Origin of the sequence: Pseudomonas cichorii (genome assembly GCF_018343775.1) — a bacterium.
Taxonomy (GTDB): Bacteria; Pseudomonadota; Gammaproteobacteria; order Pseudomonadales; family Pseudomonadaceae; genus Aquipseudomonas; species Aquipseudomonas cichorii.
Map to the genome: position 1 here is coordinate 172,408 of NZ_CP074349.1, position 54,977 is coordinate 227,384.

Sequence of the window (54,977 nt, forward strand, 5' to 3'; positions counted from 1 at the left end):
AGTGACACGCGCCACCGAACAGCAGGCGCCGGTCGGCTGAAAGCCGGTAGTAATCCACAGTCACTCGCTGGTCACAGATCGCCATGTCCCGTGGGATCAGCTCGGCTGCCTGTACCGCGCTCAAGGGCTCGGTCGCAATGATGTAGCTGCCCGCGGGCAGGATCTTGCCGTCCAGTTCCGGGTTCAGGTCATTCATGTAGGCGTTGCAGCACAGCACCAGAGTCTTGGCCTGTACCGAGCCCGAAGCTGTATGGACCTTGACCTGCGAGCCGTAGTCGATGCGGGTCACGCCCGAATGCTCGAACAGCCTAACCCCCAGCGCCTGAGCAGCGGCGGCTTCGCCCAGCGCCAGATTCAAGGGATGCAGATGCCCGGAACCCATGTCGATCATGCCGCCGACATAGCGATCCGAGCCCACTACGCTGTGCATCTGTTCCGGTTGGATCAGTTGCAGGCTGTGGCGATAACCCAGGCTGCGCAATGCTTCGAGTTCTTCAGCGAAGCCAGCAAAGTCTCGGGGCTTGTTGGCTACATCGCAGTAACCCCATTTCAGGTCGCAGTCGATGCCATGGCGTTCGACCCGCTGGCGGACGATCTCCACGGCCTCGATCCCCATCAGCTTGAGCTGGCGCACGCCGTCATGGCCGATGACCGAGGTGAACTGCTCAAGGTCATGGCCGACGCCACGGATCAATTGCCCGCCATTGCGACCGCTGGCGCCCCAGCCGATTTTGCGGGCTTCCAGCAAGGCCACGCTCACACCACGCTCGGCCAGTTCAATGGCCGTGTTCAGCCCCGAAAACCCGCCGCCGACCACGCACACATCCGCCGTCAGTGCACCTTGCAGCGCAGGGTAATCCGCTTGCGGATGGCTGCTGGCGGCATAGTAAGAGGCGGCGTGCGGGTTGTTTTGAACGCGGGCGTTCATGGAATGATCCTGTTGGCGGCGTTGAATATCAGCAGGGAGGATAAGCCGCTGTCATGCACCTGCCAACTGAGGCAAAATTCCATCACTGTGTTCGGGTGGTCGATTCAATGAGCTGCAACCGTGAAAAAATCCGCGATCTGCGGCGCCAGATTCCTTCTTTCGAGTGCGTGCCTGGCTGCCACGATTGCTGTGGTCCGGTGACCACTTCACCCGAAGAAATGTCGCGCCTTCCCCGCAAGACTGCCGCCGAGCAGGAGGCTGCGCTGAACGAGCTGAACTGTGTCCACCTGGGCCCCAATGGCTGCACGGTGTATGACGAGCGCCCGCTGATCTGCCGCCTGTTCGGCACCACCCCGACCCTGCCATGCCCGAACGGGCGGCGGCCTGCCGAGCTGATTCATCCTCGGATCGAGAAACAGATCCATGAGTACATGGCTTCGACAAGGCAGGTGCTGGTTTGAGCGCGGAGCGAATTCACTCCCGCTGGGCTTAATCCGCAATCGGCAGGTTCAGGCTCTCTTTCACTTCTTCCATCACGATATAGCTTTTGGACTCCCGCACATGAGGCAGTTTGAGCAGGATGTCGCCCAGCAGCTTGCGGTATGAGGCCATTTCCGAGATGCGGGCCTTGACCAGGTAATCGAAGTCGCCTGATACCAGATGGCATTCCAGCACATGGGGCAGCTTCAGAATGGCCCGGCGAAATTCATCGAAGGTATCCCCCGATTTGTAGTCCAGGCTGATTTCCACGAATACCAGCAGGCTGGCCTTGAGGTATTGCGGGTTGAGACGGGCGTTGTAGCCCATGATGATGCCTTCGCGCTCCAGCCTGCGAACCCGTTCGGTGCAGGGTGTGGTCGACAGCCCGACCCGCTCGCCAAGCTCCGTGAACGAGATTCTTCCGTCTGCCTGAAGGATGCGCAGGATATTGCGGTCGATCTTGTCCAGCTCGCGTTTTGACTGGTGTTGAGTGCGCACAGGCAGTTTCCCCTCTACGAAAGCGTTCTTTGCCGAGAATTAGCGCTGAATATACGCATATATACAGTGAGATACACTGCTCGATGCTCAATATACTGCACACAATCCTGCTTTAAACTTCAAATGTCAGCGGATATCCGCGATGAGGCTGTCGACATGCGTGTTCTGGTACTTGGTGGTGGCGTAATTGGTACAACCAGTGCCTATTATCTGGCTCGGGCAGGTTTCCAGGTCACAGTGGTCGATCGTCAGCCGGCCGTTGCCATGGAAACCAGTTTTGCCAACGCCGGCCAGGTATCGCCAGGCTACGCATCGCCATGGGCTGCACCCGGTGTGCCGCTCAAGGCGATCAAGTGGCTGCTGCAACGTCATGCGCCGCTGGCCATCAAGGTCACAGCGGATATCGATCAATACCTGTGGATGGCGCAGATGCTGCGCAACTGCACGGCCAGCCGTTATGCGGTGAACAAGGAACGCATGGTGCGGTTGTCCGAATACAGCCGCGACTGCCTTGACGAACTGCGCCTTGAAACCGGTATCGCCTACGAAGGCCGCAGCCTGGGCACTACCCAGTTGTTCCGCACCCAGGAGCAACTGGACAACGCCGCCAAGGACATCGCCGTGCTCGAACAGTCCGGCGTGCCTTACGAACTGCTGGACCGCGAAGGCATTGCCCGGGTCGAACCGGCACTGGCTGGTGTCACCAACATTCTGAGCGGTGCGCTACGCTTGCCTAACGACCAGACCGGCGACTGCCAACTGTTCACTACCCGTCTGGCGGAAATGGCCGTCAAACTGGGCGTCGAATTCCGTTACGGCCAGTCCATCGAGCGCCTCGACCATACAGGCGACCGCATCAATGGCGTCTGGATCGATGGCAAGCTCGAAACCGCAGACCGCTATGTGCTGGCGCTGGGCAGCTACTCGCCGCAATTGCTCAAGCCGCTGGGCATCCGGGCGCCGGTCTACCCGCTCAAGGGCTATTCCTTGACCGTGCCGATTACCAACCCGGACATGGCTCCGACCTCGACCATCCTCGATGAAACCTACAAGGTCGCCATCACTCGTTTCGACAACCGCATCCGTGTCGGTGGCATGGCTGAAATTGCAGGTTTCGATCTCTCGCTCAATCCTCGGCGTCGCGAAACGCTGGAGATGATCGTCAACGACCTCTATCCTCAGGGCGGCGATCTGACCCAGGCCGGTTTCTGGACCGGTCTGCGTCCGACCACGCCCGATGGCACACCTATCGTGGGTGCAACGCCATTGCGCAATCTGTTCCTCAATACCGGCCACGGAACACTGGGCTGGACCATGGCTTGCGGCTCCGGGCGTTTGCTGGCCGACCTCATGGCGAGTGAAAAACCCCAGATCAGCGCTGCAGGTCTCGATATTTCTCGCTATGGCAGTACCAAGGAGAGTGCAAAACATGTCCATTCAGCGCCAGCTCACCAATGAGCGCATGAGTCAGATCGTCGTCCACAATGGCACCGTTTATCTGGCGGGGCAGGTGGGTGACGACATGGCGGGCGGTATCGAAAAGCAGACCCGTGAGACGCTCGACAATATCGAGCGCCTGCTGGATCTGGCGGGCACCACCAAGAGTCGCATCCTGTCCGTAACGATTTACCTGAAGGACATCGATGCCCACTTTGCCGGCATGAACAGTGTCTGGGACAAATGGCTCCCCAAAGGTGTCGCGCCGGCGCGGGCGACAGTCGAAGCCAAACTGTGCGAGCCGCAAATCCTGGTCGAGCTTTCCGTGGTTGCTGCGTTGCCATAATCGCAGGAAACTCATTCGCGAAGTTCGACCACATACTGCAGGGATGTGTTGGGTTTGGCTTTCGCGAATGAATTCGCTCCTACATGAATTTTAAATTTTCCAATATCAGAACTCTCTTCCCATGCGTCCAGCTCGCGCCCTGATTGATCTTCAAGCCCTGCGTCACAACTACCGACTGGCCCGCGAAGCGACCGGCGCCAAAGCCCTCGCCGTCATCAAGGCCGATGCCTATGGCCATGGCGCGGTGCGTGTCGCCCAGGCACTGGAGGCCGAAGCCAACGGTTTTGCCGTGGCCTGCATCGAAGAGGCACTGGAACTGCGCGAAGCGGGCATTCGTGGGCCGATCCTGTTGCTGGAAGGCTTTTTCGAGGCCGACGAACTGGCGCTGATCGTCCAGCATGACCTGTGGTTCGTCGTGCATTCCCAGTGGCAGCTGGAAGCCATCGAAAAGGCCAGTATCGGCAAGCCGCTGACGGTGTGGCTCAAGCTCGACACCGGCATGCATCGGGTCGGTCTGCATCCGTCCGAATTTCAGGCGGGCTATCAACGCCTGCTGGCGACGGGCAAAGTGGCGAAGATCGTTCTGATGAGCCACTTCGCCCGTGCCGACGAACTGGGGTGTTCCCGTAGCGACGAGCAGATGGCCGTGTTTGAAGCCGCACGTCAGGGACTGGTCGCGGAAGTCAGCCTGCGCAACTCGCCAGCCGTTCTGGGCTGGCCGCACATCCCCAGCGACTGGGTGCGCCCCGGCATCATGCTGTACGGCGCTACGCCCTTCGATCAGTCCCAGGCGCTGGCCGATAGGCTGCAGCCGGTCATGACTCTGGAGTCGAAGATCATCGGTGTACGCGAACTGCCCGCTGGCGAGCCTGTGGGTTATGGCGCCATCTTCGTTACCGAGCGCCCGACCCGGGTCGGTGTGGTCGCCATGGGGTATGCCGATGGTTATCCGCGCCATGCGACTACTGGCACGCCAGTCTGGATCGATGGCAAGCCGAGCCGTTTGCTGGGGCGTGTTTCCATGGACATGCTTTGCGTTGACCTGACCGATCTGCCTCAGGCGGGGCTCGGGAGTCATGTCGAGCTGTGGGGCAAGAACGTGTTGGCCAGTGATGTGGCGGCGCATGCTGGCACCATTCCTTACCAGATCTTCTGCAATCTGCGGCGCGTCCCGAGGGTCTACTCACCAGAGTGAGCCCGCTGGCCGGGTTAAAAGTCTGAGGTGTTGTAAATACTGAACGCTGTTGCCATCATGGCGTTCATCTCGACTTTAACCTTACCGAACCAGGGGGAATGCCGCATTGGACGTCGGTGAACGACTGCAATCCATTCGCAAGCTCAAGGGCCTGTCCCAGCGTGAACTCGCCAAGCGGGCAGGTGTGACCAACAGCACCATTTCCATGATCGAGAAAAACAGCGTCAGCCCCTCGATCAGTTCCCTGCGCAAGGTGCTCGGCGGGATTCCCATGTCCATGGTCGAGTTCTTTTCCGAAGAGCTTGAACCGGAAAATCCGACTCAGGTGGTCTACAAGGCCAGCGAGTTGATCGATATCTCGGACGGTGCCGTTACCATGAAGCTGGTGGGCAAGTCGCATCCTGGCCGGGCCATCGCCTTTCTCAACGAAATCTATCCACCAGGCGCCGATACCGGTGAAGAGATGCTGGTGCATGAAGGCGAGGAAACCGGAATTCTGGTCGAAGGACGACTGGAGCTGGTCGTCGGTCTGGACACCTACATCCTCGAAGCGGGCGACAGCTACTATTTCGAGAGCACCAAACCGCATCGATTCCGTAATCCGTTCGATGTGCCGGCGCGACTAATCAGCGCAGCCACCCCGGCCAATTTTTGACCAGAAGTAGCGCAATCGCCTCATGTACAAGGGCTGGCTGGCCAGACACGCCATAAACGGGCTTCAAGGCTAATAACCTTTCTGTCTGTAGGGGTGTTTCGGCTCCAAAGGCTAGTCGCTATAATTCGCCCGCCTGCCAGACCGTGGTCGCGGGCGTGATTAGTCACCATGAGGGTGTAAGCGTGAACCTGATAAACAAGAGACTGGCAGTGGCTGCCATGTTGGCTTTTTGGGCATTCAACGCTCAGGCAGCGACGAATGATGAAATCGCCAAACGACTTGAGCCGGTCGGGCAGGTCTGTGTTCAAGGCAAGGAATGCGCAGGTATTGCAGTCACCGCTTCAGCCGGTGGTGGCAGCGCAAAATCCCCCGACGATGTCATCGCCAAGCACTGCACCGCCTGCCACAGCGTCGGGCTGCTGAATGCACCCAAGATCGGCGATACCCCCGCCTGGGAAGAGCGAGCCAAGAAAGAAGGCGGCCTTGATGGCCTGTTGGCCAAAGCCATCACCGGCCTCAACGCCATGCCACCCAAAGGCACCTGTGGCGACTGCACCGATGAAGACCTTAAAGGTGCGATTCAGAAGATGTCTGGGCTTAAGTAAGTCCTGAACGACTGGACCTGTAAGCGAATTCATTCGCGAAGATGGCTGCACATTATCTGTCGAATGTACCGGCCTCTCACGAATGAATTCGCTCCAGATCCAATGCTCAGCATATTTGCAGCACTTTCACGAGAACATCGGTCCAACCTCCATCCAGCCACAACCCCGGAGAGTTCGGATGCCCAAGTCCTGTTCCATTGAGCAAGCCGTCGATCATGTCCTCGCGCAGTTGCCCGAGCATATTCACATGGGCATGCCTCTGGGGTTGGGCAAGCCCAATCGGTTCGTCAATGCGTTGTACGAGCGCGTCAGTCAGCTTCCCGAGCGGCAACTGACGATTTATACCGCGTTGAGCCTGGGGCGGCCGCCGGCGGGTGAGGGGTTGCAGGGGCGTTTTCTGGAGCCGTTTCTGGAGCGGGTTTTCGGGGATTATCCTGAGCTGGAGTTCCTGTCGGCACTGCGCCGTGACGATCTGCCGCCGAACATTCACATCCAGCAATTCTTCATGCAGCCGGGCAGCCTGCTCAACAGCGAAGCGGCCCAGCAGAGCTACGTCAGCAGCAATTACAGCCATGCGGCCCGGGACATCAATGCCAGTGGCCTGAACCTGATTGCTCAACTGGTCGCTCACGATGAGCAACGGCCCGGCAAGTTGAGCCTGAGCTGTAATCCCGACGTAACCCTCGACCTGCTGCCGATGGTCGCCAAGCGACGGGCCGCAGGCGAGACGATTCTGATGCTGGGACAGATCCATGCCGATCTGCCCTATATGCCCGGCGATTCCGAGCTGGATGCCGATGCCTTCGATCTGCTGCTGGATGAGCGGGAGCGCAACGTCCTGTTCTCGACGCCCAATATGCCGGTGGGCTTTCAGGATCATTTCATCGGTCTGCATGCCAGCACCCTGGTTCGCGATGGCGGTACTTTGCAGATCGGCATCGGTTCCATGGGCGACGCGCTGACCGCGGCGCTGCTGGCCCGACAAGCCAATAACGAAACCTACAGCGGGTTGCTCGCGGAGCTGAACATGAGCAACTGGCAGACCCTGATTGATCGCGAAGGCGGCGTCCAGTCTTTTGCCAGCGGGCTTTACGGATGCAGCGAAATGTTCGTCAACGGCCTGCTGGTGCTGGCCGACGCGGGGATTGTGCGGCGCAAGGTGTATGCCGATGCCGAGTTGCAGCGTCTGGCCAATCTGGGAACCCTTGATGAAAGTGCTCACCCGGATGGCGTTGTGCTGCATGGCGGGTTCTTCCTTGGCCCGCTGAGTTTTTATGAGCGCCTGCGTGAGTTGCCAGCCGAGCGACTGGCGCAGTTCAACATGACCGCCATCAGTTACATCAACGAACTGTACGGCGACGAAGAGCTCAAGCGCCTGCAACGTCGGGATGCGCGTTTCATCAACAGCGCTTTCACCATGACCCTGATGGGTGCGGCGGTGTCCGATCAACTGGAAGACGGGCGTGTGCTCAGTGGCGTCGGCGGCCAGTACAACTTCGTTTCCCAGGCTCATGCGCTGGAAGATGCACGTTCGATTCTGATCCTGCGCAGCTGGCGGGAGTCGGGCGGCGAGATTACTTCCAATATCGTCTGGGAATACGGCCACGCGACCATTCCCCGTCACCTGCGCGATATCGTCGTGACCGAGTACGGGATTGCCGACCTGCGTGGCCAGACCGACGCCACGGTGATCGAGCGACTGCTGAATATCAGTGACTCGCGCTTTCAGAACGGCCTGATCGAGCAGGCGCAAAAGGCTGGCAAGCTGCCGAAAGGTTTTCATCTCGACCCGCGCTTTACCCAGAACACGCCCGAGCGCCTGAAGGACATTGCGTCCCGCTATCCGGCGCTGTTCACCGAATATCCGCTGGGCTGCGATTTCACTGCACGAGAGCGTGATCTGCTGCGGGCCTTGAACTGGCTCAAAAGCAAATTCAAGCTCACCGAGATTCTGGAGCTGGGCAAGGCCACGCTGGATGCGCCTGAGCCTTCGGCTTATATCGAGCACTTGCAGCGCATGCAACTCGACGAGCCTCAAGGTCTGAAGGAAGAGTTGTACCAGCGCCTGCTGCTGGCCGGGTTGCACAACTCTGCCGGATCAACGTTCTGAATGTTGCTCAGAGGACTGCCTTGAGTGCGCTGAACACCAGCATGGCTGCGGCAATCCAGCCTGCAATGGCGAACAGTTGCTGCAAGCGTGGGCCGGCGAGATAGCCGCTGACCTGTCTGCCGCCTATCAGGCCGATGATCGCTCCGGCCGCGAAGGGCGCGCCGACGCTCCAGTGCATCACGCCCGCCACGGAGGCGCTGATGACGCTGCCGGTGGAGACCAGCGCAATGACTGCCAGCGACGTGGCGACAACGCTTTTCATGTTCAGGTCGCTGTAGCGGGTCAGCGCCGGGATGATGACAAATCCACCACCGACTCCGATCAGTCCCGACAGCAGTCCTGCCGTCATGCCGGTGAGTGTCAGCGCCCGAATGCAGGGCATCGTCCAGCGCAATCTGCCTTGCAGCGGGTTGAGCACGCAGGGCAGAACTTCCTTGCGGCAGGCCGGTGGTCCGTATTTCAACTCGCGGGTGGCCTTGAGAAATATCCGCCCGCAGGCGTACACCATCACGACGGCGAAGATCAGCGCCAGCGGCGTATTGGGCAAGCGATGTGCGAGCCACAGGCCCAGTGGCGACATGAGCACACCGATCCCGGCGATATAGAGCGCGGCGCGGTAGCGGACAATGCCTTGCCTCAAGCCCAGAAACGCTCCGAGTGCTGCCGCCAGACCCACGGCCAGCAAACCGATGGGCGCGGCCTCGACCATGGACAGCCCGAGCCCGAAGACCAACAACGGCACGGCCAGAATGCCACCGCCTGCACCGGTCAGTGCCAGTATGGCTCCTACGATTGCCCCCAGGCCTGCGCCCAGCAGTTGATGCTCATCCATGCCGACTGACGACACGTTCAGGATGAGTGAGGAATATCGGGTTCATTTCAGGCTTTCCGGACGCACACAGCGATTCAAAGAACGTTAAGCGGGATTTTCAGGTAGCTGACGCCGTTGTCTTCCGGCGCGGGGAAGTGGCCGCAGCGCATGTTGATCTGCACCGACGGCAGCATCAGGACCGGCATTTCCAGGGTCGCATCCCGTGCCTCGCGCATGGTGACGAAAGCGTCTTCGTCGATGCCTTCATGCACATGGATATTATTGGCGCGTTGTTCGGCAACGGTGGTCATGTATTGCAGCTCGCGGCCATTGGGCAGGTAGTCATGACACATGAACAGCCGGGTCTGCGGCGGCAGGCTGAGGATCCTCTGAATGGAGCGATACAACGTGCGCGCATCGGCGCCGGGGAAGTCGCAACGGGCGGTGCCATAGTCAGGCATGAACAGCGTATCGCCAACGAATGCGACTGTTTCGTCGCCGATTTGTACCAGATAGGTCATGCAAGCGGGCGTATGACCGGGTGTATGCAGTGCCCGGGCCTGAAGCGAACCGATGGTAAATACGCTGTTGTCATCCAGCAGTACATCGAACTGGGCTCCGTCCCGTGCGAAGTCCTCAGGGGCATTGAACAGCTTGCCGAAGACCTGCTGCACGGACGTGATGTGGCTGCCGATGGCGATCTGTCCGCCCAACTGCTGTTTCAGATAGGGCGCTGCCGACACATGGTCCGCATGGACATGGGTTTCCAGTATCCACTGCACCGAAGCGTCCAGGGTCCTGACCCGCTCGATCAGACGGTCTGCCGATTCGGTGCGGGTACGCCCGGATTTCGGATCGTAGTCCAGCACACTGTCGATCAGCGCGCATTGCTTGCTGGCCAGGTCCATCACCAGATAACTGATGGTCCATGTGTGGCTGTCGAAGAGTCCTTCGACATACAGCCCTTCCCCAATGATCATTGTGGTGTCTCCATGGCCGTAAATGGCTGTTACCTGTGCAAGCGTAGACAGGCAGCGTGGACGTTCTACTTGAAAGTCACCACGCCGTTCGCCAGCGACTCCACCCGTGCCAGGGATTCAACGCGATAACCCTGTGCATCCAGTTCGGCACGACCGCCCTGAAAGGACTTCTCGATCACGATACCCAGCCCGGCAACCCTGGCGCCTGCCTGCTTGATGATCGAGATCAGGGCCTGGGACGCTTTGCCGTTGGCCAGGAAGTCATCGATGATCAGCACGTTGTCGTTGCTGTTCAGGTGCCGTGGCGAGATGGCGACGGTGCTTTCGACCTTCTTGGTGAAGGAGTAGACCGTAGCCGACAGCAGGTTTTCAGTCAGGGTCAGCGACTGATGCTTGCGGGCAAAGATCACCGGCACGCCGAGGTTCAGGCCGGCCATCACTGCCGGAGCGATGCCCGAGGCTTCGATGGTGACGATCTTGGTGATGCCTGCATCCGCGAACAGCCTGGCGAACTCGTCACCGATGGCTTTCATCAGTGCCGGGTCGATCTGATGGTTGAGAAACGCATCGACCTTCAAGACCTGATCGGAAAGTACGATGCCTTCTTCGCGAATTTTCTTGTGCAGTGCTTCCACTTCGGTTCCTTGGGTGCGCCAGTGCGCATTGGTTGATCGTTTTCTGTTCAGGTGTCAGCGCTTGAGCATGGCGCGGATGTCCGCCAGTGCCGTATTGCCGCGCACGGCCTTTACTTCGGTTGGCGTATCGTCGTTGCCTTCCCAGGCCAGGTCGTCCGGTGGCAGCTCATCGAGAAAGCGGCTTGGCGCGCAGTCGATGATCTCGCCGTATTGCTTGCGCTTGGCGGCAAAGGTGAACGCCAGCGTCTGTCGTGCGCGGGTGATGCCCACGTAGGCCAGACGGCGCTCTTCCTCAATGGTGTCGGCTTCGATGCTGGAGCGGTGTGGCAGGATTTCTTCTTCCATGCCCATGATGAACACGTAAGGAAATTCCAGCCCTTTGGAAGCATGCAGGGTCATCATCTGCACGCCTTCGGCACCGTCTTCCTCTTCCTGCTGGCGTTCGAGCATGTCGCGCAGGACCAGCTTGCCGATGGCCTCTTCGATGGTCATGCCGCCATCTTCGTCTTTTTCCAGGGTGTTCTTCAGTGCCTCGATGAGGAACCAGACGTTGCCCATGCGGTAATCGGCGGCCTTGTCGCTGGAGCTGTTCTGGCGAATCCAGTTCTCGTAATCGATATCCATGACCATGCTGCGCAGTGCCGCGATAGGGTCGTTTTGCGCGCATTGCTGGCGTACGCCGTCCATCCAGCGTTTGAAGCGTTGCAGGCGATCGGTGTAACGGCTGTCCAGATGTTCGCCCAGACCGATTTCCTCGGTGGCGGCGTACATCGAAACCTTGCGCTCGGTGGCGTAGTTGCCGAGTTTTTCCAGGGTCGTGGAACCGATTTCCCGGCGCGGGACGTTGATGACGCGCAGGAAGGCGTTGTCGTCGTCCGGGTTCACCAACAGGCGGAAATAGGCCATCAGGTCCTTCACTTCCTGGCGGCCGAAGAAGCTGTTGCCACCTGACAGGCGATAGGGAACCTGATGGTGCTGCAATTTCAGCTCGATCAGCTTGGCCTGATAGTTACCGCGATAGAGGATGGCGAAGTCGCTGTAGGGCCGGTCGGTGCGCAAGTGCAGGGTGAGGATTTCCATCGCCACCCGCTCGGCTTCGGCGTCTTCGTTGCGGCAGCGGATCACGCGGATCTCGTCGCCGTGACCCATTTCACTCCAGAGTTGCTTCTCGAAGGCGTGCGGGTTGTTGGAGATCAGCACGTTGGCGCAACGCAGGATGCGGCTGGTGGAGCGGTAATTCTGCTCCAGCATCACGACTTTCAGGGACGGATAGTCATCCTTGAGCAGCATCAGGTTTTCCGGCCGCGCACCGCGCCAGGCATAGATCGACTGGTCATCGTCGCCCACCACCGTGAACTGGTGGCGAGTGCCGATCAGCAGCTTGACCAGCAGATACTGGCTGGCGTTGGTGTCCTGGTATTCGTCCACCAGCAGGTAGCGGACCTTGTTCTGCCACTTTTCCAGAATGTCGGCGTGTTCCTGGAACAGCTTGACCGGCAGCAGGATCAGGTCGTCGAAGTCCACGGCGTTATACGCCTTGAGCGTGCGCTGGTAGTGGGTGTAGACGATGGCGGCGGTCTGTTCCTTGGGGTTGCGGGCATTGGCCAGCGCTTCGGGCGGCAGGATCAGGTCGTTCTTCCAGGCGCCGATCATGTTCTTGATTTCGTCGACGCCGTCGTCGCCCGAATACTCTTTCTGCATGATGTCGGTCATCAGGGCCTTGACGTCGGTCTCATCGAAGATCGAGAAACCGGGCTTGTAGCCCAGCCGCACATGCTCCTTGCGGATGATGTTCAGGCCCAGGTTGTGGAACGTCGACACCGTCAGGCCGCGACCTTCGCCACCGCGCAGCAGCGTGCCGACCCGCTCTTTCATTTCCCGGGCGGCCTTGTTGGTAAAGGTCATGGCAACGATGTATTGCGCACGGATGCCGCAGTTCTGGATCAGGTGGGCGATCTTGCGTGTGATCACGCTGGTCTTGCCGGAGCCTGCACCGGCGAGCACCAAAAGAGGGCCGCCGACATAGTTCACGGCTTCCTGTTGCCGGGGATTGAGTCGGGACATGGCGGTATGGGTAGTCTGTTGCGAAAAAGGTCGGGCATTTTAACAGGCCCGCGCATTTATGCAGCGCTCATCGTTGAACGACAGGGACAGCTATCTAAATTTTTTGTTTTTGTTACATTTGACTCATCGCGAATGTGCGTCTACCAGTCACACCCTTTCGTTTGGGTGTTAATCGGTTTTTCCTTTGCAGTTAAGGAGTTAGCGTGCCTGTGCCTGTCGAGCCCCTGAGATTGCTGCTGTTGGCCCGAGAATCTGCATGGCTGGCGCTCTTGAGCAATTGTCTGGCATCGCTGGGCGATGAGGTCATTTTGTATCAGGCCGCTGACTGGGACGCCTTCCAGAAGCAGCCTGACAGTCCGCGTCCTTCCTTGCTGCTGACCACTCCCGAGCTGCAACCCCCTGCCACAAGTTGCCTGTTGCCGACGGTAATGCTGCTCGAAGAGGAACCGTTCGTCGCGCCGATGGGGGCCAGCGACTGGCTGGTCCGTGAAAGCCTGACGGCCGATACCCTTCGCCGCTGCCTGCGCCATGTTCGTGAGCGCGGAGCGCTGGAAGACACCCTGCAACGCCTGGCCGGCCAGGACCCGCTGACCGGTATCGCCAACCGACAGGGTTTTCAGACGTTACTGACCGCCCGTCTGGCCGACAAAACCGGTTTTGCCCTGGGCCACCTGGACCTCGACAACTTCCGCCGCGCCAACGATGCCCTGGGCCATCAGGCCGGTGACCGGTTGATCCTGCAGGTGGTGGCACGACTCAGGAACCAGCTGGACATCGGGGACCAGATCGCCCGTCTGGGCGGTGACGAGTTTGCTTTGCTGATCGACACCCGCCATACGCCCGAACGTGCGGTACAACTGGCCGGACGCATTACCGATGCGTTGTCCGAACCCTACTGGATCGACGGTGAAAGCCTGCTGCTGGGCTGCAGCCTTGGCATCACTCATTCACAGTCCGAAACCGGCGCCGACGCCTTGATGTGGCACGCCCATATCGCCATGCGTCAGGCCAAGAGCCTTCAGGGCTGCACTTTCCGCCTCTTCGATCACCGCATCAACCGCAACGCTCGCAGTCTTGCGGACCTTGAGGCCGAACTGCGCAAGGCCTTGCGTACTGACGAACTTGAGCTGCATTACCAGCCGCGCCTGTGCCTGGAAAGTGGTGCGGTTGTGGGGCTGGAAGCATTGGTGCGCTGGCGCCACAGCGAGCGCGGGCTGTTACTGCCCAGCGAATTCGTGCCTCTGGCCGAGCAGAGCGGCATGATCGTGCCGTTGGGTTACTGGGTCATCCATCGGGCCTTGCGGGATATGCAGGCTTTGCGCGACCGGGGTTTTGCGCCGCTGCACATGGCGATCAACCTGTCGTTCCGGCAGTTTCAGGACAGCCAGCTTCTGCCGACCCTCAGCCGCCTGATCACCGAGCATAAAATCGATGCGCGCTGGCTGGAATTCGAGCTGACCGAAACGTCGGTCATGCGCAGCAGTGAGCAGGTGCGGCAGATCATGGAAGCGCTGCGCCGATTGGGTGTGCGTTTTTCCCTGGACGACTTCGGCACCGGCTTTTCTTCCTTCATGCACCTTAACAGCCTGCCGATCGAACTGCTCAAGATCGACAAAAGCTTTGTCGGGGAAATGGAGCCGCGTGAGGAAAATCGCAAGCTTGTCCACGCAATGATCAACCTGGCCCATAACCTGAGCCTGGAAGTGGTGGCCGAAGGCGTGGAAACCCCTGAGCAACTGGCGCTGCTGCGCAGCTTTGGTTGCAATCAGGTGCAGGGTTACCTCATCAGCCGACCGTTGCCGATGGCTGAGCTGGTTGACTATCTGGAGCGGCCGACAGGCGCGCACCCCTCTGCGAATAAGGTGTAAAGCCCGCCCTATTCGCTTACATCAGGGATGAATGGCACCCAGATTGTCTTGCGGCTCCTGCCTGGACTTCACTTTTATCAACCGCGCGGTCTTCTTCTCGAAGGCATAGGTCAGCGCCACCGCCGAACATAGCAGGCCCAGCGCCAGTCCCCACCAGACACCCTCTGCGCCCAGATCGGTCGAAAAGGCCAGCAGCCATGCCGCAGGTGCTGCCACCAGCCAGTAGCAGACCAGCCCGATCAGAAAGGTGGTCTTGGCGTCCTTGAGGCCGCGAATGGCACCCATGGCGATGGTCTGCATGCCGTCCAACAGCTCGAACCACGCCGCAATGGCCAGCAGCTTGACCGCCAGGATCACGATCTCGGTGAATGCCGGGTCATCGAGGTCAAGGAACAGGCCGATGACCTGATGAGGCGCGAGCCAGAACAACAGGCCGAACATCAGCATCACGGCCCCGCCAAACGAAATGCCCAGCCGCCCGGCAGTGCGAGCCATCAATACATTACCCGCACCGTAATGCTGACCGATGCGCATGGTGACGGCGTAGGAAATCCCGACCGGAATCATGAACGCCATGGACACGGTCTGTACGGCGATCTGATGCGCAGCCATCTGCGTACTGCCCATGGCTCCCATGCAAAACGCCGCAAAAGTGAACAGGCCAACTTCCACGGCGTAGGTTCCGCCAATTGGCAGGCCAAGGTTCCAGAGTTCCTTAAGGTGGCTGCGGGACAACTGCCACAGTCCTTTGCGAATCGGATAGGCCGCATAAGCAGGATGGCGGCGGATATGCAGGGCCAGCGCCAGTGCCATGCAATTGGTCACTATTGCCGTGATCAGCCCGATGCCCATCAGGCCCAGATTCGGCAGACCGAACCAGCCATGGATCATCATGTAATTGAGCGCGAAGTTGGCCCCGGCTCCGGCCAGGCTGATGGTCATTACCGGGCCAGCACGTCCAAGGGCACTGGTGAAGCCGCGCAAGGCCATGAAAGTGAGCAGGCCGGGAAGCGCCAGCGGCAGGGTGGTCAGGAACTGAGTGGCCATATGGACGTTGACTTCGGTCTGGCCAAACCTGAGCAAAACCGGCTCAAGGTTCCACAACAGCAGCGCAGCCACCAGCGCCATACCCCATGCCAGCCATAGACCGGCCTGGGTCAGCCGGGTCGCACCCTCTGCATCGTTTGCGCCGTGACGAATCGAAACCAGCGTGCCGACTGCCGCCATCACGCCTACGCAGAAAAACGAAACAAAACTGTAGGTAGCAGCGCCCAGACCGCCGCCTGCCAGGGCTTCAGGCCCGATCTTGCCCATCATCACGGTATCGGTGAACACCATCAGCATATGCGCCATCTGCGATGCGATCAAAGGCCCGGCCAGGCGCAGGATGATCCAGAGTTCTTTGAGGGCGGGCTGTTGCATGATGGCGAGGCTCTACTTCAGGTGTACTGATGGGCTGCACATTCTCGGCATTCAAGTGCTCAAGCACAAAGCGATAAATCCGATCATCAGCATGATTAAAACTCATGTCAGTGTATTTGGCGTACAGTGGCGCATTATTGTGTGGATATATTCATATGCCTCGTAGTCTTCCGCCTTTATATGCATTGCGCGCTTTTGAAGCGGCCGCTCGGCATACCTCGTTCACGCGAGCGGGGGAAGAACTGTCGATTACCCAAAGTGCTGTCAGTCGTCATATTCATACGCTCGAAGAGTACTTTTCCTGCCGACTGTTTCAGCGTAATGGCCGCAACTTGCAGCTCACTGAAGCCGCTCGTGCCTTATTGCCCGGAGTCAGAGACGGTTTTCAGGCGCTTGAGCGTGCCTGCAGCACGTTACAGACTGAAGAAGGCATATTGCGCATGAAGGCGCCTTCGACCCTGACCATGCGCTGGCTGCTGGCACGGCTCAGTCGTTTTCGTCATCTCCAGGTAGGCAACGAAGTCCAGTTGACCAGCGCCTGGATGGATATCGACGCCGTGGACTTCTCCCAGGAGCCCTTCGATTGTGCAGTCCTCCTGAGTCGTGGACATTTTCCGCCGGACTGGGAGGCGACCCTGTTGTTTCCGGAGTTTCTGATCCCGGTCGGTGCCCCTGCCTTTCTGCAGGATCCGCCCTGGGATGTCGAACGGCTGGCCAGTATCGAGCTGCTGCACCCGACACCGGATCGGCGTGACTGGCGCACCTGGCTGAACCGCATGGGGCTGGCGGACAAGGTTTCGCTCAAGGGCGGTCAGGTTTTCGACACCCTGGAACTGGGCATGATCGCGGCTGCCCGAGGTTACGGGCTGTCGATGGGCGATTTATTGATGGTTGCTGAAGATGTGGCACAAGGTCGTTTGAGCCTGCCCTGGCGTACGGCAGTATTCAGTGGCGAGAACTATTATCTGGTCTGGCCAAAGACGAGACCCGGTCTAGAGCGGTTACGGCGATTAAGTGACTTTCTGCAGAGCGAGGTTCAGGCGATGGAGTTGCCGAAAGTCGAAATACTTAGATAGTGGGGCGGTTGGGCGATTTGCCATCTGTTTGCTAATATCCGTAAGGCTGACTCAAGTATTTCACTTCTGAGCCGAAGTCATTCATGAAAGGCCGTTTGTCCAAAACGGTTCAATCTCAAATCCTATTAGAATTTTGCTGGATGGTCGGCCAGGGAGTTGGCGAACCCGATAATTCAGCCTGGAGCCTTTATGTCCAAGCCCCGTGCCCGGATTGCTTCGCAACTCGGTATTGCTTTGGCTGTGATCCTTGCGGTGGTGATAAGCGGCAGCACTCTTTTCGCTTTGCGATCTCTGGACGCTGCCAACCTTGTCATCCGTGAAGAACACATGTCCAGTGAGGCTCGCCTGCTCGCTGACCAGCTCAACACTTTTCACAGCACCTTGCGTGACAGCACGCAGCGTCTGAGCGGGCTGTTTGAAAAGCGTTTTTCTGGCGGCCTGAGCCTGCAGACCGACAAGCCAGTTACCGTGGCCGGGACCCAGACTCCGGGTTTGTACCTGGGGGATACGCCCCTGAACAACGACTTTACCGAGGTCGACGAATTTCGTCGTCTGACGGCAGGTGTCGCCACCATTTTCGTGCGCAGCGGCGATGACTTCATCCGTATCAGCACGTCCCTGAGCAAACAGGACGGCACTCGCGCCATCGGCACCGTGCTCGATCGCAAAGGCCCGGCCTATGAGCGCCTGATGGCCGGTCAGGGGTATGTGGGCAAGGCGGTATTGTTCGAACGTTACTACATGACTCAGTACAGCCCGGTTCGTGACAGCAGCGGCAAGATCATTGCTGCCCTGTTCGTCGGTTTCGATTACACCGACGCGCAGAACGCCCAGTTCGAGAACCTCAGAAACTTCCGTATCGGCAAGACCGGTTCGCTGGCATTGCTGGACGAGCAAAGCCGTTGGTTGGTCGCACCAGCCGGTGCCAAATCGCCTGATGACGCAGCCAAGTCTGTAGCTGAAGCGGTCAAGCAGCCTGGCAAAGGTCTGTTCTGGCACGATGGCGTGCAGGACTTTTATAGCGTGGGTCAGCCATTCAGCGGTGGCCCATGGACTGTATTGGCCAGCATGCCGGGTGACGAGATCAGCGAAGTCACCTGGAGCGTAGGCACCAAACTGGCCATTGGCAGCCTGCTGGCGATGTTGATTTCCGTGGGCGGCGCCATCTGGTTGCTGCGCACTAAATTGCGTCCATTGTCCGAGCTGGTGCGTCAGGCCGATGCCTTGGGCTCCGGCGACCTGAGCGTCCGCTTGCAGGTTTCCAGCCACGACGAGATCGGGCAACTGGCAGGCAGCTTCAACAAGATGAGCGAAGCCCTGTCGAACATGGTTTCCCATATCCGTACCGCAGCCCAGGAAGTGAGCACCCGTGCCCACGCATTGTCCGGCCTGTCGGGTGGCGCTTATGAAGGCATGGAGCAGCAGTCCGGCGAAATCACCAGCATGGCGGGCGCGGTCGAAGAGTTCAGCGCGACCTCTCTGAACATCGCTGACAACATGAAGAACACCGAGCGTCTGGCGCAGGAAAACGCGCAGCAGACCCGTATCGGTCGTACCTCCATGGATGAAGCCTCTTCTGCGCTGCAACAGATCGCAACCTCGCTGAACAGCACCGCCACCGTGATCGACACCCTGGGCCAGCGTTCCCAGGAAATCGGCAGCATCGTCGGCGTGATTACCTCGATTGCCGACCAGACCAACCTGCTGGCACTCAACGCAGCCATCGAAGCGGCCCGCGCCGGTGAACAAGGCCGCGGCTTTGCCGTGGTAGCCGATGAGGTTCGCAGCCTGGCTTCGCGTACCCGTCAGGCCACTGACGAAATCTCCGGCATGATCGCCAGCATCCAGCAAGAAACCGGCAATGCCATCAGCACCATGCAGCAGGGCAACGTCCTGATGCAGGACGGCTTGTCGCGTAACGCCAAGGTTGCGGCTGCACTGGCTCAGATCGACGAACAAAGCCGCTCCGCCGGTCACCAGTTCGCCGCGATCACCACGGCCACGCAAGAGCAAAGCAGCACCGCCACCATGCTGAGCAGCAACCTGCAAAGCATCGCCATGGCCAACAGCGAACAACGCGAAGTGGTGTCCAACCTGGCAATCACCGCAGAAGAACTCAACTCCCTGGCGTCTGAATTGCGCCAAGAGGTTGATCGCTTCCGTTGATCTGTTTTTCGCGAATGAATTCGCTCCTACGCGGGGTGGATTCATTCGCGAACGGCTTCACGCCAATAACCGTCTCCACCACGGCATCGTCTTCCCGACACCCTGACGTGACTGCTCCAGCAGAATCTCAGGCATATCCCGCAAGCGTGTCCATGGTTCGCTCTGCCAGTTCAGTAAACTCATCGACACAAGGCATACGCCCCCGACTCGCAGACCATCAACGTTTCCTGCATATCGTCATAGCGTCTAAGCCACAGCGTCTTGCGCTGGTCCGGCGCGAGCTTGCGAGTTCGGCACTCATCCAGAAATATCCCCATCAAATGACCGAGGTCACGGGCGCAGAACCCTGTCTTGTCTTGCAGATGGATGGCGTGCAGATGGGTTTTGTGGCGGATGAAGAGGGTGGGGATGTGGGGTGGATTTATAGACATATTCAAGAGCGCTTCTCCTGATGAGGAGTTGCCGCTTTCGTCGCCAAACGATAAGGGTGGCGTTGGCGAACCGGCAAGGAGCGACCGGCAGACCCGCAGGTCTCCTGCACACAACTGCCATAGAAACCGATCTCAATTACTCGCAGGCCGATACTGCAACGCTTCGGCCAGATGGCGACGATCAATCGCATCCTCCTGCTCCAGATCCGCCAGGGTTCTTGCCACTTTCAGCAACCGGTGCGCGGCCCGCAACGACAGGGCCAATCGCTCGCAGGCCGTTTCCAGCCAGGTTTCATCCGCCGCCGACAACGCACAATGCTCACGCAACCCCGGCAAATCGAGGAAGGCATTGGCGCAGCCTTGGCGTCTTTGCTGGCGATCACGGGCTTTTGCGACCAACGCGGCGGCGCTGGCGGTGTCGTCGCCGGTTTGCGGTGCCGGGTTGAGGGCAGTGGCTTCGCGAGCGACAGTCAGGTGCAGATCGATCCGGTCCAGCAACGGCCCGGACAGCTTGTTGCGATAACGCTGGATCTGCTCGGTCGAACAACGGCACCGCCCGGTGGGCTCACCCATATAACCGCACGGGCAAGGGTTCATGGCTGCGACCAGTTGAAAGCGCGCCGGGAACCGCACCCGATCCCGCGCCCGGGAAATCACGATATGGCCAGACTCCAGCGGCTCGCGCAAAACCTCCAGAACGCGACGATCGAACTCGGGTAATTCATCTAAAAATAAAATGCCGTGATGAGCCAATGTTATCTCGCCAGGTTGAGGGCGACTGCCACCGCCCACCAATGCCGGCCCCGAAGCAGAGTGATGAGGTTGACGGAAAGGTCGTTGCGGCCAACTGCTCAGCGGCACCTGACTGGCCACCGACTGAATCGCCGCCACCTCCAGCGCTTCGTACTCATCCAGCGGCGGCAACAACCCCGGCAAGCGACTGGCCAGCAAGGTTTTGCCCGTGCCCGGCGGGCCGCTGAAAAGCAGGTTATGCGCACCGGCCGCTGCAACCACCAAGGCGCGCTTGGCGGCGGTCTGGCCCTGAACTTCGCTCAAATCCGGGTAAGGCTTGGGCTGATGCAAAAGCCCGCTGCTCTGATAAGGCTGGATAGGCGTGCGCCCATTGAAATGTGCGACCAGCTCCAGCAAATGACTCACCGCAATGACCCGCAACCCCGAAGCCAGGCATGCTTCTTCGGCATTGGCCGCCGGCACGATCAGCGTACGTTCTGCCGCCCGCGCCGCCAGCGCAGCAGGCAACACCCCCTGAACCGGCCGAATCGCCCCCGACAATGCCAGCTCGCCCAGACATTCCACATCCTGTAACGCCAATAACGGCAACTGCCCACTGGCCCCCAGCAAACCCAGCGCAATGGCCAGATCAAAACGGCCACCATCCTTCGGCAAATCCGCCGGAGCCAGATTGAGCGTGATCCGCCGCGCCGGGAAATCCAGCCCCGAATTGAGAATGGCGCTACGCACCCGATCCTTGCTTTCCTTGACCGCACCTTCCGGCAAACCGACCAGCGTCAGGGTCGGCAGGCCGTTGGCCAGATGGGCTTCGACAGTAACGGCAGGTGCTTCCACACCCACCTGGGCGCGGCTGTGGACGATGGCGAGAGACATGATCTTCCTTGATAACGAGAGCCGCTTCCTGCGGTGTTGGGAAGGATAGATGGGGTTTGGGGTGGGGTTGAGGGGGAAGTTGTACTGGTTGTGTCGGGGGCCAGATTGCTGGGCCGTATAAGACAAGATGCTGAGAAACAAGAAAGGCCCTTAGGGCCTTCTTGACTGCGCTGAAGTCATTTGAGCGAGCGAGTGTCTGCATCTTTTGCAGGAGGGGGTTGAGGTGTCAGCAATGGAGCTGTCGATGTTGGTGCTTGGTTCGTAGCAACGATTGGAGGCGATGGCGCCTCGTTTGACTTGTGGTAGCCCATGCCAGCGTATACCGCTGCGATAATGCAGGCGATCAGCGAAAAAATCGTAGCGGCTTGGCCCATAGTGACGCGGTTCATCCGGGTCAGGGCTTTGAGCAGATCATCCCGATTCAGATCAAGCACCTCCTGGGCTGCTCTAAGCTCTTCGAGATACTCGGAGCATTGCTCATAGTAAGCCCCTCGTTCCTCTGGCTCGCGCGGCGTCAGAATAAGCTTCTTGGCTGCAATGACTTTCTTCTGAATCTCCGGATACTCTGGAATGATTTCGCGGATGATCAGTAGGCGAAAATCAATCTGGAACTGAGCAATAATCTCGAGCTGGTGAGTGATTCCAGCTTCGACAGCATCATAGATAGCGCGCTTGCAGTGATTCTCAGCCTTGCTCAGTTGCTCAACTGCGTCGTTGCCATCAGCCAGGAACTGAGCCATATGGAAGCCCGCATAGCGAAGCTCGTTGATGGCAGGAATTGAGAGTTCTTGGTTGAGATTTTCAACCAGCTTGATCTTCTTTTCGGCCAGACGGAACAGGCTCACGAGCTCATTGGCTTGCGTGCGCGGGTCCATCTCCTGCCTGTCAGGGAGAGTCAGAATAGTCACGGGAAAGGTGATCTCAGAACGCGTGTTGAGCGAGCTTCTGCTTGCGTGCTTCAAGCTGTTCCGAGGTCATGTAGCGACCACGTTGCAGATTAACATTGCCACGTGCGTACGAGCGCACCACGTTGCGAGCAACGCTGCTGGCCGCTTCCTTGGAGGAATAAACGGGGATTTTGACCCTGGTGGGGAAGAGTGCTCTGAAGAGCTTTCGGAACCACATTCTATGATCCTTCATTGACGACTCACCTAAGTGCTCCTGCACAGGCCGGAAGAGTCAGTGGTTTAAAAATGGCCTAGAGGGCCTTCGTACGAGATCATTGATCATCGTGCTTCATCAAAAATGATGCGTAAAAAAGCGCCGATATTATAGGGATAGCGCATCTCAATTTCTACCTTTGCGAGAAGTCAAAATGCCATCATCGTGACGCAAAAAGTTCTCTCGCTCTGTGTCTACGTGGTTTGTCTCAAAAGGTCAACCGCGCCAAGCGCAGTGTACGTTCGGTGGTATTCCATTGAGAGAGAGTTTCGATCTCATGGTTTCATCAAAGTCCGCTCTGGCTGAGGCTCACGGGCTCTTACTGTCAGGTATAGGCGACTGGGGGTATGTCCTCGCTGGCTACACATACGCTTCCAGTGACCCGGCAGTGGGTGCTGCGCCGAGCTGCTTTTTAAACCATTCCCGCTTACTACCGTTCGTCGCATTTCTCTCGTGAGGCTCGCTAAATGACGAGCGTGTAGCCAGACCATTGGTAAGTGTCTGCCGAAGTCACCTTGCATGACTCAGGCAGATACCCGCCGATGCGGCAATAGCTGCTTAGGGCACAGCACCGCCTGACCTTGCTTTACCTGGCCTTTCATCTACCGGTTGTAAAGTCCGCTGAACACCCTGCCCCCACACAGGTCACTCTCCATTCAAGGCAACCCGCATGGAGACCACCACTCTTGCCAAGAATTTTGACTTCCCGAACCACAGACACAACCTTCAACGCTACCGAACACGATGCGAAGATGTTCGGCTCCCCAAAGGATCGTCTGGATTTCTACCGAAAGGAGATTCAGTACGAAACCACTATCCTGGCCAACCGAACGGATGCCTATCTGACGGCGCAATCCTTTCTGGTCATTGCTTTCGCTTCCTGCATGGCCAATCTCAATCCGGAGTGGGGCAAGCTGTTCACAATGTTTGTACCGCCGTTTCTGGCGTTGTTGGGGGCGTTGAGTTCGTTGAATGCCTGGCCGGGGATTCGTGCGGCTTACGACATCATCGATCACTGGCATTACAAGCAAAGCGAGTTGCTGCGCAGTGAGCCGATCATGGGAATAGCGTATGACGAGTCGCCGCTGTTCAATGAACATGAATCGACGCACAAGGGGTATCGCAAGGCGTTGCTCTTTTCGATGCGTACGCCCTGGATTTTCGCGGTTTTCTGGATTCTGCTCGGCGGTTGGGCTGTTTTTATTCAGGTGGTGGGTTTTTCCGGATAGCTTTGATCAAACCCTTGCCCTGATTTTCACAACCAATCGGGGAAGTGTTGCTCGTAGTTTCTTTTGCGTGGCAACCGGTCACCCGGTTTCAGTCTGGCGCGCCATTCGCGATAGGCGAGATTCAGGCGTGAACGTCTGAGAAACTCCTCCAGGTCACGCTGGCTCTTCTCTTCTGTCTCCTTGAAAAAAAGGGCTTCCTGGGCATCCTGTTTTTCTTTTTCTCGAAGCCAGTTTCTCTCTACGTGATCAATCCACTCGCTCAGTATGAGGTTGTCGGCTCTTTGCACCACGAAGTGGACCTTGGGCGCGTCGCTGGTCACTTCGCCGCCATCCTGCTCCAGTGCTTCTTTTACAAAGCCGACAAGGCCATAACGCTCGGCGTCCGACCAGAATACCGGCCCTCCGCTCATGCCACTCAGCTTTGTAATGGGAGGCAGTGCCTCTAGATCGCTGTAAAAGGTAACGCTGTGATGCTTGCCATCAGCGCCATTGCCTTCTGCGATGGCTCTCACAAACCTCATGCTCAGATTGGTATTGCCTGACTTGTCTGACACATCCCTTTTTTCGGCAGTCGGGAATCCTGTTGCCATGGCATAAGGCAATGGCCAGACAGGCTCATGTTCCTGGATCACGAATGGCCGTTTGCCGATACTCAGGACATAAGCTTCGTCGATTGGGGTTATAGCGACATCGGGCTGATTGTCTGCGAAGTCCCGTGGGGCCAATACAAATGGGCCTCTGATCGTCAGCCCCTTGTTTACCGGGCAGAAGTAACGAAGGGGTTGATAGCTCTCGGCTGCCTGGCGAGCAAGATAATCCACTACATGCTTGGCAGTGACGGCGTAGCACTTATTGCCATAGCGAATAAATGTGACCGTCCCCGTCAGGTCGTCTGGCTGGGGAAGGAAGCCACGATGCCCGAGTTTCAGCCTATGCAGTGCCAAGGTCGCTGAATGAGCCTTGGCGTCGTCAAGGTCATCGTGAAATTGAAACGTTGCCATGCATTCCTTCTTATCGTTCCAGCCTTTAGTCGTCCCGGCCGCTGGCCCCGATCTTCTCTTCCATCTCCGCCACCTTGGCCTCCAGTGCCTCAAGGCGAGCCCGCGTGCGGGCAAGTACGGCCATCTGGCTGTCGAATTCTTCGCGGCTGACCAGATCCAGTTTGCTGAAGCCGCTTTGCAGCAGGGCCTTGAACTGGGTTTCAAATTCGTTGCGGGGCAGCGGGGTCTCGCCGTTGAACAGGCGGGAGGCGTGGCCACTCAGGGCGTCGAGGAAAGCTTTGGGCGCGAGCATGATGATTTTCCTGTATCAGATGGGCGGCAGTGTAGCACGCAGCATCTATAGTCATTTTCAGGGCACCGGCGATGCACAGTTATTGAGCGTGGGGGCGTGCACGAGTGCACTGTAGTTGTGCGTTGCGTGGTGGCCAAAACGGGCCAGATGGCTGAAAAAGTGCTCAAGGCCCTGTATTTGATGAATATTCACGAGATGGCAAGCTTTCTGCTTAATGGCTTGTGACCCATGCACTGATGCAGTCGCTGTGACGAATGCAGTGCGGCAGGCGGAGCGGGGATGTGTTTCGTCAGAAGCGGTTTTCTGGAGTTGGTCGGGCCTTTAACTGGCCGCCGACGCGTTACAAAGCCAGGCACTGCGCTTAGACTTGAGTCGGGTTTGTTTTCCTGGGGCAAGTCCACCAATTCGGGAGAAAGTTTTCATGAAGCTAGTCACTGCCATCATCAAGCCGTTCAAACTGGACGACGTGCGCGAGTCGCTGTCCGAAATCGGCGTGCAGGGCATCACTGTTACCGAGGTAAAAGGTTTCGGTCGCCAAAAGGGACACACCGAGCTGTATCGCGGTGCTGAATACGTAGTCGACTTCCTTCCAAAAGTGAAGATCGACGTCGCTATCGATGACAAGGATCTGGATCGCGTCATCGAGGCCATCACCAAGGCTGCCAACACCGGCAAGATCGGGGACGGCAAAATTTTTGTTGTGAATCTGGAACAGGCTATACGCATCCGTACCGGCGAAACCGATACCGACGCCATTTAAGCCGCCAAACCCCACGCCCCAGGAGTAAACAATATGACTCTGCGTCAATTCGCAGGGCTAGGAGCCCTGTTGTCCCTCGTAACCCCTGGCCTGGCCATGGCGGCGGACGAAGTGGCAGCCCCTGTTCTCAACTCAGGTGACACCGCCTGGATGCTGACAGCCACCGCGCTGGTGCTGTTCATGACCATCCCCGGTCTTGCCCTGTTCTACGGCGGCATGGTCCGCTCTAAAAACATTCTTTCCGTGATGATGCAGTGCTTCGCCATTACCGGTCTGATCAGCATCCTGTGGGTCGTCTACGGCTACAGCCTTGCTTTCGACACCACGGGCATGGAAGCTGGCGTCGTCAACTTCAACTCCTTCTTCGGCGGTCTGGGCAAGGCGTTTCTGGCGGGTATCACGCCTTCGAGCATCACCGGTTCTGCGGCCTTGTTCCCTGAAGCAGTGTTCGTCACCTTCCAGATGACTTTCGCCATCATCACTCCAGCCCTGATCGTCGGTGCTTTCGCAGAACGCATGAAGTTCTCCGCGATGCTGATCTTCATGGCTATCTGGTTCACTCTGGTCTACGCGCCAATCGCCCACATGGTCTGGGGCGGCGTCGGTGGCCTGATGTGGGACTGGGGCGTTCTGGACTTCGCTGGCGGCACTGTCGTGCACATCAACGCTGGTGTGGCTGGTCTGGTTGCCTGTCTGGTGCTGGGCAAGCGTAAAGGCTTCCCGACCACTCCGATGGCTCCGCACAACCTGGGTTACACCCTGATCGGTGCTGCCATGCTGTGGATCGGCTGGTTCGGTTTCAACGCCGGTTCCGCTGCTGCTGCAAACGGCACTGCCGGTATGGCCATGCTGGTAACCCAGATCGCTACCGCGGCTGCTGCTCTGGGCTGGATGTTCGCCGAGTGGCTGACTCACGGCAAGCCAAGCGCCTTGGGTATCGCTTCGGGTGTGGTTGCCGGTCTGGTTGCCATCACTCCGGCTGCCGGTACAGCAGGCCCGATGGGTGCCCTGATCATCGGTCTGGCGTCTGGCGTGATCTGCTTCTTCTGCGCCACCAGCCTGAAACGCAAACTGGGCTACGATGACTCCCTGGATGCATTCGGTGTTCACGGTGTCGGCGGTATCGTCGGCGCGATCCTGACTGGCGTATTCGCTGCACCTGCACTGGGCGGCTTCGGCACTGTGACCGACATCGGTGCTCAAGTCTGGATTCAGTTCAAGGGCGTAGCCTTCACCGTCATCTACACCGCAATCGTGACCTACATCATCCTCAAGGTGCTGGACGTTGTCATCGGTCTGCGTGTGACCGACGAAGAAGAGTCCGTGGGTCTGGACCTTGCGCAACACAACGAGCGTGGCTACAACTTGTAATCAACCGTAGCTACAGAAAAATGCCCGGTCTTCCCGGGCATTTTTTTTATCCGGACTTTGTGAACCATCTGCGCATTCCAGCTTCAATTGTCTGTGTCGTTACCGATGATTGCGGCTTATCGGTACAGCGGTTGTAATGCTGTCACGGGGATGATCGTTAACTTGTAGACCGGCTTGTTTATTGCGCGCTTTGCTTTTTTCTCAGTCGAGTTAGAATGCGCGCCGAACGTGCGGAGAACGGTATGTGGCATCAATCCAGAATTACCCTCCGGGCAAGGCCTCGCGGGTTTCATCTGGTAACGGACGAGATACTTGCAGGGTTGCCCGAGCTGCGTGGTTGTCGAGTCGGATTGCTGCATTTGTGGCTGCAACATACCTCGGCCTCGTTGACCGTCAACGAGAATGCCGACCCGGCGGTACGTCGTGATTTCGAGCGCTTTTTCAGCCGTCTGGTCCCAGAGGGTACTGACGGATATGAACATAACGACGAAGGTCCTGACGATTTGCCGGCGCATTTCAAGGCCAGTTTGTTAGGCTGCCAGTTGGTTTTACCGGTAACGGCTGGGCGATTGGCGTTGGGCACCTGGCAAGGTGTTTATCTGGGTGAGCATCGAGAGGCTGGCGGTGCTCGCAGTGTCCTTGCAACCCTTCAGGGTGAATGGACATGACCGCTGGTTTCAGCGGTGTTGAATTTTTTCCGACAGCCTTCGATTTTCAGGGCTGTTGGGCTATAACTAATCTGCTTTCGCAAGTCATGAGGTAGAACATGAGCGACGACGACAACGATAACGACGATCTGGTAGACGATCTGGAAGGTGAGGAAGACGGCGAGGAGCTTGCTGCTGCTCCTGAAGACGACGCTGCCGACTCTGATGATGGTGCTGAAGTCTCGGCTACACCTGCCAAGGGCAAGTCCAAGGCTGCAGTTTCGGTCGATGAGCTTCCCAGTGTAGAAGCCAAGAACAAAGAGCGAGATGCTCTGGCCCGTGCGATGGAAGAATTCCTCGCCCGTGGTGGCAAGGTGCAGGAAGTGGAGGCCAATGTGGTCGCCGATCCGCCCAAGAAGCCGGACAACAAATACGGTAGCCGCCCTATCTAAGGGGGCAATGACCGTATGAGAAAAAGCCCGCTGTCGCTGCGGGCTTTTTCTTGGGCGATGCTTTTGTAGGCGCGAATTTCATTCGCGAATGAGCGGAGCGCCGCCCGATTGCTTCTACAGTCGCTTCAGGATCTCGGGCAACTGGTTCAGGTTGTTGATCTCTGCATCGGGCAGCCTGTCGGCTTCCCAGGCCTTGCCTTGCGGGTTGTACCAGATGGCCCGCAGGCCGGCGCGCTGGGCGCCTTCGATGTCGTCGCTGGGGTGATCGCCTATGTGGACGGCGTTGACGGCATCGCTATTGCCACGCTTTAGCGCTTCCAGAAACGGTGCTGGATCGGGCTTGCCGATGCCCAGGTCTTCGGCGCACAGGGCGAAGGCGAAGTAGTCCGCCAGCCCCAGGCGGCGCACATCAGCGTTGCCGTTGGTGATGACGCCCAGGGTGAAGGTCTTGGCGAGGATTTCCAGGGTTGGCTGCACTTGCGGGAATATCTGCACCTGATGCCTGGCATGCAGGAACACTTCAAAACTCTCGTCAGCCAGTTCCTGTGCCTGTGAAGCGTCATAGCCTGCGTCCTGCAAGGCATGAAACAGCACGCGGCGCCTCAGGGCGCTGATGCGGTGCTTGAGGGTCGGTTCGGCTTCGATCAGGCGTGAGCGGATTTCCCACAGGTGTTCGATCGGCAATGGTCCGAGCAGGGGCGCATGCTCGCCTAGCCAGTTGCGCAGTACCGTTTCGGCACTGGCGATGGCCGGGGCCGTGTCCCACAGGGTGTCATCGAGATCGAAGGTAATGAGTTTAATCATCGGCAACTCCTTTGCGCCTGGCGCGGGGGTGGGCGCTGTCGTACACGCTGGCCAGATGCTGGAAGTCCAGGTGGGTATAGATTTGCGTGGTCTTGATGTCGGCGTGACCAAGCAGTTCCTGCACGGCGCGCAGATCCTGGGAGGACTCCAGCAGGTGACTCGCGAATGAGTGGCGCAGCATGTGCGGGTGAAGGTTTTGGCCCAGCTCGCGTTCCCCGGCGGCCTTGAGCCGTTTCTGGATCGCTCTTGGCCCCAGTCGCCGGCCTTGCTGGCTGACGAATACCGCATCGTCCTGCGGATTGGCCAGGGCGCGCAGTGGCAGCCAGGTTTCCAGGGCCTGACGGGCCTTGGTGCCCACCGGAAGCACGCGGGTCTTGCTGCCTTTGCCGAGTACCTGGACCAGCCCGTCGCTCAGGTCCAGTTGATCCAGATTCAGGCTCGTAAGCTCCGACAGGCGCAGCCCTGAGGAATACAGCAGCTCCATGATGGCCTGATCGCGATGGGCCAGGAAGTCGTCCTCGACGGCGCCGTCCAGAAGTTGCGAAGTGCGGTCGGTGTCGAGGGTCTTGGGCAGCCGCCGCTCGCCTTTGGGCGGTGCCAGGCCATTGGCCGGGTCATGCTCGCACAGGCCTTCGCGACACAGGTATTTGTAGAGTCCGCGCACCGCCGACAGCATGCGCGCCAGGCTGCGTGAGGACTGGCCTTGCTGGTGCTGGCGGGCAGTAAAGCTGCGCAGAAGCTGGATATCCAGGTCTGTCCAGTTTGAAACGCCCGCCTTCTTGCTGAATTCGAGCACCTTGTTCAGGTCGCGTCGATAGGCATCCAGCGTATGAGGCGACACCTGACGCTCACTGCGCAGGTGAGTGCAGTAGGCGTCCAGATGCTGTTCCATGTTTAGCGAACCGAGCGTAGCGAATGAGTGAAGCGCGGCAGCAGGCGGCTCAGGACGTCGGCGATATAACTGAGGAACAGGGTGCCGACCGAGCTTTTATAGTGCTGCGGATCGCGGCTGCCGATGGCAAGTACGCCGTGCAGGCCCAGATGGTTCAGGGTCACGATGGCGGTGGAGCCCACTTCCTTGCTTTGTTCGTCGCCGAACAGGAAGGTCAGTTCATGCTCGCGTAAGGCGCCGCACACAGTTTTCTCGCCGATCAGGCCGCCAATGGCTTTCTGTGCGTCGGTACTGCTGACCCAGCGGCCGACGGGCATGGGGTTGTCGCTGAACAGGACCAGGCTGACAAAGGGCACCTTGAATTCCTGGCGCAGGCTGTCTTCCACCGCAATGATCAGTTCATCCAGGCTGGTGGCGTCCATCATGGCGAGGTTGAGGCGTCGGGTTTTCTCGAACAAACGGTCGTTGTCGCGGGCCACATCCATCAACTGCGAGAGTCGATGACGCATTTCGATATTGCGTTCACGCAGCAGCTTGAGCTGACGCTCGACCAGCGAGACGGTATCGCCGCGCTGGTGAGGGATACGCATCGACACCAGTAACTCGTCGTGTTCAGCGAAGAAATCCGGTTGTTTGAGCAGGAAAGCGATAACCGCCTCTGCTTCAAGGTTTGGCACTGCGCTATCGGCAGGCGATTCGCTGGTGTTGTCGGTTGAAGCCGGAGGCTGATCGGTCATCGCATTTGCTCACTCATAGACGAACTTGGCCTTCGTAAACCCGTACTGCCGGGCCTGTCATCATCACAGAATGCCCCGGACCTGCCCACTCGATGGACAGGCGTCCGCCGGGCAGATCGATCAACAGAGGCGAATCCATCCAGCCCTGGCTGATGGCCGCTACGGCTGCAGCACATGCGCCGGTGCCGCAGGCCTGGGTTTCACCTGCGCCGCGCTCCCAGACGCGCAATTGTGCGCGCTGGCGATCGATGACGTGAAGAAAGCCCACATTGACCCGTGCCGGGAAGCGCGGGTGATGCTCGATTTTCGGACCCAGTTCATGCACCGGCGCGCCGTTGATGTCGTCTACCCGCAGGACCGCATGGGGATTGCCCATGGACACCGCAGCCAGCTCGACGTTCTGGCCGTCGACATCGACGTTGTAGCTCAGTGCCTGAGCGGGGGCCGTGAACGGAATATCCTGTGGGGCCAGGCGTGGCGGACCCATGTCGACGCTGATCTGCCCGTCGTTGCGCACATCCAGCTCGATGATGCCGCTCTTGGTTTCGACCCGGATCTGGCGCTTGGCCGTCAGGCGCTTGTCCAGCACGAAGCGGGCGAAGCAGCGGGCACCGTTGCCACACTGCTCCACTTCGGAACCGTCGGAGTTGAAAATCCGGTAACGGAAATCCACGTCCGGATTGCTGGGCGCTTCGACGATCAGCAACTGGTCGAAACCGATGCCGGTATGCCGGTCGCCCCATTGTTTGGCGTGCTTGGGCAAAATATGCGCGTGCTGACTCACTAGGTCCAGGACCATGAAGTCATTACCCAACCCATGCATCTTGGTAAAACGCAGCAGCATGGGTTTACTCCGGCAGCAGGCTTTCGCCAGCGAACAGCTCGGTCACGGTTTCGCGACGACGCACTTCAAAGGCTTGTGAACCATCGACCAACACTTCGGCAGCACGGCCGCGCGTGTTGTAGTTCGAACTCATGACAAAACCATAGGCGCCGGCCGAGTGAACAGCCAGCAAATCGCCTTCAGCCAGAGCCAGTTCGCGGCTCTTGGCCAGAAAATCACCGGTTTCGCAGATCGGGCCGACGATGTCATAAGTGCGTGCTGCGCCATCACGTGGGCGCACGGCTGTGACATCCATCCAGGCCTGATACAGCGCCGGACGGATCAGGTCGTTCATGGCCGCATCGACGATGGCGAAATCCTTGTGCTCGGTGTGCTTGAGGTACTCGACCTGAGTCAGCAGCACGCCGGCATTGGCCACGATGAAGCGGCCCGGCTCGAACATCAGCCCCAGGTCGCGACCGGCAAGGCGCTCGCGCACGGCCTTGATGTAGTTGGCCGCCAATGGTGGCTCTTCGTCGCGATAACGCACGCCCAGGCCGCCACCCAGATCGATATGACGCAAGTGAATGCCGCAATCGCCAAGACGATCCACCAGATCCAGCAGGCGATCCAGTGCATCGATGAAGGGTTCCAGGGTCGTCAGTTGCGAGCCGATATGGCAGTCGACACCCAGGACTTCCAGGTTCGGCAACTGCGAGGCGCGAACGTAGACGTCTTCGGCATCCGCGATGGCGATGCCGAACTTGTTCTCTTTAAGGCCTGTGGAAATGTACGGGTGAGTGCCTGCATCCACGTCCGGGTTGACGCGCAGGGAGATCGGCGCACGGACATTCAGCTCGGCCGCCACGACTTGAAGGCGTTCGAGTTCGTCAGTGGACTCGACGTTGAAGCAATGCACGCCGACTTCAAGGGCGCGGCGCATGTCGTCTCGGGTCTTGCCGACGCCGGAGAATACGATCTTGTCGGCTTTGCCGCCGGCTGCCAGCACACGCTCCAGTTCGCCACGGGACACGATGTCGAAACCGGCGCCCAGACGCGCCAGGACATTGAGTACGCCCAGGTTGGAGTTGGCTTTTACGGCGAAGCACACCAGATGAGGCATGCCGCTCAGGGCGTCGGCGTAGGCACGGTATTGCGCTTCGATATGAGCGCGGGAGTAGACATAGGTCGGCGTGCCGAAACGCTCGGCAATGGCAGACAGGGCTACTCCTTCCGCGAACAGCTCACCGTCGCGGTAGTTGAAGGCGTCCATGTAATTCCCTTAAAGATGCTTGTGCGATTGCGATTTGGCTTGTTCGTCGGATGATTTGGTGTCATCGGGCAGGTAGAGCGGGCCTTTCTGGCCGCACGCAGTGACAAGACAAGCGACCGCGACGAGCGCAGCAAGCGAAGAGATCAGGCGCTTCATGGCGAAATCCTTTGTAAAAGCATTAATTGCGCCCGAGTATACCGGCCACCCGGCGGCTTGCCTATGCAGGTGCCCACCCGTCCGGCGGGCCTTTGACGTTATCGTTGGATATGAACTGTTGCAGGGCGCGTCTGGCGGGTATGTTTTGCATTTGCCTTGCGGCGTCCGTATCTTGCGACCCTGTGCCATAAGCAGAAAATTTTTCGAGGTTCCCGTAATGAGTTTGACCGAAGCCCGTTTTCACGATCTGGTGGATGCTACCCAGCAAGCGCTGGAAGACATTTTCGACGAGAGCGATCTGGATCTGGACCTTGAAAACTCTGCTGGCGTACTGACCGTAAAGTTCGAGAACGGCACCCAGCTCATCTTCAGCCGTCAGGAGCCGCTGCGTCAGCTCTGGCTGGCAGCGCGTTCGGGCGGCTTTCATTTTGACTACGACGAAGAAACCAGCCGCTGGGTATGCGACAGCAGCGACGAGTTGCTGAGCGAGATGCTGGTACGCATCACTCAGGAGCAGGCTGGCGTCGAACTGGATTTCGACGAGATCTGATCGTGACCGATAACACTACGCCCGCACCTGCCCGGCCACCCAAACCGTTGTTCAGCAACGTCAGCCCTGCCGTGCCTTCGCCCTGTGTCAGCCTGTGTCGGCTCGACGAGCAGAAAGTTTGTCTGGGCTGCTTTCGCCATGTGGAAGACATTCGCGAATGGCGCTCGGCTGATGATGATCGACGCCGTCAGATTCGCCGCAACGCCGACCAGCGCCGGGCGCTTGCCCAGGAAAACCGCATCGCGGGCTAACGCCCTGTCGGGTTGTGTATTTATTGGCTGATGTTAATGTCAGAACCTGCTTCTCTAGATAGAGAGGCCTGTCAAAACCCCGCCGGATCGGCGGGGTTTTGCTTTTGTTGCGCAGAAAAAAGGAGACTGCCCGAATCATGAACACCGCACCTTCCATTATCCTCACCCGGCTCGATGTCCAGCGTCTTGAGCGCCTTATCGACAGCCAGACGCAGTCCATCCCCGGCATCGAGGCCTTGCAGGCTGAGCTGGACCGGGCCGAACAGATCGTCGGTCACGATGAAGTGCCTGCCGGGCTGGTGACCATGAATTCACGTGTGCATTGCCGTGAAGAGAGCAGTGGCAAGGACTATCACCTCAAGCTTGTATACCCGCAGGACGCGGGCGCCGAAGGCACGGTTTCGGTACTGGCACCGGTAGGCTCCGCCCTGCTGGGCTTGCAGGTCGGCCAACACATAGACTGGCCCGCCCCGGGCGGCAAGACACTCAAGCTCACCCTGCTGGCGGTGGAATATCAGCCGGAGGCGGCGGGGGAATATTTGTAGGGGAAGTTGCAAGCTGCAAGCTTTTGACTTGCAGCTTACTTACTGCTCTTCTCCATTTCCTCATTCAACGCCTTTTCCAGCTCTGCCTTGTGGCGCAGAAACAGGATGCTTTGTCCGTGGCCATCATCCAGCAGGCCGGAGAGGTCCAGGTCGGTGATGTAGCAGCGATAGCGTTGCGATTCCTGGCGGCGTTCGAGGATTTGTTGGGCGACCACGGCAAACAGTTGGTCGCCATGTTCCAGTTCCGAGAATTCGCTGTTGTCGCAATACAGCGTGACGTTCAACTGGCCCGGTGAGGTTTCTTCGATAATCGCCTGCACGTCGTAGTACGGCTTGTCCGCAGCGGTCGGCGCGGGGTGGGGTTCGATACGTCGGGCGCGGCCTGCGCCCGATGGCAATACCTGGTAATACAGCATGTCCAGCAGGACAGGTTCTGCCGGGTTATCCAGTGGTAGCGATGCGCCGCGTCGATAGACCAGTGAATGGAAGAAGCGCTGCAAGGGTAGCAGCAGGCTCTGTTCGTCGTGATACGGCAAGCGCTGGTGCCAGAGTGCGTTGTGTTCGTCGAGCACATACAGGTCGGCGTCCGGCTCGTTGACCCGATAGAACACCTGAATGCACTCCGGCTGCCCATGGGGCAGGATCAGCGCCAGGTCGTGGTCGTCCAGAGCTTGCGGGTCCAGGTGCAGCGGGCTGTAGAGCGGCGACTCCTCGCCCAGATAATTGAACAGCCCCGGCAGGCTGTTGACCACCACATGACCCACTTGCCCTGGTGTCATTTTCAGTACGTGATACTGCTGTTGCACCTGAATCAGGTAACGGTGGTTCAGCCCTCTGGCGAGCAGCAACTGCGCAGTATTGATCAACTCTTCGACCCGCTGCGCAATGGCCGGCGCCCGGTTATGGCAGAAGCAGCGCACACGTATGCGTGGCTGGGCCTCGCCTTCTGGCAGATTGCTGAGCAGTTCGCTCATGCAGTCGAGCAGGGCGTGAGGGCCGTCGTAGCGGCTGACCAGTGTTTCATTCCAGCTATTGAGAGTGATCTGGTCCAGCGTCAGCACCAGATTTTCCCGCACGCCTGCATAACTGAGCGAGTCGGTGCGCTCGGTCGTCATCAGGATATTCAGCTCGCGATGGTGCCTGAGCGGATCGACGCCCACGTTTACCAGCAGCAATATCTCATTGGGCACACTGGGTTTGAGCAGGTATTCGTCGCTGACTTCGCTCAGTGGCAGCGGGATCGTCTGCTGCAGGGCGCCCAGCAGGTTGAACAGCTCGAACTCGCTCAGGTCGCTGGGGCCTGGATGCAAGGCCAGTCGGGTGCTCGTGTCGATCACGCCGTTGCGATGGCACCAGGTCAGCAGCTCAAGCAGTTCGCGGCTTCGCTTGATGGGCGAGAAGTTCTGCCATTCATGGGTGCCCAGATTGCCGTTGTACAAGGCCCACTGGTTTTTCCCCGGCTCGCGCTTGTTGGGCGAGTTCACCAGGGTCAGAGTGTCTTCAGCCAGATCGGGGGCGATACCCGGGTTGATGAACTCGACTTTGCCCGCCTTGCGCTCGAAGGCGGCATACAAGCGCCGGCCCAGCACGCTGACGTCACGGGCCGTGATGGCGTTGGGTGCGTTTTGCGTACGGGCGAACTGCACCAGGAAGCGATAGCTGTAATTCAGTTCGTTGACCAGCGAGCGGCGCTCGTGGGCTACCTGCCGGACTTTCCACTGGCTGCGACTGTCCAGCAGCGCCAGTTGACGCTCATCCCAGCCCCATTCCCTGGTCAGGCGTTCCAGCAGCAGGCGTTGCCAGCTATTGCTGCGCTGACGGGCCGGGCCGGTGAGCTTTTTGTTGACCTTCAGATACAGGCTGCGACGTACCAGCTCCAGGCGCTCCGATTCGCTGCGGGCCTGCAGGTGCTCTTCGATCCGCTGGTACACGACCATGTAAGGGTCCAGTTCGTCCAGATCCAGCCTGTTGGCGAATACGGCCTGCTTGAATCGCAGGCTCAAGCACTGAACGTTGGGGTGTTCGCTGGAGTAGACCTCGATCAGCAACAGTTTGAGGACGGACTTGTAGGGTGACTCGATGCCTTTGAACAGTTGCCAGAGCCCTGCGCCGATGAATTCGCCGGGCGGAATGCCGGTCATTGGGCCAAGGTCGAGCACTTCGTTGGCGCGGATGAAGCGTTTGGACAGCAGCGTGTGGGTGTACTCGGCGTAGCGTTCTTCTTCATAAACCGGCACCAGCCACCACATCGGTGTGCGGCCAGCGAGCCAGATGGCGGTGCGGTAGAACTCATCCAGCAGCAGGTAGTGCTGGCTGGTGCCGCAGTCGTCGGAACTGAGCTGGGTGTCGCGATCCCCGGTCCGGAAACGTTGCGGGTCGATCAGAAAGAAATGCGCCTCTGCGCCCATGGACGCCGCCCAGATCTCCAGCGCCTGGCACTTTTTGCGTAGCTCGGCGATGGCTTCCGGGGCCAGATCCGAGTCGTGGCAGACCCAGACATCCATATCGCTCTGCTCTGCCTGGGCCAGAGTTCCAAGGCTACCCATCAGGAACAGACCGTGGATGGGCTGCGGCGGATTACCGTGGCGGGCCTTATAGGAAAAGGAGCGGGTCAGCCGCTGAGCCTCTGTCAGCGCCTGGGCGTCAGGTTCGTAATGGGAGACGCCAGCAGGTGTGCTGCTGGAAACGTAGCCGGGCAGCAGCGGGTGATTGACATGAAAGCACAGCGGCAGCAGCGTCAGCACGCTTTGCTGGCGAGTCGAAAGCCCTTCCATGGCACGGGCATACCGCCCGTCATTGAGAGTCAGGAAGCGGTTACGTAACTGGCTGAGCACCTTGCGGTCGATGCCCTCATCCAGGTCGGGACGAATTTCGGTATTACGCGTCATCGCAACTCAAGCATCTGGCCTGTGCAGGCGTTGAAGTGGTTAGCAGATGGCGAAGAAGACTACAGCCCAAGAGGATACATGCACGGTAGGGTTATTATTCTGACGCCGGTTTTTTATCGGCTTACATTCCCACAAATGGAGGGCCCGCTGCACCTTTTTGTTTGCGCGGCAGGCCCTGATGTCAGATATTCAAGGCAAAAACAAAGCTTGTAGGAGGCAGCTTGCTGGCGAAGGGGCAATGAAACCGGTACATCGTTGCGCCCGTTACTGAAGTCTTTGCCAGCAAGCGGCCTTCAACAAAGTGATGCGGCTTTTCAGGCGGCCTCTTCGGAGACGTTCAGGATGGTCAGCAGCGATTGGGCATGCTCGGCGGCTTCAAGCCCGAGGCTAGTCAGATAGCCACCATCAACTTGGGTGGTGAGGCCTTTTTCAAAAAGTCTTTTTGCAGCCGCAATGGCTGTCGGGGCGGCCACATGGTGGACTTTGAGGCCTTCCTGGGTGTTACCCAGATTGAACAGTGCAAGGATTTCCAGTTCGGCAACCAGCTCAGGGGTATACGACATAAGGACTCCAGACTTTTATAGTTGGCTGGATCGTGAGGGTTACAGAATCGACAAGGCTGTTTGACACGTCGGCTCTGTATGACCGTTAACGCCAGCTTGCAGGAAAGCCCCTATGGTTTGATTGGCAGAGGGGCCTTTGCAGTGTAGCCAGTGCCTGGAATCTTTGCAGCATATCTCTTGCCGGAATATCGCAAGTCAGGCTTCGGGCGGCAGTTCCGGCAAGGCGCGCAGGGCGGTTTCATACCACTGGGTATTGAATGGCCGGTCTTCTTCGAGCATGGCGTCAATCTCGATGGCCAGTACATGGGCCATCAGCTCAAGAATGTCTTCACGCTCATAACCGACCAGGGTCAGCTTGTTGTAGGTGGCCTTGGCGGCTGGCGGGTTATCTGCCTCGATCTGGTTTTCAATCGCTTCGATCAGGGTCGATGCGGTGAACTCTTCTTCATCGTTATCGATTGGGTCGGTCATGGTAAATCCTCAGTGAAGGCTGGCAGTTTAACTGGATTCTTTTGCCTGTGTCGGGATCAGTGAAGCCTGCCTGTCAGAACGGTCCTCAAGTTGTGTGAGGGACGCTTAACCCACTGACATTTATGGAAAAGTATATAAAAGTACCGCCACCGAAAACTTGAAGGTCATGGAGGCCGACGTGCTGAAGCTTTATGGTTTTGCCGCAAGCAATTATTTCAATATGGTCAAGCTGGCGCTGCTGGAGAAGCAGTTACCCTTTGAAATGGTTGCGCTGCATGGATGCCAGAATCCTGAGGTTCTGGCGATCAGTGCGCGAGGCAAGGTGCCGATACTGGAAACCGACCAGGGTTTCATCAGTGAGACGGATGTCATCCTGCGTTACATCGAGGAAACCCAGCCCGGTCGGGCACTGCTTCCCGAGGACCCATTCTCCCGCGCCCAGGTCTGGACCATCGCCAAGGAAATCGAACTGTATATCGAGTTGCCAGCGCGGCTGTGTTACGTCGAAGCGATCTTCGGTGGGCGGCCCACTCCTGAGGACCTCAAGGCCAAGGCTCGCCGGGACTTGCTCAAGGGGTTTCAGGCCTTGGCCCAGCGTGCCCGTTTTGCACCCTATGTGGCGGGCGAGAACTTCACTCTGGCGGATCTGTATTTTCTTTACAGCGTCGACCATGCCCAGCAAGTCGCTGAGAAACTGTTCGGTCTTGATCTGTTGCGGGACATGCCGGGTGCGCGGGCTCTGCTTGAGCATCTGGCACTCAATCCGAATGTGCAGCAGGTAGCGGCCGACAGGGAAGCTGAATGGCCATCATTCCTGGCGCGTGTCCAGGCGGTGGCGCGCAAGGCAGGGTAGATAAGGTTCTGCTCCGTCGCGGCCAGGTGGGCTGGCCGCGACGGCGACAGTTTTAGCGGTTTTCCAGCAGCGCCTTGCCACGAACCACGGCTGCCCGGACTTGCTCCGGAGCGGTGCCGCCAATGTGGTTGCGGGCATTGACCGAGCCTTCCAGGGTCAGTACGGCAAATACGTCCTGCTCGATCTGATCGCTGAATTTACGCAGTTCTTCCAGACTCATTTCCGCCAGATCCTTGCCGGTTTCCACGCCGTATTTCACGGCATGACCGACGATTTCGTGGCAGTCACGGAATGGCAGGCCGCGGCGCACCAGATAGTCCGCCAGGTCGGTGGCGGTGGAGAAACCGCGCAGCGCCGCTTCACGCATGATGGCGTGCTTTGGCTTGATGGCCGGGATCATGTCGGCAAAGGCGCGCAACGAGTCACGCAAGGTGTCGGCTGCGTCGAACAGCGGCTCCTTGTCTTCCTGGTTGTCCTTGTTGTAGGCCAGTGGCTGGCCTTTCATCAGGGTCAGCAAGCCCATCAGCGCACCAAACACGCGGCCGCTCTTGCCACGAACCAGTTCCGGTACGTCCGGGTTCTTCTTCTGCGGCATGATCGAACTGCCCGTGCAGAAGCGGTCCGGAAGGTCGATGAACTGGAACTGGGCGCTGGTCCAGAGCACCAGCTCTTCGGAGAAGCGCGACAGGTGCATCATGGCAACCGAAGCGGCAGAGCAGAACTCGATGGCGAAGTCGCGATCCGAGACGCCGTCCAGGGAGTTGCCGCCTACGGCGTCGAAACCCAGCAGCTTGCAGGTCAGCTCGCGGTCGATCGGGTAGGTGGTGCCTGCCAGTGCGGCGCTGCCCAGCGGCATGCGGTTCAGGCGCTTGCGGCAGTCGACCAGACGCTCGTAGTCGCGGCTGAGCATTTCGAACCAGGCCAGCATGTGGTGACCGAACGTCACTGGCTGGGCGGTCTGCAGGTGGGTGAAACCCGGCATGATGGTTTCGGCTTCACGTTCGGCCTGCTCCAGCAGCCCTTTCTGCAGGCGCGTGATTTCGCTGAGGATCAGGTCGATTTCGTCACGCAGCCACAGGCGGATATCGGTGGCGACCTGATCGTTGCGGCTACGGCCTGTGTGCAGCTTCTTGCCGGTGATGCCGATGCGGTCGGTCAGACGCGCTTCGATGTTCATGTGCACGTCTTCCAGGTCGACGCGCCACTCGAAACTGCCGGCTTCGATCTCGCTCTGGATGGTTTTCAGGCCATCGATGATGGTGTCGCGCTCGGCTTCGGTCAGGACGCCGACCTGAGCCAGCATCGTAGCGTGGGCGATAGAACCCATGATGTCGTGACGATACAGGCGTTGATCGAAGGTGACGGAGGCCGTGAAGCGCGCGACGAAGGCGTCGACGGGCTCACTGAAACGGCCGCCCCAGGACTGGTTGGTCTTGTCGGTGCTCATGGATTCGCTCGTTGCTCTGCTGAAAGTGGCGTGCCCGCTTCGTGGCACAAGGGCGTCGGCGATGATAACAGGTTGTTGCTTTTTTATTCTCGGATGGCTTGCCGCTGACGATGCCAGGGACGAGACTGGGCCTATGTGAGAGGACCTATGAAACCCGATTCCAGAACGACTCCCGGCAAGGATTTTTTCCTGCCTGAACTATGCTTGCCGCAGACGCTGCTGGTGCTCATCGTGCTGGCCGAACTGCTGGTGCTGGTCATGGTGCTGCTCGAACCCATGAGCCAGGGGTTCGATTGGGTGTGCCTGGCGCTGATGTCGATGTTCGTGCAGTGGATCGTCCTGCTGTCGGCGGCCCTGCTGTGTGGGCTTCGCCCCTGGCTGGCACGTCTTTCACCGGGGCTTGCAGGTATTCTCAGCTGCATGCTGGTAGTGGGTCTAACCTTGTTGTGTACGGCGGTGACGGATGTCTGCCAACTGACCGGCAGGATTTCGCCGGGCAGCATGGTCGAGCGCTATATCCGCTATTCGTTGATCGCGTTGATCATGTCCGCGCTGATGTTGCGCTACTTTTATCTCCAGAGTCAGTGGCGAAAGCAGCAGCAGGGGGAATTGCAGGCCAGGATCGAATCGCTTCAGGCCAGGATTCGTCCGCATTTTCTGTTCAACACGCTCAACAGCATTGCCAGTCTGGTGGCCAGCAATCCGGTCAAGGCCGAGCAGGCCGTACTGGATCTGTCGGACCTGTTTCGCGCCAGCCTGGCCAAGCCCGGAAGCCTGGTGACCTGGCACGAAGAACTGGCGTTGGCGAAACGATATTTATCGATTGAGCAATATCGTCTCGGCGAGCGTCTACAGTTGGACTGGAGGGTGAGCGCAATTCCTGATGATTTGCCCATTCCCCAGCTGACCTTGCAGCCATTGCTGGAAAACGCCTTGATCTATGGCATTGCTCCGCGCATCGAAGGGGGCATAGTTACAGTCGAGGCAGACTATGAAGGGGGAGAGTTCATATTGTGTGTCAGCAATCCCTATGAAGAAGTTGCCACACGGCAGACTTCCAACGGTACTCAACAGGCCCTGTTGAATATAGGTGCACGTATTACGGCACTTTTTGGCCCGCACGCCAGTCTGAGCGTGGAGCGCCGTGATGGTCGTCACTACACCTGTCTACGCTATCCTTGTGCGAGACTCACGCAGGAAGCCAGAGCAATATGAATGTCCTGATCGTTGATGACGAACCCCTGGCCCGCGAGCGATTGAGCCGATTGGTCGGCGAAATCGAGGGTTACAGGGTACTTGAACCCAGCGCTACCAATGGCGAAGAAGCTTTGGCGCTGATTGAAAACCTCAAGCCAGATGTCGTGCTGCTCGATATCCGCATGCCGGGTCTCGACGGTCTTCAGGTCGCGGCGAAACTGTGCGAGCGTGAAACTCCGCCCGCTGTCGTCTTTTGTACTGCGCACGACGAATTTGCACTGGACGCCTTTCAGGTCAGTGCCGTCGGTTATCTGGTCAAACCTGTGCGCCCCGAGAATCTTGTCGAGGCGTTGAGAAAAGCCGAGCGCCCCAATCGCGTGCAGTTGGCCGCGATGACCCGTCCGGCTGCCGAAACGGGTAGCGGTCCGCGCAGCCATATCAGTGCGCGAACCCGTAAAGGCATTGAGCTGATCCCGCTGGATCAGGTGATCTTTTTCATTGCCGACCACAAATACGTCACCCTGCGCCATGAAGGCGGCGAAGTGCTGCTGGATGAACCGCTCAAGGCGCTGGAAGACGAGTTTGGTGACCGATTCGTGCGTATCCATCGCAATGCGCTGGTGGCACGGGAACGGATCGAGCGTTTGCAGCGCACGCCGCTGGGGCATTTCCAGTTGTTCCTCAAGGGGCTCAATGGCGATGCCTTGATCGTCAGCCGTAGGCATGTCGCCGGGGTGCGCAAGATGATGCAACAGCTTTAAGGTACGAAGAAGTGGCTGCCCTCGCCGCAAGTCCAGCAGGATGTCGAGCCGGTTTCTGTCCACAGAGCGTTGCCGTTGTGGAGGCCCATGGTTCGGGCGGGGGAAGTCTTAGCCACTGTCATTTCGTTGATCCGGGTCATGAAGCCGATTTTACTTTTTGAGTCAGCGCTGAAGTCGTTCCGGTTGTGCTGTTATTATCCGTCGCACTTATCAAGCACGGATTGATCCATGTCTTCTCGCGAAATCCGCATTGCCACCCGTAAAAGTGCGCTGGCCCTCTGGCAGGCCGAATATGTCAAAGCCAGGCTTGAACAGGCTCATCCTGGCCTGATCGTGACGCTGGTGCCCATGGTCAGCCGTGGCGACAAACTGCTCGACTCGCCGCTGTCGAAAATCGGCGGCAAGGGCTTGTTCGTCAAGGAGCTGGAAACGGCGCTTCTGGAAAACGAAGCCGATATCGCCGTGCATTCCATGAAAGACGTGCCGATGGATTTCCCCGAAGGCCTTGGGCTGTTCTGCATCTGTGAGCGCGAAGACCCGCGTGATGCATTCGTTTCCAACAACTTCAGCAGTCTGGAGCAGCTTCCTGCTGGCAGCATCGTGGGCACTTCCAGCCTGCGACGTCAGGCTCAACTGCTGACACGTCGTCCAGACCTGGAAATCCGGTTTCTGCGCGGCAACGTCAACACCCGTCTGGCCAAACTGGATGCCGGTGAGTACGACGCAATCATTCTTGCTGCCGCCGGCCTGATCCGTCTGGGCTTTGAAGATCGCATCACTTCGGCCATTAGCGTCGAGGACAGCCTGCCTGCCGGAGGCCAGGGCGCCGTAGGGATCGAGTGCCGTAGCGTCGATGCCGAAATTCACGCACTGCTTGCGCCGCTGCATCATGGCGACACGGCCGTGCGCGTGATTGCCGAGCGGGCGCTGAATAAACACCTCAACGGTGGCTGCCAGGTGCCGATTGCCTGCTACGCCGTTCTGGAAGACGATCAGGTGTGGCTGCGCGGGCTGGTGGGTGATCCGGCTGGCGGTCTGTTGCTGCATGCCGAGGCCCGCGCACCGCAGACATCGGCTCAGGCGCTGGGTGTGCAGGTCGCCGAAGACTTGCTGGCCCAGGGCGCAGGCCAGATTCTCAAGGCTGTCTATGGCGAGGCTCGGGACGAATGAGTACCTGGCGTCTGTTGCTGACCCGTCCCGCCGAAGAGTCGGCAGCGCTGGCCAGGGTGCTGGCCGATAACGGCGTGTTCAGCAGCAGTCTGCCTTTGCTTGAAATCGAGCCGTTGCCCATCCCCCCCGAGGACCGCTCGAAAATTTTCGATCTGCCTCTCTACAGCACGGTCATTGTGGTCAGCAAGCCAGCGGCTCGTCTTGGGCTGGAACTGGTGGATGAAATCTGGCCGCAACCCTTTGTCCAGCCCTGGTTCAGCGTAGGCGCGGCGACCGGACAGATTCTGCTCGACTACGGCCTGATCGGTGTTAAATGGCCCGAGCAGGGTGATGACAGCGAAGCCTTGCTTGAACTGCCTGAATTGCAGGACGCTATCTCCATACCGGGCAGCCGGGTGCTGATCATGCGTGGGGATGAAGGACGCGAGCTGTTGGCAGAGCGTCTGCGCGAGCAAGGTGTTAGTGTCGACTACTTGCCGCTGTACCGCCGTTTTCTGCCTCAGTATCCGCTCTCGACCCTTTCACAGCGCGTCGAATCGGAACGCTTGAACGGGCTGGTGGTCAGCAGTGGGCAGGGTTTTGAACATCTGCTTCAGTTGGCAGGTGATGCCTGGCCGAAACTGGCCGGGTTGCCTTTATTCGTACCGAGCCCCAGGGTTGCCGAAATGGCACGTGCCGCCGGGGCTCAAACCGTGGTTGATTGTCGTGGCGCGAACGCTGCGGCGTTGCTGGCCGCGTTGCGGGATCAGCCTCAGCCTGTCGTCAAGGCGTACTGAGCGACGAGTTGTCGTTCATGTAACTACGCCCAAATGCAAAGGATGGATACGTGAGCGAAACAGCCTTGCCTAAAGATGAAGAATCGGTGCTGAAAACATCGACATCCACACCTGATCCAGTGCGCCCGGTGCGTACCGGTAACCGCAGCAATGGTTTGGTGATCCTGGCCTTGTTGCTTGCCGTTGCAGGCGTTGCCGTCGCCGGTTGGGGAGTATGGCAACTGCGCATGCTGCAGGAAGGTCATTTGCAGCAGCGAGGGCAGGTCGAAGGCATCGCCCAGCAGACTCGGGTCCTGACCGAGAATGATCAGGAGCTGAGTGCCCGTCTTGCTCAATTTCCTCCGGTCGACCAACTGGAAGACAGCCGTCGTCTGGTTGCCCAGTTGCAGGGCGATCAGCAGCGTCTGAGCCAGCGTCTGGAAACCGTACTCGGCGCAAGCCGCAAGGACTGGCGTCTGGCCGAGGCCGAGCATCTGCTGCGTCTGGCCAGCCTGCGCCTGTCGGCCTTGCAGGATATCAACAGCGCCCAGGCGCTGGTTCAGGGCGCCGATGAAATTCTGCGCGAACAGGATGACCCAGGCTCGTTTGCCGCTCGCGAGCAACTGGCCAAAAGCCTGGCAGCGCTACGCAGTATCGAGCAGCCGGACCGTACCGGCTTGTTCCTGCAACTGGCTGCCCTGCGTGACCAGTCCGTTCAGCTCAACAGGCTGGCGCCCGAGTACGAAGATAAAGGCGAGCCGCTCCTGGGTGTGACTCCTGACAAGAATGATGACAGTTACTGGTCCCGCTGGTGGAGCCACATTTCCCATTACTTCCGCATCGACTTCAACGCCGACAAGGACATTCGACCGGTCCTGGCCGGCCAGAGTCTTGCTCAGGTCCGTCTGGCCCTGAGCCTGGCAATCGAGCAGGCGCAATGGGCCGCGCTCAATGGCGAGCCGAAGGTCTATACCCAGTCGCTGCTGGAAGCCAAGAGCGTCCTGATGGGCAACTTCAATCAGGATGAACCGCAGAGCAAGGTGATCGGTGAGCGTCTGGATACCCTGATCAAACAACCTGTTTCGGTAGTGACGCCGGATCTGGCTCAGAGCTTGAGTGCAGTCCAGGCCTACCTTGAACGTCGTCATGCATCCGGTCAGCCTGCCGAGGCTCGGGGGATCAGCCCATGAAGCGCGTCTACCTGCTGCTGTTCATTGCCGTTGCTGTTGCAGCGCTGATTGGTATCGCCATTGCCGAGCACTCCGGCTACGTATTGATCGCCTATCAGAACTTCCGCTATGAATCGAGCCTGTGGGCAACCCTTGGCCTGTTCGTGGCGCTTCTGTTGCTGATCTTTGTTGCCCGGCTTCTGATCACCTTGCTCACGACATCCGGTGGTGTGGTCAATCCATGGTCGCGCCGTAATCGCCGCCGTCGGGTGCAGTTGGCAATCGAGCAGGGGCAGATGGATCTTGCCGAAGGTCGCTGGTCCAGCGCGCAGCGTCATCTGCATCGCGCCGCCGAGTCCGATCCCCAGCCGTTGCTGTATTACCTTGGTGCTGCGCGTGCTGCCAACGAGCAGGGCCGCTACGACGAGTGTGACAGCCTGCTGGAGCGTGCCCTGGAACGTCAGCCCCAGGCGGAGCTGGCGATTGCCCTGAGTCATGCGCAACTGCAACAGGACCGTGGCGATACCGATGGTGCGCTGACCACCTTGCAGGCCATGCATGAGCGCCATCCGCACAACCCGCAGGTGCTGCGCCAGTTGCAACGTCTTTATCAGCAGCGAGGCGACTGGTCCGACCTGATCCGGCTGCTGCCCGAACTGCGCAAGGACAAGGTGCTGCCGCCCAAGGAACTGGCCGAGCTGGAGCGCCGCGCCTGGGGTGAAAATCTCACCCTGGCCGCGTATCGCGAGGAAGGTGACGGCGAGCTGACTGGCCTGCCTTCACTGGAAAAAGCCTGGAAAGGCCTGACCTCCGCACAACGACAGGAGCCGCAACTGGTGCTGGCTTATGCCGAGCAGTTGCGTCGTCTGGGGGCCGAAGCCCAGGCCGAAGAGGTGCTGCGAACAGCGCTCAAGAAGGACTACAACAGCCATCTGGCCAGGCTTTACGGTCTGGTGCGCGGTAGCGATGAGTCCAGGCAGTTGCAGGTTGCCGAAGCCTGGCTCAAGCATCATCCCGATGATCCGAGCCTGTTGCTGAGCCTGGGTCGTATCTGTCTGCAGGCTCGCCTGTGGGGCAAGGCCCGTGATTATCTGGAGAGCAGCCTGCGTTTGCAGCGCAACCCGGAAACCTGTGCCGAACTGGCTCGCCTGCTGTCCCGGCTGGGAGAGACCGATCGCAGCAATCAGCTGTTTCAGGAAGGCCTGGGGATGCTCGATGAACGCTTTCTGGCTCGTCCGCTTCCTGCGCTGAGCAGTACCTGAGTCCGGTGCCGTGAAAGCCCTTTTTCAGGGCTTTCACGCCTTCAACTCCTCGTCAGTTCAGGGATTAGATTGTTCCTACGTTAATCGGTAAAAAATCTCCCTGATCTGGTGTTTTATTTCTCCTGCAAACAGCGAAGCATCCGTACTTCGTCGCCTTGAAAGCGTTGTGTGCTTTCCTCTACCGTAACTGTCTCGTCTCATTCGTTACGGATTTGCCATGTATCTGGCCCGCACGCGTACCTTGTTCTTCCTGGCATTCATCGCAAGTGGACTGATCATCGGCGCTACCCTTTATCTGCAGCATGCGTTTGGCCTGGTTCCCTGCCTCCTCTGCCTCATACAGCGAGCACTCGTCATCGGGTGTGGTCTGCTCTGTCTGGTGGCGGCCATTCATTCGCCCCAGGAGGCCGGCTGGCGTCGTTATTGTGTGGCCTTGCTGGCATTGGCGCTGCCGGGCGCTCTGGTAGCGGGTTTTCATATATGGCTGCAGACTGCGTCCGCCGAAGAGTTGATGCCCGTCGTTACTCAATACCGGCATTTGCTCAATGCATTGTCTCTGGAGAGCGGTAGCGAGCCTTTGCACAGCGGTACTTATGTGTGCGCCGAAATCAATTGGTCATTGTTCGATATCACTCTTCCCGAGTGGAGCCTGCTGGCTTTTGTGATCCTGTGTCTGCTGGCGTTGTACCCACTTTTCAGTGGGTTACATCGCTGGATGTCCGTCGACACTGACGGAGGGTATTAAACGCTTGTATGAACTTTCTCTCCTGCGTACCTTGATGGCCTTGTCGTGCGGGCATAATCTGAGCCGCACGCGTCATTGGGAGTATGCTGTCCTGACGCTTTTACAGGCTCGGTTCTTGCGATATTGTAAGGCCAGCACAGGACCGCATGCCCCTTAAGGGAAGAGAGAACATCATGCTGGAAAGTTGTCGCAATGCTCAGGAACGCTGGGGTGGCGTCAATCTGTTGATTGATCGCTGGCTACAGGACCGTCATGAATTGATTCGAGCCTATGACGTTCTCGGCGACACGCCCGAGCAACTGGCCGCGGATCGTGGTGCGCTGCTGAAGTTTTGTGAAATTCTGGTCGATTACGTTTCGGCTGGCCATTTCGAAATCTATGAGCAGCTCAACAGCGAAGCCCAGGCGTTCAACGATGAGCGCGGGCTTGAACTGGCCGATACGATTTATCCGCGTCTGGAAGGTATCACCAAGCTTGCACTGGCGTTCAACGACCGCTGCGAAAAGGGCGATTGCTCCGACGGCGCAGGGTTTGCCAATGAGTTCAAGACGCTGGGTGGTCTGCTGCATGAGCGCTTCGAGCTGGAAGATTGCCTGATCGAAGTCCTGCACAACTCCCACAAGGAAGAGGCCGCTTCTCAGGCCTGATTCATTCTTGTCGTGTTGCCAAGGGTGCGTTCGCACCCTTTCGCATTTCAGGGTGTCGGTTACTGCGAGACCGCGACCAGCTCGATTTCAAAAACCAGCGGCGTGAACGGATCGATCAGATCGCCTGCGCCTTCTGCGCCATAGGCCTGGGCGGAAGGAATCACCAGACGCCACTTCGCGCCTACCGGCATGCCTTGCAGGGCCGTGGTCCAGCCACTGATCACGCTGTCGAGTCGGAACCACTGCGGCTGAGTGCTCTGATCGAAGATCGTGCCGTCGGGCAGGCGTCCGACATAGCGTACTTCGACCCGGCCATTGGCTTCAGGTTTGGGACCGGTGCCCGGAGCCAGCTCCGTCATCAGAATGCCGTCGGCCAGCGTCTTCACGCCGGGCTTGGCTTTCTCGCTGTCCATGAAGCGACGCTCTGCCGTCAGCGCTGCCTCGCTCTGGGCGTCGGTGCCCGAGGCTTCGGCTTGCGCCAGGGCTGCGTCATGCTCCCTGAGAATCTGGTCGATGCGTTCTTGCTTGAGCGCCAGCGGCTTGCCTTGGTAAGCCTGCTTCAAGCCTTCTACCAATGCCTTCAGGTCAAGGTCCGGGACCTCTTGATGCAGGCGCTCACCCAGGCTGGCACCCAGGCTGGCACCCAGGCTGTACGCGAGATCGTGAGAGTCCTGTGTCGGTGCGGTTTCACCGGCATGCGCCAGAGGAATCAAGAGGAACAACGACGTTAACAGGTAGCGCGACATGAATGCTCTCCGGCCCGGGAAGTCAGCGATTATGCCAGTGCGAGGGCTTGCGGTGATGACTCCTGGCAAGAGAATTTTGTATTGCCCCTGTAGCAGTTGCATCAATGATTTGTGCTCGTATGCAACAGGGTGCGTCCGGCGCTGTCAAGATGCCCTAGCGGCACTGCGGACAGAGGTCTAGTATGGGCCGCAATTTCGTCAGCCAGGAGGTAAGTCATGTCGGCCAAAAAGAAGCCAGTAAACACTCCATTGCACCTGCTCCAACAATTGTCGGGCAGCTTGCTCGAACATCTGGAAGACGCCTGCTCCCAAGCCTTGTCCGATGCCGAGAAACTGCTCGCCAAGCTTGAAAAACAACGTGGTAAAGCGCAGGAAAAACTGCACAAGTCCCGCACCAAACTGCAGGACGCGGCGACTGCCGGCAAGGCAAAGGCGCAGACCAAGGCCAAGAACGCCGTTGCAGAACTTGAAGACTTGCTCGACGCACTCAAGGATCGCCAGACCGAAACCCGCACCTACATCCTGCAACTCAAGCGCGATGCTCAAGAGAGCCTGAAGCTTGCCCAGGGCGTTGGTCGCGTCAAAGAGGCCGTCGGCAAGATTCTGGACACTCGCGCAGCCAAGCCAGCTGCACCTGCCAAGGCTCCTGCTGCAAAAGCCGTTGCTACAAAAAGCGTGAGCAAGGCACCTGCCGCGAAGGCGCCAGCCAAACCGGCTGCCAGGGCTGCATCTGCTGCCAAGCCGGTCGCCAAGCCAACAGCCGCGAAGGCTCCGGCTGCTGCCAAACCTGCGGCGACCAAGGCTCCTGCTGCCAAGGCTCCGGTAAAAGCTGCGGCTAAAACCGCTGCTGCCAAACCTGCCGCCGCCAAAGCGACTGCCAAGCCGGTTGCCAAACCCGCAGCCAAGCCAGCAGCAACTAAAGCTCCGGCAGCGGCCAAACCTGCTGCCGGCAGCGCTGCTAAACCAGCGGCCAAAGCACCTGCCAAAACTGTCGCCAAGCCAGCAGCCAGGTCCGCCGCAAAACCGGCAGCCAAACCTGCTGCCAAGCCAGCGGTAAAACCGGCTGTCGCCAAACCGGTCACGCCAGCAGCGGCTGCTACTCCAGCCGCTGCACCAGCCGCACCGGCTGCAACTGCTCCATCGACAGCCAATAGCGTCACGCCTAACACAGCGTCCTAAGGCTGATCCGCCGCGACGCGCAGCATCTGCAGCGCGTCGCGGTTCTTGTCGGCGGCCTCTGCGGCCAGTCCGTTCAGCCAGCTCTGCAAGTCCTCTGCTTCATCAACTGACCAGTCCTGCGTCAGTTTCTGCAATCGTGCGAGCAACTGCTGCTCGGCTTCCAGTTCCAGCGCTTTCACTCGTTCACGCAACGATCCCAATGCAGGGTCGAGTCGTGCCGCGTCACGCCATTGCGTGCGCAATTCCCTGAGAGGGCGCACGACGTCGTCGTGCCATGGCATCGCCAACTGTCCGATTTCCTGTAATCGCCGGGTATCACATTTCACGCCGCGTTTGCCCAGCCAGACACCCAGAAGCACCATGCACACATTGGCCCCGTTGGTTTGCAGACGCAGGCAGGCCTCTTCGACGCCGGGTCTGGCATAGAAATCGAGGGTGAAACTCCAAAGGTCAGAAGGCATAGTGAGCTACCTGTTTGAGACGAAGCTGGTAGACTCCGCCGCCATTATGATTCGACTTCAAAGCCTTACCTTACAGCGTGGTCCGCAACGTCTGCTAGAAGACGCCGAGCTGACCCTGCACGCCGGCCAGAAAGCCGGTCTGATCGGTGCCAATGGCGCCGGTAAATCCAGCCTCTTCGCCTTGCTGCGCGGTGAACTGACGCCTGACTCCGGCGACTGCCTGCTGCCTGCCGATTGGCGTATCGCCCACATGCGCCAGGAGGTCGATACCCTTGAGCGTCTGGGCGTTGACTACGTTCTGGACGGCGACCTTCGCCTGCGCGAGGTTCAGCGTCAGCTCGCTGAAGCTGAAGCAGCCCAGGACGGTGCCGCCCAGGCGAGGCTGCATGCCGAACTCGACAGTGCCGATGGTTATACCGCTGATGCCCGCGCCCGCAAACTGCTGGCGGGCCTGGGGTTCACCAACGAGCAGATGGAACGTCAGGTCGGCAGTTTCTCCGGTGGCTGGCGGATGCGCCTGAACCTGGCTCAGGCCCTGATGTGTCCTTCGGACCTGTTGCTGCTCGATGAGCCGACCAACCACTTGGACCTGGACGCCATTCTGTGGCTGGAAGACTGGCTCAAAAGCTATCCCGGCACCTTGCTGCTGATTTCCCACGACCGTGACTTCCTGGATGCGGTGGTCGATCACATCGCTCATGTCGAGCAGCGCAAGATCACCCTCTATCGCGGTGGCTACAGCGCCTTCGAGCGCGCCCGTGCCGAACGTCTGGCCCAGCAGCAACAGGCCTACGAGAAGCAGCAGGCGCAACGTGCGCACATGGAAAAATACATTGCGCGCTTCAAGGCCCAGGCCACCAAGGCCCGTCAGGCACAGAGCCGGATCAAGGCCCTTGAGCGCATGGAAGAGCTGTCCGCTGCCCATGTAGATTCGCCATTCAACTTCGTTTTCCGTGAGTCCGACAAAATCTCCAGCCCGTTGCTGGATCTGTCCGAAGCACGTCTGGGCTATGGCGAAAAGACCATCCTGGAGAAGGTCAAACTGCAACTGACGCCGGGTGCGCGCATCGGTCTGCTGGGGCCTAACGGCGCGGGTAAATCGACCCTGATCAAAAACCTCGCGGGCGAACTTGAGCCTTTGGGCGGCCGTCTGGTACGGGGTGAAAACCTCACGGTTGGCTATTTTGCCCAGCATCAGCTCGACTCCCTGGATGCCAAGGCCAACCCCTTGCTGCATCTGCAGCGTCTTGCGCCTACCGAGCGTGAGCAGACACTGCGCGATTTCCTGGGTGGTTTCGACTTCCGTGGTGCTCGTCTGGATGAGCCGGTGGTGAATTTCTCCGGCGGTGAAAAGGCGCGTCTGGCACTGGCCCTGATTGCCTGGGAAAAACCCAACCTGTTGCTGCTCGACGAACCGACCAACCACCTGGACCTGGAAATGCGCCTGGCGCTGACCATGGCCCTGCAGGAATTCAGTGGCGCGGTACTGGTGGTTTCCCACGATCGGCATTTGCTTAAGAGCACCACCGATGATTTCCTGCTGGTCGCCGATGGCCGGGTTCAGGAATTCGATGGTGATCTGGACGACTACACGCGCTGGCTGGCTGATTACCGTTTGCGCAATGTGCCGGTCAGCAACACACCGGTCAACGCCGACAAGACCGACAAGAAAGCCCAGCGTCAGCAGGCGGCAGCCTTGCGTCAGCAACTGGCTCCGCACAAGCGCGAAGCCGACAAGCTGGAGCGTGAGCTGGGAACCCTGCATGAAAAACTGGCCAAGGTAGAAGAGGCCCTGGCCGACAGTACTAACTACGAGGCTGCCAACAAGGACAAGCTGCGCGATCTGCTGGCGGAACAGGCCAGGTTGAAGGCGCGGGAGTCCGAGCTGGAAGAGGCCTGGATGGAGGCGTTGGAGCTGCTGGAATCAATGCAGGCCGAACTGGAAGCATTGTCGTAATTGAAGTGAGGGGCTGATGGATTTTTTTGGGTTGACGCTGACGGCCTACTGGATCGAACCGCTCTGGCTGGGCGTGCAGATCCTGTTGATTCTGCTGGCGGGTTACGTATTGCAGCGGGTAATCGGCCGTTTTCTGACGGGCCTGGGCGAGCGTTATCCGCTGCCGCCGGAACTGCTGGTGCCGGTGCGTGGCGGTTTGCGCTGGTTGATCATGGGCAGCGCGTTTGTCGTTGTCCTGGGTCGGCTCGGCGTTTCTGCCACGGTACTGTGGACTGCGTTGTCGGGCTTTGTCGCGGTAGCCGCCGTTGCGTTCTTCGCGATGTGGAGTGTGCTGTCCAACCTGCTCTGCGCCATCCTGATCTTCACCATCGGCCCTTTCCGCATCGGCGATGTGGTTGAGCTGGTCGAAACACTCGACAAGCCCGGCGTCAAAGGCCGGGTCGTCGCCATCAACCTGATGTTCACCACCCTGATCGAAATGCCCGAGGCGGGTGGTGCGCTGGTGCAAGTGCCCAACAGTCAGTTCTTCCAGAAAGCGGTTCGCCGCTGGCGGGGCAGCGATATCGTCCCGCAGGTGATGATTGAGAAACCGATGGGCGAGCAGAAATAATTAGTCATCAATTGCATTACGCACTAAGTTAGCAGCTATCGGGCTTTACTGGACTTGAGGTGTTTGATGGCGCTTGAAACATGGCTGGCTTTTTTTGCCGCCTGCTGGATTATCAGTCTGTCTCCGGGGGCTGGCGCGATTGCGTCGATGTCCTGTGGTTTGCAATACGGTTTCTGGCGCGGCTACTGGAATGCCCTGGGTTTGCAGATCGCGCTGGTGGCGCAGATCGCAATTGTCGCGGCGGGCCTGGGCGCGGTATTGAGTGCCTCCGAGCTGGCATTCAACCTGATCAAATGGTTTGGCGTGGCTTACCTGGTTTACCTGGGTATCAAGCAATGGCGGGCGCTGCCTGGGGATCTGTCTGATGACTCGGCGACTCGTCCCATCGGCAAGCCGCTGAGCCTGGTATTGCGGGGCTTTCTGGTCAACATCAGCAACCCCAAGGCGCTGGTGTTCATGCTGGCGATTCTGCCGCAGTTTATCGACCCCGCCCAACCGCTGCTGGCTCAGTACGTGATTATTGCGGTGACCATGGTTGTTGTGGATTCGGTGGTCATGGCCGGTTACACCGGGCTTGCGTCCCGCGTGCTGCGCCTGTTGAAAACGCCGAAACAACAACGCCGCCTGAACCGCACCTTCGCCAGCCTGTTTGTAGGGGCGGCGGGTTTCCTCGCCACCCTGCATCGCGGAACAGCATAAGCAGCAAGTTATAAGCAGTAAGCTTCAAGCTACAAGTCAAAAGCTTGAAGCTTGACGCTGTGCCCCACCGTTAGCGCAAAATCCGGGGCGCTTCGTCTCTCGGCAAGTTCTGCTGGATGGGCTGGCCGGTGTATTCCACTTCCCCACGCAATTGCTCACGCAACTGACGCGCCACGTCGACGCCGATCGACTTTGAGGCATCGCGCACCACGCGACCCCGGTTCATGGAAATCTTTACGTCCCGGCTGTTGACCAGCTTGGTGTCCTGGCTTTCGCCCATGGCGGTAAAGGCCGAGGTGATTTCGTAGGTGCGGGTGTTGATCAGGCTGAAATCACCGACCACCGTCAGCCCCATAATGGCCGAGTAGCTATTGGTGTTGGCAATTTCGCCCACGTCCTGGCGAAAGTCGATGTCCGACAGTGCGCCGAACAATACGTAATCAGCACCTTTGAAGTGCCCGCTCTTGATGCGTGCGATGACGTCGTAGACATCTTCTTTCGAGCCGGTCTTGTAAGGCGTGCCCTGCACCAGCTGGAACAGCCCGGACTTCAGGATCTCGCCCTTGATGTCACCACTGAATTTCTGCAGCTCGCTCTGTTCGATGTAGCTGGTACGGGACTCGTATTCTTCATAGCTCGACGAGCCGCTTTCGCTGTAGTAGTTGGCTCGCATGTCGCTTTTCGCCGAAACGGTGTGGATGTATTGCTCCACACGTTCCTGATAGGCCATGCCTGTCACGGCGATCTTTGGGGCTGCCTGAACCGAGAAGGCGCAGGCCATGCCGATAATGCCAATCCATGCACGCATCACTCAGCGCTCCGTGGTCTTGCGGATTTCTTTTTCGTCCATCCACTCTGCCAGGCCGCTTTCGACATCGATCAGTTGCAGGCTGAATTTGTAGAAGACGTCCTTGTAATCCTCACTGCGCTTGACGATGGAACTGATCGAGCCTTCCAGGCGGTATTTGGCGGCGACCATGTTGCCGGTTTTGGCGACAGTGCTCTGCTTGTACAGACCGCTCTGGTTCTGCAACTTGAGCTGGTCGACCTGGCTCTGCATTTCAGTGTTGTCGCTGGCGAAACGGGCTACGCCGCTCTTCATCAACTGGGTCTTGATGGT

The 54,977-nt window shown here is 58.9% G+C and carries 58 protein-coding genes and 1 pseudogene (2 of these 59 only partly in view); 32 read left to right on the top strand and 27 right to left on the bottom strand.

What is annotated here, in order from left to right; genetic code table 11:
* On the bottom strand, window positions 1-928 hold the 5' portion of the coding sequence (locus tag KGD89_RS00810; RefSeq protein ID WP_025257929.1) for an NAD(P)/FAD-dependent oxidoreductase. Its footprint begins 374 nt before the window's first position; only the first 928 of its 1,302 coding nucleotides appear in the window; the start codon lies at window positions 926-928; the stop codon falls past the left edge of the window.
* A 107-nt stretch (window positions 929-1,035) separates the two neighbouring features.
* Here KGD89_RS00810 and KGD89_RS00815 point away from each other — a divergent pair, with 107 nt between their 5' ends.
* Window positions 1,036-1,389 (top strand): YkgJ family cysteine cluster protein, encoded by a 354-nt coding sequence (locus KGD89_RS00815; protein WP_025257930.1) that lies wholly within the window; start codon window positions 1,036-1,038, stop codon window positions 1,387-1,389.
* A gap of 28 nt (window positions 1,390-1,417) precedes the next feature.
* Here the strand turns inward: KGD89_RS00815 and KGD89_RS00820 are convergent, their stop codons facing one another.
* Complete coding sequence (locus KGD89_RS00820; protein ID WP_025257931.1) at window positions 1,418-1,906, bottom strand: Lrp/AsnC ligand binding domain-containing protein; 489 nt, start codon at window positions 1,904-1,906, stop codon at window positions 1,418-1,420.
* 156 nt (window positions 1,907-2,062) lie between these two features.
* Here KGD89_RS00820 and dadA point away from each other — a divergent pair, with 156 nt between their 5' ends.
* From dadA to KGD89_RS00850, 6 genes are all read left to right on the top strand, one after another.
* On the top strand, window positions 2,063-3,364 hold the full coding sequence (gene dadA, locus KGD89_RS00825) for a D-amino acid dehydrogenase (RefSeq protein WP_025257932.1): 1,302 nt from the start codon (window positions 2,063-2,065) through the stop codon (window positions 3,362-3,364).
* Window positions 3,336-3,689, top strand: coding sequence for a RidA family protein (locus KGD89_RS00830; protein WP_025257933.1), 354 nt, complete (start codon window positions 3,336-3,338; stop codon window positions 3,687-3,689). Before dadA ends, KGD89_RS00830 begins: the two co-directional genes overlap by 29 nt.
* Window positions 3,690-3,810: 121 nt before the next feature.
* Window positions 3,811-4,884, top strand: coding sequence for an alanine racemase (alr, locus tag KGD89_RS00835; RefSeq protein ID WP_025257934.1), 1,074 nt, complete (start codon window positions 3,811-3,813; stop codon window positions 4,882-4,884).
* Between the two features lie 106 nt (window positions 4,885-4,990).
* Complete coding sequence (locus KGD89_RS00840; RefSeq protein ID WP_025257935.1) at window positions 4,991-5,539, top strand: cupin domain-containing protein; 549 nt, start codon at window positions 4,991-4,993, stop codon at window positions 5,537-5,539.
* A 182-nt stretch (window positions 5,540-5,721) separates the two neighbouring features.
* Window positions 5,722-6,144: a c-type cytochrome gene (locus KGD89_RS00845; RefSeq protein WP_025257936.1), complete on the top strand. Its 423-nt coding sequence runs from the start codon at window positions 5,722-5,724 to the stop codon at window positions 6,142-6,144.
* A gap of 178 nt (window positions 6,145-6,322) precedes the next feature.
* A complete protein-coding gene (locus KGD89_RS00850; RefSeq protein ID WP_025257937.1) occupies window positions 6,323-8,254 on the top strand; it encodes an acetyl-CoA hydrolase/transferase C-terminal domain-containing protein in 1,932 nt (643 codons plus the stop codon).
* Between the two features lie 7 nt (window positions 8,255-8,261).
* Here the strand turns inward: KGD89_RS00850 and KGD89_RS00855 are convergent, their stop codons facing one another.
* The 4 genes from KGD89_RS00855 to rep form a co-directional block, all read right to left on the bottom strand.
* The gene (locus tag KGD89_RS00855) at window positions 8,262-9,086 is read right to left on the bottom strand and encodes a sulfite exporter TauE/SafE family protein (protein WP_025257938.1); all 825 of its coding nucleotides are present in this window, start codon (window positions 9,084-9,086) and stop codon (window positions 8,262-8,264) included.
* Between the two features lie 74 nt (window positions 9,087-9,160).
* The gene (locus KGD89_RS00860; protein WP_025257939.1) at window positions 9,161-10,045 is read right to left on the bottom strand and encodes an MBL fold metallo-hydrolase; all 885 of its coding nucleotides are present in this window, start codon (window positions 10,043-10,045) and stop codon (window positions 9,161-9,163) included.
* 65 nt (window positions 10,046-10,110) lie between these two features.
* Entirely contained in the window at window positions 10,111-10,680 is a 570-nt protein-coding gene (locus KGD89_RS00865) for a xanthine phosphoribosyltransferase (RefSeq protein WP_025257940.1), read from the bottom strand.
* A 54-nt stretch (window positions 10,681-10,734) separates the two neighbouring features.
* Window positions 10,735-12,744, bottom strand: coding sequence for a DNA helicase Rep (gene rep, locus KGD89_RS00870; RefSeq protein WP_025257941.1), 2,010 nt, complete (start codon window positions 12,742-12,744; stop codon window positions 10,735-10,737).
* Window positions 12,745-12,947: 203 nt separating this feature from the next.
* On the opposite strand from rep, the gene KGD89_RS00875 reads away from it, so the two are divergent.
* Window positions 12,948-14,612, top strand: coding sequence for a putative bifunctional diguanylate cyclase/phosphodiesterase (locus tag KGD89_RS00875; protein WP_025257942.1), 1,665 nt, complete (start codon window positions 12,948-12,950; stop codon window positions 14,610-14,612).
* A 21-nt stretch (window positions 14,613-14,633) separates the two neighbouring features.
* On the opposite strand, the gene KGD89_RS00880 is transcribed toward KGD89_RS00875, so the two are convergent.
* A complete protein-coding gene (locus KGD89_RS00880) occupies window positions 14,634-16,034 on the bottom strand; it encodes a NorM family multidrug efflux MATE transporter (RefSeq protein ID WP_025257943.1) in 1,401 nt (466 codons plus the stop codon).
* A gap of 155 nt (window positions 16,035-16,189) precedes the next feature.
* On the opposite strand from KGD89_RS00880, the gene KGD89_RS00885 reads away from it, so the two are divergent.
* From KGD89_RS00885 to KGD89_RS26280, 3 genes and pseudogenes are all read left to right on the top strand, one after another.
* A complete protein-coding gene (locus tag KGD89_RS00885; RefSeq protein WP_025257944.1) occupies window positions 16,190-17,110 on the top strand; it encodes a LysR substrate-binding domain-containing protein in 921 nt (306 codons plus the stop codon).
* 327 nt (window positions 17,111-17,437) lie between these two features.
* A pseudogene (locus KGD89_RS26275) lies at window positions 17,438-18,373 on the top strand (Cache 3/Cache 2 fusion domain-containing protein); the annotation flags it as partial.
* Between the two features lie 180 nt (window positions 18,374-18,553).
* Window positions 18,554-19,276, top strand: a complete 723-nt coding sequence (locus KGD89_RS26280; RefSeq protein WP_374004995.1) for a methyl-accepting chemotaxis protein — start codon at window positions 18,554-18,556, stop codon at window positions 19,274-19,276.
* A 179-nt stretch (window positions 19,277-19,455) separates the two neighbouring features.
* Here KGD89_RS26280 and KGD89_RS00895 read toward each other — a convergent pair whose 3' ends face one another.
* The 4 genes from KGD89_RS00895 to KGD89_RS00910 form a co-directional block, all read right to left on the bottom strand.
* Window positions 19,456-19,713, bottom strand: a complete 258-nt coding sequence (locus tag KGD89_RS00895) for a BRO-N domain-containing protein (protein ID WP_236250093.1) — start codon at window positions 19,711-19,713, stop codon at window positions 19,456-19,458.
* A 126-nt stretch (window positions 19,714-19,839) separates the two neighbouring features.
* Entirely contained in the window at window positions 19,840-21,333 is a 1,494-nt protein-coding gene (locus KGD89_RS00900; protein WP_025257947.1) for a YifB family Mg chelatase-like AAA ATPase, read from the bottom strand.
* A 176-nt stretch (window positions 21,334-21,509) separates the two neighbouring features.
* Complete coding sequence (locus KGD89_RS00905; RefSeq protein WP_143008712.1) at window positions 21,510-22,241, bottom strand: hypothetical protein; 732 nt, start codon at window positions 22,239-22,241, stop codon at window positions 21,510-21,512.
* A gap of 13 nt (window positions 22,242-22,254) precedes the next feature.
* The gene (locus KGD89_RS00910; RefSeq protein ID WP_025257949.1) at window positions 22,255-22,458 is read right to left on the bottom strand and encodes a hypothetical protein; all 204 of its coding nucleotides are present in this window, start codon (window positions 22,456-22,458) and stop codon (window positions 22,255-22,257) included.
* Window positions 22,459-23,180: 722 nt separating this feature from the next.
* Between KGD89_RS00910 and KGD89_RS00915 the strand changes: the two genes are divergently transcribed.
* Window positions 23,181-23,723, top strand: coding sequence for a hypothetical protein (locus KGD89_RS00915; protein WP_025257950.1), 543 nt, complete (start codon window positions 23,181-23,183; stop codon window positions 23,721-23,723).
* Window positions 23,724-23,749: 26 nt separating this feature from the next.
* Here the strand turns inward: KGD89_RS00915 and KGD89_RS00920 are convergent, their stop codons facing one another.
* Window positions 23,750-24,724 carry a CCDC34 family protein gene (locus KGD89_RS00920; RefSeq protein ID WP_025257951.1) on the bottom strand — a complete coding sequence of 325 codons (975 nt, stop codon included), beginning with the start codon at window positions 24,722-24,724 and terminating at the stop codon, window positions 23,750-23,752.
* 25 nt (window positions 24,725-24,749) lie between these two features.
* Window positions 24,750-25,016 (bottom strand): accessory factor UbiK family protein, encoded by a 267-nt coding sequence (locus tag KGD89_RS00925; RefSeq protein ID WP_025257952.1) that lies wholly within the window; start codon window positions 25,014-25,016, stop codon window positions 24,750-24,752.
* Window positions 25,017-25,437: 421 nt separating this feature from the next.
* On the opposite strand from KGD89_RS00925, the gene glnK reads away from it, so the two are divergent.
* From glnK to sutA, 4 genes are all read left to right on the top strand, one after another.
* Window positions 25,438-25,776: a P-II family nitrogen regulator gene (glnK, locus tag KGD89_RS00930; protein WP_002555808.1), complete on the top strand. Its 339-nt coding sequence runs from the start codon at window positions 25,438-25,440 to the stop codon at window positions 25,774-25,776.
* Window positions 25,777-25,809: 33 nt separating this feature from the next.
* Complete coding sequence (locus tag KGD89_RS00935) at window positions 25,810-27,147, top strand: ammonium transporter (protein WP_025257953.1); 1,338 nt, start codon at window positions 25,810-25,812, stop codon at window positions 27,145-27,147.
* A gap of 242 nt (window positions 27,148-27,389) precedes the next feature.
* Window positions 27,390-27,815 (top strand): secondary thiamine-phosphate synthase enzyme YjbQ, encoded by a 426-nt coding sequence (locus tag KGD89_RS00940; RefSeq protein ID WP_038399722.1) that lies wholly within the window; start codon window positions 27,390-27,392, stop codon window positions 27,813-27,815.
* Window positions 27,816-27,913: 98 nt separating this feature from the next.
* Entirely contained in the window at window positions 27,914-28,246 is a 333-nt protein-coding gene (sutA, locus tag KGD89_RS00945) for a transcriptional regulator SutA (RefSeq protein ID WP_025257954.1), read from the top strand.
* Window positions 28,247-28,360: 114 nt separating this feature from the next.
* Here the strand turns inward: sutA and KGD89_RS00950 are convergent, their stop codons facing one another.
* From KGD89_RS00950 to lptM, 6 genes are read right to left on the bottom strand one after another with little or no spacing between them, the layout of a single operon-like run.
* Window positions 28,361-29,050: an HAD family hydrolase gene (locus KGD89_RS00950; RefSeq protein WP_025257955.1), complete on the bottom strand. Its 690-nt coding sequence runs from the start codon at window positions 29,048-29,050 to the stop codon at window positions 28,361-28,363.
* A complete protein-coding gene (gene xerC, locus KGD89_RS00955) occupies window positions 29,043-29,942 on the bottom strand; it encodes a tyrosine recombinase XerC (protein WP_025257956.1) in 900 nt (299 codons plus the stop codon). Before xerC ends, KGD89_RS00950 begins: the two co-directional genes overlap by 8 nt.
* Window positions 29,943-29,944: 2 nt before the next feature.
* Window positions 29,945-30,679 (bottom strand): DUF484 family protein, encoded by a 735-nt coding sequence (locus KGD89_RS00960; protein ID WP_025257957.1) that lies wholly within the window; start codon window positions 30,677-30,679, stop codon window positions 29,945-29,947.
* Window positions 30,680-30,692: 13 nt separating this feature from the next.
* Window positions 30,693-31,523, bottom strand: a complete 831-nt coding sequence (gene dapF, locus KGD89_RS00965; RefSeq protein ID WP_025257958.1) for a diaminopimelate epimerase — start codon at window positions 31,521-31,523, stop codon at window positions 30,693-30,695.
* 4 nt (window positions 31,524-31,527) lie between these two features.
* Window positions 31,528-32,775 carry a diaminopimelate decarboxylase gene (gene lysA / locus KGD89_RS00970; RefSeq protein WP_025257959.1) on the bottom strand — a complete coding sequence of 416 codons (1,248 nt, stop codon included), beginning with the start codon at window positions 32,773-32,775 and terminating at the stop codon, window positions 31,528-31,530.
* A gap of 9 nt (window positions 32,776-32,784) precedes the next feature.
* A complete protein-coding gene (lptM, locus tag KGD89_RS00975) occupies window positions 32,785-32,931 on the bottom strand; it encodes an LPS translocon maturation chaperone LptM (protein WP_038399723.1) in 147 nt (48 codons plus the stop codon).
* 217 nt (window positions 32,932-33,148) lie between these two features.
* Between lptM and cyaY the strand changes: the two genes are divergently transcribed.
* From cyaY to rnk, 3 genes are all read left to right on the top strand, one after another.
* Window positions 33,149-33,481 (top strand): iron donor protein CyaY, encoded by a 333-nt coding sequence (cyaY, locus tag KGD89_RS00980; RefSeq protein ID WP_025257960.1) that lies wholly within the window; start codon window positions 33,149-33,151, stop codon window positions 33,479-33,481.
* A 2-nt stretch (window positions 33,482-33,483) separates the two neighbouring features.
* Window positions 33,484-33,732 (top strand): DUF1289 domain-containing protein, encoded by a 249-nt coding sequence (locus KGD89_RS00985; protein WP_025257961.1) that lies wholly within the window; start codon window positions 33,484-33,486, stop codon window positions 33,730-33,732.
* 137 nt (window positions 33,733-33,869) lie between these two features.
* On the top strand, window positions 33,870-34,277 hold the full coding sequence (gene rnk / locus KGD89_RS00990; RefSeq protein WP_025257962.1) for a nucleoside diphosphate kinase regulator: 408 nt from the start codon (window positions 33,870-33,872) through the stop codon (window positions 34,275-34,277).
* A 35-nt stretch (window positions 34,278-34,312) separates the two neighbouring features.
* Here the strand turns inward: rnk and KGD89_RS00995 are convergent, their stop codons facing one another.
* The 3 genes from KGD89_RS00995 to KGD89_RS01005 form a co-directional block, all read right to left on the bottom strand.
* On the bottom strand, window positions 34,313-37,165 hold the full coding sequence (locus KGD89_RS00995) for a class I adenylate cyclase (RefSeq protein WP_025257963.1): 2,853 nt from the start codon (window positions 37,163-37,165) through the stop codon (window positions 34,313-34,315).
* Window positions 37,166-37,479: 314 nt separating this feature from the next.
* Entirely contained in the window at window positions 37,480-37,728 is a 249-nt protein-coding gene (locus tag KGD89_RS01000) for a TIGR02647 family protein (RefSeq protein WP_025257964.1), read from the bottom strand.
* Window positions 37,729-37,923: 195 nt separating this feature from the next.
* Window positions 37,924-38,199, bottom strand: a complete 276-nt coding sequence (locus tag KGD89_RS01005) for a hypothetical protein (RefSeq protein ID WP_025257965.1) — start codon at window positions 38,197-38,199, stop codon at window positions 37,924-37,926.
* Between the two features lie 178 nt (window positions 38,200-38,377).
* On the opposite strand from KGD89_RS01005, the gene KGD89_RS01010 reads away from it, so the two are divergent.
* Entirely contained in the window at window positions 38,378-39,052 is a 675-nt protein-coding gene (locus tag KGD89_RS01010; protein WP_025257966.1) for a glutathione S-transferase family protein, read from the top strand.
* Window positions 39,053-39,104: 52 nt separating this feature from the next.
* Here the strand turns inward: KGD89_RS01010 and argH are convergent, their stop codons facing one another.
* Entirely contained in the window at window positions 39,105-40,499 is a 1,395-nt protein-coding gene (gene argH, locus KGD89_RS01015; RefSeq protein WP_025257967.1) for an argininosuccinate lyase, read from the bottom strand.
* Between the two features lie 147 nt (window positions 40,500-40,646).
* Between argH and KGD89_RS01020 the strand changes: the two genes are divergently transcribed.
* The 8 genes from KGD89_RS01020 (at window position 40,647) to KGD89_RS01055 (ending at window position 48,205) form a co-directional block, all read left to right on the top strand.
* Window positions 40,647-41,714: a sensor histidine kinase gene (locus tag KGD89_RS01020; RefSeq protein ID WP_095067338.1), complete on the top strand. Its 1,068-nt coding sequence runs from the start codon at window positions 40,647-40,649 to the stop codon at window positions 41,712-41,714.
* A complete protein-coding gene (locus KGD89_RS01025; RefSeq protein ID WP_025257969.1) occupies window positions 41,711-42,457 on the top strand; it encodes a LytR/AlgR family response regulator transcription factor in 747 nt (248 codons plus the stop codon). Before KGD89_RS01020 ends, KGD89_RS01025 begins: the two co-directional genes overlap by 4 nt.
* 228 nt (window positions 42,458-42,685) lie before the next feature.
* On the top strand, window positions 42,686-43,627 hold the full coding sequence (hemC, locus tag KGD89_RS01030; protein ID WP_025257970.1) for a hydroxymethylbilane synthase: 942 nt from the start codon (window positions 42,686-42,688) through the stop codon (window positions 43,625-43,627).
* Window positions 43,624-44,403, top strand: a complete 780-nt coding sequence (locus KGD89_RS01035; RefSeq protein WP_025257971.1) for a uroporphyrinogen-III synthase — start codon at window positions 43,624-43,626, stop codon at window positions 44,401-44,403. Before hemC ends, KGD89_RS01035 begins: the two co-directional genes overlap by 4 nt.
* Window positions 44,404-44,453: 50 nt before the next feature.
* Entirely contained in the window at window positions 44,454-45,572 is a 1,119-nt protein-coding gene (locus KGD89_RS01040; RefSeq protein WP_025257972.1) for a uroporphyrinogen-III C-methyltransferase, read from the top strand.
* Entirely contained in the window at window positions 45,569-46,813 is a 1,245-nt protein-coding gene (locus KGD89_RS01045) for a heme biosynthesis protein HemY (protein WP_025257973.1), read from the top strand. Before KGD89_RS01040 ends, KGD89_RS01045 begins: the two co-directional genes overlap by 4 nt.
* Before the next feature lie 217 nt (window positions 46,814-47,030).
* Entirely contained in the window at window positions 47,031-47,558 is a 528-nt protein-coding gene (locus KGD89_RS01050) for a disulfide bond formation protein B (RefSeq protein WP_025257974.1), read from the top strand.
* A gap of 173 nt (window positions 47,559-47,731) precedes the next feature.
* A complete protein-coding gene (locus tag KGD89_RS01055) occupies window positions 47,732-48,205 on the top strand; it encodes an Rsd/AlgQ family anti-sigma factor (protein ID WP_025257975.1) in 474 nt (157 codons plus the stop codon).
* 59 nt (window positions 48,206-48,264) lie between these two features.
* Here KGD89_RS01055 and KGD89_RS01060 read toward each other — a convergent pair whose 3' ends face one another.
* Window positions 48,265-48,951, bottom strand: a complete 687-nt coding sequence (locus tag KGD89_RS01060; protein WP_213149631.1) for an FKBP-type peptidyl-prolyl cis-trans isomerase — start codon at window positions 48,949-48,951, stop codon at window positions 48,265-48,267.
* A 216-nt stretch (window positions 48,952-49,167) separates the two neighbouring features.
* On the opposite strand from KGD89_RS01060, the gene KGD89_RS01065 reads away from it, so the two are divergent.
* Window positions 49,168-50,130, top strand: a complete 963-nt coding sequence (locus KGD89_RS01065) for an AlgP family protein (RefSeq protein WP_025257977.1) — start codon at window positions 49,168-49,170, stop codon at window positions 50,128-50,130.
* Here KGD89_RS01065 and KGD89_RS01070 read toward each other — a convergent pair.
* Window positions 50,127-50,591 (bottom strand): TIGR02444 family protein, encoded by a 465-nt coding sequence (locus KGD89_RS01070; RefSeq protein ID WP_025257978.1) that lies wholly within the window; start codon window positions 50,589-50,591, stop codon window positions 50,127-50,129. The genes KGD89_RS01065 and KGD89_RS01070 overlap by 4 nt on opposite strands.
* 46 nt (window positions 50,592-50,637) lie before the next feature.
* Between KGD89_RS01070 and KGD89_RS01075 the strand changes: the two genes are divergently transcribed.
* The 3 genes from KGD89_RS01075 (at window position 50,638) to rhtB (ending at window position 53,857) form a co-directional block, all read left to right on the top strand.
* Window positions 50,638-52,548: an ATP-binding cassette domain-containing protein gene (locus KGD89_RS01075; RefSeq protein WP_025257979.1), complete on the top strand. Its 1,911-nt coding sequence runs from the start codon at window positions 50,638-50,640 to the stop codon at window positions 52,546-52,548.
* Between the two features lie 16 nt (window positions 52,549-52,564).
* Window positions 52,565-53,158, top strand: a complete 594-nt coding sequence (locus KGD89_RS01080; RefSeq protein WP_025257980.1) for a mechanosensitive ion channel family protein — start codon at window positions 52,565-52,567, stop codon at window positions 53,156-53,158.
* Between the two features lie 66 nt (window positions 53,159-53,224).
* Window positions 53,225-53,857: a homoserine/homoserine lactone efflux protein gene (gene rhtB, locus KGD89_RS01085; RefSeq protein WP_025257981.1), complete on the top strand. Its 633-nt coding sequence runs from the start codon at window positions 53,225-53,227 to the stop codon at window positions 53,855-53,857.
* A 70-nt stretch (window positions 53,858-53,927) separates the two neighbouring features.
* On the opposite strand, the gene KGD89_RS01090 is transcribed toward rhtB, so the two are convergent.
* Window positions 53,928-54,665, bottom strand: a complete 738-nt coding sequence (locus KGD89_RS01090) for a hypothetical protein (protein WP_025257982.1) — start codon at window positions 54,663-54,665, stop codon at window positions 53,928-53,930.
* Between the two features lie 3 nt (window positions 54,666-54,668).
* On the bottom strand, window positions 54,669-54,977 hold the 3' portion of the coding sequence (gene lpoB / locus KGD89_RS01095) for a penicillin-binding protein activator LpoB (RefSeq protein ID WP_025257983.1). 279 nt of this gene lie beyond the right edge of the window; the window shows 309 of its 588 coding nt (coding positions 280-588); its start codon lies off the right edge, out of view; the stop codon is at window positions 54,669-54,671.

Bases quoted from the DNA above. Each gene is read 5' to 3' on its own strand.
- KGD89_RS00815 (WP_025257930.1), top strand. From the start codon at position 1,036: ATGAGCTGCAACCGTGAAAAAATCCGCGATCTGCGGCGCCAGATTCCT.
- dadA (WP_025257932.1), top strand. From the start codon at position 2,063: ATGCGTGTTCTGGTACTTGGTGGTGGCGTAATTGGTACAACCAGTGCC.
- KGD89_RS00830 (WP_025257933.1), top strand. From the start codon at position 3,336: ATGTCCATTCAGCGCCAGCTCACCAATGAGCGCATGAGTCAGATCGTC.
- alr (WP_025257934.1), top strand. From the start codon at position 3,811: ATGCGTCCAGCTCGCGCCCTGATTGATCTTCAAGCCCTGCGTCACAAC.
- KGD89_RS00850 (WP_025257937.1), top strand. From the start codon at position 6,323: ATGCCCAAGTCCTGTTCCATTGAGCAAGCCGTCGATCATGTCCTCGCG.
- KGD89_RS00855 (WP_025257938.1), bottom strand. From the start codon at position 9,086: ATGGATGAGCATCAACTGCTGGGCGCAGGCCTGGGGGCAATCGTAGGA.
- KGD89_RS00860 (WP_025257939.1), bottom strand. From the start codon at position 10,045: ATGATCATTGGGGAAGGGCTGTATGTCGAAGGACTCTTCGACAGCCAC.
- rep (WP_025257941.1), bottom strand. From the start codon at position 12,744: ATGTCCCGACTCAATCCCCGGCAACAGGAAGCCGTGAACTATGTCGGC.
- KGD89_RS00880 (WP_025257943.1), bottom strand. From the start codon at position 16,034: ATGCAACAGCCCGCCCTCAAAGAACTCTGGATCATCCTGCGCCTGGCC.
- KGD89_RS00885 (WP_025257944.1), top strand. From the start codon at position 16,190: ATGCCTCGTAGTCTTCCGCCTTTATATGCATTGCGCGCTTTTGAAGCG.
- KGD89_RS26280 (WP_374004995.1), top strand. From the start codon at position 18,554: ATGGCGGGCGCGGTCGAAGAGTTCAGCGCGACCTCTCTGAACATCGCT.
- KGD89_RS00900 (WP_025257947.1), bottom strand. From the start codon at position 21,333: ATGTCTCTCGCCATCGTCCACAGCCGCGCCCAGGTGGGTGTGGAAGCA.
- KGD89_RS00910 (WP_025257949.1), bottom strand. From the start codon at position 22,458: ATGTGGTTCCGAAAGCTCTTCAGAGCACTCTTCCCCACCAGGGTCAAA.
- KGD89_RS00920 (WP_025257951.1), bottom strand. From the start codon at position 24,724: ATGGCAACGTTTCAATTTCACGATGACCTTGACGACGCCAAGGCTCAT.
- KGD89_RS00925 (WP_025257952.1), bottom strand. From the start codon at position 25,016: ATGCTCGCGCCCAAAGCTTTCCTCGACGCCCTGAGTGGCCACGCCTCC.
- glnK (WP_002555808.1), top strand. From the start codon at position 25,438: ATGAAGCTAGTCACTGCCATCATCAAGCCGTTCAAACTGGACGACGTG.
- KGD89_RS00935 (WP_025257953.1), top strand. From the start codon at position 25,810: ATGACTCTGCGTCAATTCGCAGGGCTAGGAGCCCTGTTGTCCCTCGTA.
- KGD89_RS00940 (WP_038399722.1), top strand. From the start codon at position 27,390: ATGTGGCATCAATCCAGAATTACCCTCCGGGCAAGGCCTCGCGGGTTT.
- sutA (WP_025257954.1), top strand. From the start codon at position 27,914: ATGAGCGACGACGACAACGATAACGACGATCTGGTAGACGATCTGGAA.
- KGD89_RS00950 (WP_025257955.1), bottom strand. From the start codon at position 29,050: ATGATTAAACTCATTACCTTCGATCTCGATGACACCCTGTGGGACACG.
- xerC (WP_025257956.1), bottom strand. From the start codon at position 29,942: ATGGAACAGCATCTGGACGCCTACTGCACTCACCTGCGCAGTGAGCGT.
- KGD89_RS00960 (WP_025257957.1), bottom strand. From the start codon at position 30,679: ATGACCGATCAGCCTCCGGCTTCAACCGACAACACCAGCGAATCGCCT.
- dapF (WP_025257958.1), bottom strand. From the start codon at position 31,523: ATGCTGCTGCGTTTTACCAAGATGCATGGGTTGGGTAATGACTTCATG.
- lysA (WP_025257959.1), bottom strand. From the start codon at position 32,775: ATGGACGCCTTCAACTACCGCGACGGTGAGCTGTTCGCGGAAGGAGTA.
- lptM (WP_038399723.1), bottom strand. From the start codon at position 32,931: ATGAAGCGCCTGATCTCTTCGCTTGCTGCGCTCGTCGCGGTCGCTTGT.
- cyaY (WP_025257960.1), top strand. From the start codon at position 33,149: ATGAGTTTGACCGAAGCCCGTTTTCACGATCTGGTGGATGCTACCCAG.
- rnk (WP_025257962.1), top strand. From the start codon at position 33,870: ATGAACACCGCACCTTCCATTATCCTCACCCGGCTCGATGTCCAGCGT.
- KGD89_RS00995 (WP_025257963.1), bottom strand. From the start codon at position 37,165: ATGACGCGTAATACCGAAATTCGTCCCGACCTGGATGAGGGCATCGAC.
- KGD89_RS01000 (WP_025257964.1), bottom strand. From the start codon at position 37,728: ATGTCGTATACCCCTGAGCTGGTTGCCGAACTGGAAATCCTTGCACTG.
- KGD89_RS01005 (WP_025257965.1), bottom strand. From the start codon at position 38,199: ATGACCGACCCAATCGATAACGATGAAGAAGAGTTCACCGCATCGACC.
- argH (WP_025257967.1), bottom strand. From the start codon at position 40,499: ATGAGCACCGACAAGACCAACCAGTCCTGGGGCGGCCGTTTCAGTGAG.
- KGD89_RS01020 (WP_095067338.1), top strand. From the start codon at position 40,647: ATGAAACCCGATTCCAGAACGACTCCCGGCAAGGATTTTTTCCTGCCT.
- KGD89_RS01025 (WP_025257969.1), top strand. From the start codon at position 41,711: ATGAATGTCCTGATCGTTGATGACGAACCCCTGGCCCGCGAGCGATTG.
- hemC (WP_025257970.1), top strand. From the start codon at position 42,686: ATGTCTTCTCGCGAAATCCGCATTGCCACCCGTAAAAGTGCGCTGGCC.
- KGD89_RS01035 (WP_025257971.1), top strand. From the start codon at position 43,624: ATGAGTACCTGGCGTCTGTTGCTGACCCGTCCCGCCGAAGAGTCGGCA.
- KGD89_RS01045 (WP_025257973.1), top strand. From the start codon at position 45,569: ATGAAGCGCGTCTACCTGCTGCTGTTCATTGCCGTTGCTGTTGCAGCG.
- KGD89_RS01050 (WP_025257974.1), top strand. From the start codon at position 47,031: ATGTATCTGGCCCGCACGCGTACCTTGTTCTTCCTGGCATTCATCGCA.
- KGD89_RS01055 (WP_025257975.1), top strand. From the start codon at position 47,732: ATGCTGGAAAGTTGTCGCAATGCTCAGGAACGCTGGGGTGGCGTCAAT.
- KGD89_RS01060 (WP_213149631.1), bottom strand. From the start codon at position 48,951: ATGTCGCGCTACCTGTTAACGTCGTTGTTCCTCTTGATTCCTCTGGCG.
- KGD89_RS01065 (WP_025257977.1), top strand. From the start codon at position 49,168: ATGTCGGCCAAAAAGAAGCCAGTAAACACTCCATTGCACCTGCTCCAA.
- KGD89_RS01070 (WP_025257978.1), bottom strand. From the start codon at position 50,591: ATGCCTTCTGACCTTTGGAGTTTCACCCTCGATTTCTATGCCAGACCC.
- KGD89_RS01075 (WP_025257979.1), top strand. From the start codon at position 50,638: ATGATTCGACTTCAAAGCCTTACCTTACAGCGTGGTCCGCAACGTCTG.
- KGD89_RS01080 (WP_025257980.1), top strand. From the start codon at position 52,565: ATGGATTTTTTTGGGTTGACGCTGACGGCCTACTGGATCGAACCGCTC.
- rhtB (WP_025257981.1), top strand. From the start codon at position 53,225: ATGGCGCTTGAAACATGGCTGGCTTTTTTTGCCGCCTGCTGGATTATC.
- KGD89_RS01090 (WP_025257982.1), bottom strand. From the start codon at position 54,665: ATGCGTGCATGGATTGGCATTATCGGCATGGCCTGCGCCTTCTCGGTT.